The following is a 55,526-nucleotide window of genomic DNA, read 5'->3' as shown; positions in this document are numbered from 1 at the left end:
TAAACTTATAATCATGAACTGGTTCACTTCATTGTTCAGAAACAAAAAATCCTCAATGCCGGATGACCGCTACGTGATGCGGCTGTCCGTCTGCCATGAGACATACAGCATTGAAGAGTTCGACCTGCAATTCAAGCGGAATACAGACCGTGACGGATTGCCTGAAGGTGAGGCATACGGCGGATTCGTCACCTGTACCCTCAGCGGGATGCCGGGTGACGAGCTGTTGAGATGGGCCGCATACAGCCACTCCCATGAAGACGGCGAAATACGGATCTACCTGAAGGAGCAACCCGACCAACAAGCGGCATTTGCCTTGCGCTTTGTGGAAGGGAACTGCATCCGTCTGCAACGCAAGGTTGACCGTATCTCCAATTCCAGCAGCATCGTCCTTCTGTTTGCCGCAAGAACACTAAAATTCATAGACGAAGAATTTGAAAACGAATGGCACTGACAAGTATGGAAACAAAGTTTTGCAAATTGCCCCTGGATTTTGAAGCCTTGCTCAGCGAGGATGTGGAAAACAGCCGTCTTGCATCCTGCTCGGAAATCGAGTCCATCGACCAGTTTATCGAACTGCTGATCAGTACGGCTCCCGGCGAACATGCCTTTGACAAGGAGTTCGGCTGTGAGATCTTTTTTCTCGACTTTGAAAGCATTGTCTCACACACCCGTTGGGAAGGACAATTCTCGGAATACATAACCAAGGCAATTACCCGGCACGAGAAGCGGCTTACGGGTGTAAATGTACGTGTCATCATTGATGACACCACCCGACAGGACAATGTATTTGATGCTCCCGCCGTAAAGAAACGTGTACAAGTATATGTATATGGAACCCTGGTACATACCGGAGAAAAACGGTGTTTCTATTATGTAATCTATTTAGGACCGATTTCAACCCGATGAAAGGATTATGAGTACAGAAAAATACAATAAAGAGCAAATCAGAAACCGTATGCTGAAATACGCTGCGGCTTTCTGGGGAATAAAAAAGGCGGAAAACTTCGACCCGGTTGTCAAGCTCCTGCTGGAAGCATTGTCCAACGAGATATATATGCTGGGAGAGGATTTTACCGCCATCGAGACAAGGCTGCTGGAAAAGACCGCCCGAATCCTTACCCCGGACATCCTTACCTCACCCTTTCCCGCACACGGCATCGTACACGCCTATCCCATAGAACCGTGTTACCTGATAACCCGGGAATCGGGCATGTATTACGAGAGCGACTCGCTTACCCGGAAGCTATCGACCGGAAGCGTATCGTTTTATCCCGCCTGCGATACCCTGCTGCACAAAGCCGACGTGAAATATATGGTCTGCGACGACCTTCTCTACCGGATAGCCCCTACCTTGGAGAAGACCATGATTGCCCGTGCAGAGACAAGGATGTCTCCGCGTACCGTCTGGTTAGGAATGGCGGTGGATGAATCCATTTCCGACCTTGAAGACTTTTCGTTCTATCTAGATTTTCCCAACCTTACGGAGAGCTATGAATATCTGCTCCTGCTCCCCTGTACGGAATGGTCCGTAGAAGGGAAGACAGTCGTGATGGAAGGGGGAATCCATGAAAAGACAACCATACAGAAAGAACCAACCCGTGCCTTTTTCCAAGACTATGACGTAATGTCCGTCATAGACAAGGAAGTCATGGATATTTACAGCAAACATTTTCTGAAGGTATCGCAGTCCTTTCCACTCGACGGTTCCTGCAGGAAAAACCTTCCGGACACCCTGCGGTCCTGTTTCAAAGAGGCCGTTCTGGAGAAGATGCAGGACAAGCTGGTATGGGTGAAGATACAGTTCCCCGCCCATTTCACAACGGAAGTCCTTGAAGAACTTCATGCCGGCATCAACATCGTGCCTGTAGAGAACAAGACGCTTCACGAACAGACGACCACCCTTGAGGAAACTTTCAGGGTGATACCCTTGCGCACGGGCAGCTACGAATCCCTTCTGTCCGTACACAGCGTGAAGGATTCTGACGGAAAGAACTACCATGAACTCCTCTATTCCGCAAAGGATTCCACGGAAAGCTATGGAACCTACTCCATCCGCAAAGGAGGATGCGAGCGTTTCGACTCCCGTTCCGCCAAGGAGCTGCTCGGCTATCTGTCCGACCTGCTGGATGACGAGACCCATGCCTTCAATGCCGTATCAAGCATCAAGCTACAGGCACTTACCATCCAGATGGAGCAGCTGATGGCGCAAATGAAACAGACAGCGGACAACATGAACGAGTTCAGGGAAACACCTTATTACCTTATGATTGACGAATTGTCCGGCAAGGGGCAGATTACCGTCAAATACTGGACAACCAACTGTGAGGTAGGAAACCGGATACAGGCAGGCGTAAACCTGTCCCCCAATGCCACCACTTACCTGGACCCGAAGACACTGGCTCTGGTCAGTACCACCTACGGCGGGAAACAAGCCCCCCAAAACAGAGAACGGATTGACATCTACAAATACGCCTTCATTTCGCACGGCCGTGTCCTGACACAGAACGACATAGCCAGCTTCTGCAAAAAAGAACTCGGAGAACTGCTGGTGCGGACAGAAATCCGGAACGGGGTGGAAATCAGCCCGATGCCGCACGAAGGACTGATCCGAACCAAAGAAGTCCATCTGATTCTTGGAACGAAACTGGATGAGCCTTCGCAGGAAAAACAGATAAAAGACAATCTGCGTACCAAACTCTCGGCCTGTTCGCCGGACACATTCAACTACCGGATATTCATAGAATACAATAAAGCATAAATACCATACTTATGAACCCAGTTACCCAACATCTCATTTCATCGTACCTGCTGATGCCGCTGCTGACCGTGATTTTCGGAATCGCGGCCTATTTTATCGCACGCAAGAACAAACTGCTCAACAACAAAAAACTGATTGCGTATCTGCTGCTGTGCGGCATAATCCTTGCCCTGCCCGGCCTGTCCGGATTCATGGACTATAACTTCATGCCTTATGCCTACATCCTGCTGGTCATCCTGTACTGGACTGCCGGATATTACAACCGGCTCATCCTTCGCAAAGTGTTCGCGTCAAGCAAGGAAATGCCTTCTTTCGGCATCCAATGCCTGCTGACGGTTACGGTCATGCTTCTGGGAGCCGGACTCTTTTCCGTAGTGTTCAACCTCTGCAACGAACTCCAGTACGGCATCTGGGCCTCCACCTGCCTGCTGCCCTTTGCATTTCCACTCCTGTATTCCCAAACGGTGAACAGCTATTTCGACATACCCATTGAAATTTATAAAGTATGGAAATATTCGGAGGAATATGACTCGGATACCTTGTACATCAACCGTGAACGGAGCATCGTAATGGATGTGGACATATTCCGCAGGGTGGATGACCCCGCATCGGAACGCATAACCGGCAAGGCATCCGAGGATGTCATCTTCGGGCAGTGGTTCCAGCGCATGATTGACGACTGCAACCTCAAATCACCGTCTTCGCCCATCGTATATAAGAATGAAGGAGGAGCCTATTACGAATGGGTATTCTATACCAAACCGTCCTTTTTCAAGAGACGGCGCTATATAGACCCCGACGTTACACTTGCCGGCAACAAGCTGAAAAGACACGATGTAATCATAGCCAAGCGTGTGGCAAACGAACTTATAAAGTATAACGAATATTAAATAGAAACATTATGATAGGAAAACAGAGCCAAAAGAAAAAATATCCGCTGGTAAACTGGGCGGACGGAATGCCCGTCAACAAAGGGCATTTCACCCAACAGGAAGACCACTTTACGGACCGGTTGTGCGAATACCAGTCGTTTCATCTGAACCGCAATACCTACGGACTCCTGCCATTCAAGAAAGGAGAACCGGTTTCCGGCGATTTCAGCATTACGGAACTCGTTACAGGCACCTTGGAAGTCCGATTGAAACGTTGCCACGCCCTTACTTCCGGAGGTTACCTGATAGATTATGATGCCGGTGAGGATGACGAACTCACCGCCAGTTTCCATATCCCTACAGAAGAGGAAGAAGAAAAGGACAAGCGGTGGGATGTCATACTGATGGCAGACCCTTTCGAGCATCTTCCTTCGGGTATTCCGAACGAGAAGGAAATCAGTCCACGCCAGCCCAATGCCTTACCCAAATATGCGTTGAGCGTGCTGCCGAGCGGACAGACCGACGGAAGCGAGCTGGGAAGACACTTTCTGCTGATCGGCCGCCTGCGCAAGAACGGAAACCGCTGTGAAGTGGACGGAAACTTCATCCCGCCATGCACAAGCATGTCCAGCCATCCGGACCTGAAAGGCTACTATACCAAATTCGGGCAACTCGTGGATTCCATAGAAAAAGCTTCGTTTGACATCCTTGCCAAAGTGGAGAATGCAGAAAAACAGACCAGCCTGGCCACCAACATCGGTATGCTGTGCCGCCATGTCATGCTGTTCATATCCGATATCTACTTCTCCTTCCGCAACGAGGGGCAATACTATTCACCGCTACACTTCCTGAATGTATTCTCCACATTGGCTCACCGCCTGTATGTATGCCTGAGTTTCATGGACAAGGAAGACAAGGAGGACCTGCTGAAATACTTCAACGAATGGAACGGCATCACTCCCGGTGCCTACGAAGGCCTGCTGAGGGAAAATTGCGGGCTGCTGTACAACCACCACAATATCCGCCAACTGATGGTTACGGCGGAACGTTTCCTATACCTGTTCAATGACCTGTGGACAACCCTCAGCCGTCTGGAATATATCGGCAAGCACAAGGAAAACATCGTTGTCGCCGAACGCTCCAGACAACCGAAAGAATCGAGCGAGTCACGCTGGAACATACTGGACTAATCCCCTATAAGCGAACGGACATGACGGAAGAACAAGATAAAATAGTACGGTTTGACGAACATTCCCATTCATTCAACCTGCCGGATACCGACTTCAAGGCGGAAGTGGTGGCCAGCGGACTGAAAGAGGCCGGGTATGATGCAGAGCGTACCCTCATATTCAGACGGGGAGACATCCGGCGCGGATTCTCGAAAGACATCCATGACATCCACCCGGAATATTCCCATTATGACCTGACGGATTACCTGTATCTTTATGTGAACAGGAGAAGCCTTTATGACGAGCTGCCCGAAGGCATATTCCACAAGAACCTTTACCAGTCCGAGAAAATATCGAAGGAACAGGTGCTGGACGAAATCCGCATCCACCGCGAAGAGGAATTTTTCGCCCGCCGTTTCTTCAAGCCTTTCGAAATCTCCCTGGACCATATGCTGGTAGCCTTCCAGAATAAGGAACGCCGCATTGACGAGATGAACGTACATCCGGATTTCGTAAGCATCTTTTCCGGTCAATGGCCCGTACTGGAACTGCTGCCGACCCATCTGGCGGTCATGCTTATCCATATGCTGGCCTATATGGAACAGATTACAGCGAGCCTCTCCAAAGCCGGCGAGTGCATGACCATTCTGACCGGTGTGCCCGTGCATATCAAGAGAGGAGACAAATGCGTGGTGGAAGTGGATTCCTGCCTTATTCCCAAATTGGGAAGCTGCATTCTGGGAGACGACATGGTTCTGGGAAACAGTTTTGCCGACGGCACCTACCAGATGCTGGTAGAAATCGGTCCACTGTCCGCCCGACGGATGGAGAGCTTCTTTCCCGGCGCTGCCGACAGTAAAATACTGAATGCGCTGACAGAACTGTTCCTTCCCTCGGACAAGGAGATACAGATCCGCTACATCATCCAGCAGGAAGATGCCCGGTTCAGGCTGGGAACCCCAACCGAACAAGGCGCCTATCTGGGTATCAGCACCTATTTATGAATATAAAACATCATCCTATATGAAACCGAAAAACAACACAGAAGTAAGGAAAGCCTATCTGAGATTCGCGGGCTATCTGACATGCTGCACCATCCTTGCGGTAAGCATCTTTGCCTGTTTCCTGAAAACCTCCGGCATAGAAGTAAAGCGAATCACGGAGCAGGCACTGGAATATGACCATATCTATGCCAAAGAGCTGTCCCTGTCGAACAGCATGGACTCCATCTACCAGTACATGAAACTGATGAACACTTCACCGCAAATAAACGACAAGCTCCTGCAAAGCGTTGTCAGTACGCGCAAGATGAACCTGCTCAAATATGTCCAAGGCATGGACACCAAAGATTGCAGGCTTTACAGGCAGCTGCTGGAAAACCTCAACATCTTCCTCGGGGTAAAAGACTCCATCCGTCTGCTGAATATCCAGGAAGAGATGGTGAAGAAAGACCTGATGCAGTGCATCCAAGACAACTGGAAAACAAGGCGTAACCTGAATGTGGGTTCCGGCGGCAACAAACAATAAAACGGAAAGCCATGGACAACAACAGAAAGACAATGAACAAACGGGAAATATTCATGGGACATGCCTATGTATTCCTGTTCTTTTTCCTGACAACCGTAGCGTGTTGTCTGGTAATCTTCATGTGGAACTCAGATTTCAAGATGTTTGAACAGAAAGAGTTCGTAAAGATCAAGATGAACCGCATCAAGGATTTCCAGCAGGAACAAGCGGAAAGCCAGTTGCCGGTGGACTCCCTGTTCCGTAAAATAGAAACATTTGAACCGGGCGTTTACGCCCAGTATGAAGAAGACGACATCCATTATCTGATAAACAACCTGCGGAACACATACGAAAGGAACAGCTGGGACAAGCGATACAAGCTGTTCATGCACATTGCCGACTTTTATGCCATGTGGCTGTCCGACAGGAAACAGCTATGGAGTATCGGACAAAACATAAGTCTGTTCAAAGCCAATCTGGAGGAGTGCGAGATAGGCTTGCAGAAAAAGGAGGAAGACTTGCGCTCAGGAACTAAAAACAAATGACATGGGAAAAATTTATACCAGAAAGATTCTGTTCGTAATCGCAGCCATGCTGCTGTGCATCCTTGTCGCCATACTGATCCGGCTGTTCTTTTCCAGCCGCACCGTGCGTATGACACTGACCCCCATAGAGGTGGAAACCGGAGAAACGGTCCATTATGCAGACAGCACCCGCAACGCACGCTCCTGGCTTTGGGAATTCGGCAACGGGGACATATCACACGAACGGAGCGGAGAATACGTGTTCAAGAAACCGGGACGCTACCAAGTGCGCCTTCAAGTGGACGGAGGACTGGAAAGGAAACAGATCATCACAGTACACAGGAGCCGGGATGATTACGGAAGCGACGAGCTTGTCAGGATGAAAGCACCGGCAACCGCCTTTCAAGGAGAAATCGTATCTTTCAAAGGATACGGTCCGTCGAAAGAATGGCGCTGGCAGTTCGGAGAATCCGGAATTGTCGATTCGCGGGAGCAGAATCCACTCTACGCCTATACAGAACCCGGCATATACGAGGTTCTGCTGACTACGGAGAATACCCAATATCCGGTCCGGCACACCATTGAAATCCTTCCCCAATATACGGAGAACGACTCGACAGACGTGCTTGTCATCATCGGCAATGACATCCGTGAACACTTGCAAGCCATCGTGGACGGCAAGCCGTTCAATACCCATTACAATTATATCCTGAAGAAATACCTTTGCGGAAATCCGGACATAGCGGTAACCGTCAACAACAGCAAGAAGAATGATTTCTATTCCTATTGCCAAGGACTGAAAATCATAGCACGCAGGAAAACCCTTATAGACGAGGTGTTCGTCGATATGGGAGACAACCTGAGCAACGAATGTGTGATGCAGCTGATGGTAACACAGCACGAACGCTTTTCCGAACAAAAAAACAAATGAGGCATGAAAAAGAATTGCATATCGACACTCATAAAAGGAGGATGGATTTGCGGGTGCATCATCTGTATGGCATCCTGCGGACCGGTACACCGTTTTATGCGGATAAAGAATGTACCCCGTGAATATATGCGAAACTATTCCATAGAAGGGGTAAAGGCTCCCCGCAGCCAGACACTGCCCAAGCATACCCCGTGGATTGTCTTTGCCAATGAAGCAGGAACATCCTATCTGAGTCCGAGCGGAAAGAACGAGATGCAGTCTGTGAAATACATGGACGCATTTCTCGTCATCAAGCGAAAAGGAGACTGGCTCAGAGTCATTCAATACGACCCAGCCATTCTGAAAAACGGGAAACTGAAAGAATGGAAACAGGCAAAATACTGCGGATGGATCAACCAAAACGACCTGTTGCTGACCCGGAGCGGCTTTACCGACATTGTTACCGGATTCAAAAACAAACAGGTGGTCATGCTGAACGACAGCGTGGCATTGGCCACCCCAAAAACGTATTTTGCCAACGACTCCGTAAAACTGTTCAAAAATACAGACCTGACACAAGAGGCTGGCAAGATTCCATTTTACAGTGTCGTATATCCTTATCAAATATCGGAAGACAAAGGATGCACCCTCGTGGCAGACAAGCCGCAGCTTGACGCAGACAGCATAGGGCATGCTGTCATCGGATGGATAGACGAACGCCTGCTGACCGCCCCCGAACAGCAGCTCCATATAGACATAACCTCGCTGCCGGACAGCACGCTTGTTTTTAAAGACAGGGAACGGAAAGACACCTTGCCGCTATCATCCAACGACCTGAAGCGGAAACTGCAACTTTCGGCCAGCCAGCCTGCTATCCGCTACAGCCCGGTACTGTCCTACCGGAACAATGACACGAGCTTCTGCTTCAAAACCCGGCTTCCGATGCCGGTCATCGACAAACGGGAAAGCTATGTGCTGAATGTCAACGGCAATCCAATCTATTACGGGACTTTCAAAAACAAGATAGAGAAGGACCTGCAAAAAATAAACCTCATGTTTGTCCTGGAAGGAAAAGAGAACACCATCCAACGGTTTCCAGCCGTGGTGAATGCCATCCAAGGACTGCAATCGCAACTGGTGAATGACGACAGCTTTTCTTTCAGGTTCGGTGCCGTGCTTACCTTCAACGAACCGGACAGCCGGAAAGACCCCATCTGCAAACTGACTCCCGACTACATGGAGCTGCTTGATTTCCTTTCCGCCAAAGCACGTAATGCCGAGCAACTGAAACCTACATACGGACGATTCGGCAGCTGGTCCGGCCTTCGGATCGGAGTGGAGCAATTCAACAAATGTCCAGATGAAACCAATATCCTGGTTGTCATCGGCGATAAAGGGTTCAACAGCGAGTGGGCAGACTCCACCTTGGTGAACAAGCTGGTAAAAAACAACTGCCGCATGATCGGCTTCCAGCTCTACGGAGGAGAACCGGATAACTTCAACAACTTCGTGCTGCAAATCGGGAACATGATAGATTGCTCGGCACCACGCATCAGCCGGAAAAAACGGGAACTGATTGTATATCCCGAACAAATCAGAAATGAAAACGAATATGCGGAGGTGAACCATAACACCTATTGTCTGGACTTTCCAAATCGGAGCATGACACAGGGATGGCTGGTGTTTCCGCAAAAGAACGAATCGCTGGAACTGGAAGGACTGACCACCGCCGTGGATTCCATGCTGATACAAGTGAAGTTTGACAATACCCTGCTGAGCAACAGTCTGGCAAGGGCATTCGACGAAGTGGGTACACACCGATATAGGACAGATTCGACAATGACAGCTTATTACCATATCCGCCAGTCGGGGGTACACCCCATGCTATCCGTACTTCCGGATACCGAACCTGCCTGGAGCCTGCCTGCACAGCCAATCGTACTGCCGGACTCGCTGTCCTCCACACTGGACTATTATCTGCTTGTCAACGAAGAGGAGTTCAAACGGTTGAGAAAGTATGTGGAAGCACCCTCCAAGCTGATCGTTGACTATAAATACGAAGCGGTCAAAAAGAAAAAGCAAGCGAAGGTGGATATCTGCGACTGTCCGGACGACTACCTACAGGCAGATGCCGAAGAATCTACCGTACGTGTAAAGACGGACAGCCTGAACGCACCGGAATATGCCTCAACCCGCCGTGCAAGGAGAAAACTGGTCAGACATTTCCTTTCAGAGCGCAACAGGGACAGATATTGCAAGGTAGGGAGAAAGACTTTCCTGAGAATGCCCCTATCAGAGGTCTTGCAAAGGTTTACCTCCTGCCCGACCGACTATCCTTTCTTTGAAGTTTACCGTGTCAAGGACTTGCGGAAAAAGAAAATGATTACGGATGCGGAGCTGGACATGCTGATTGAATATTTCAAGGAAAAGAAAAAACTGCTGGACGAAGCCGCCGGCAAGCCGTTCCAGTCCAACGGGCAGACATACTATTGGATCAGCCGTGACCTATTACCATAGTCATTCACCTGAAACTGTATTATCATGATTTATGAAACTATTCTGAAAATAAGAGGAATGGAGGTGCCGATACTCTATTATAACTATCGGTGCCACATCCGGCACTATGATGACCCGAATCTGAGAAAAATCATACAACTCCACATCCAAGTATGCGAGGAAATCGGCAATCGGGAGTGTCTGCCGGTCGAGGGAGACCTGATTACGCTTGCGTTTGAGTGCAAGGGTGAAGAACAGTTCTTCTATGACTGGCTGAACGAAGGAGCCATGCACAACGGGGAAATCCATTTCATCTACAACGAAGTGGAGATTGCGGACATTTTCCGGTTCTGGGACTGCTTCTGTGTGAAAATAGAAGAGTATATGAGTGTAGGAAACTCTCCGATGATGATGGTGCTGTATTTGTCACCGGGGATTATCAAAAGGAATAATCTGGAGGTTAGGGAGAAGGTGTGGAAGGTGTCGGATGTTTCAATTATATATCAAACTTCTACCGAGAGGAAAGATGATTCGGTTAGCAATGATTCAAATAAGAAAAGTCTTTCTGTAATTTTTGTAAAACCTCCATTTCAATTAAAGAAGAAATTTCAAAAAGATCCATTTTATGAAATTGAAATGAGGAAGCAATTGCAAATGCAGCAGGATGGAATAAATAATATGACTATATTTGAGTGGCTGAAAAATAGGGAGAATTTTAAAAAATATGGGCGTAATCCTAAATCTAAGAAAATTCAAGAAGATTTTAGGGATAGATATAGGAATGCTAAAATTGATGAGTATCTTTTATTGTATGAAGATATGGATATTAAGGCTATAGAGGCAATGGTTGACTCAGAATTGGAAGGCTTAGCAGCATTACATAATCCTGATCAGATAGCAGGAGGATATGTTGATGTGGTGACTCAAATGGGAAATAAAAGAATAAATTCGTCCATTGGGTCACAATGGGGAAGTATAGAAAAAGGTCGTTCTCTTAATATTGAAAATGAATTGTTAAAATTAATAACAGACCCTCCTCCTATAACAGAAGAGGAGCAGAAAAAAATAAAGATGAATGTAAATTTAGTTGAAAACTTAGAAATTGTTAAGTAGTATGTTTGAGAAATTTTTAGAAAGAAGTGGAAATTCTATAAAATTGGAAGAGTTTAGTGAGGATTATATCCGACAATACAATAATTTGGTTTCGGAAAAACTAATTTCTTTTTGGAGAATAGCTGGTATTGGCATTTATTGTAATGGCTTGTTTAGAACTATTATACCGAATGACTATCAGTATATTATAGAGGAATGTTATCCTATGTATGATTATGAAACAGTGACTCCATTTATGATAACTGTTTTTGGAGATATTTTTGCTTATGTTAAGAATCATGTAATTGGAGATTACGTCGTTTTTATTAATATAAGGTATGGAACTTTTAAAATTCTATCAGAAAATATTGACATATTGTTAAATATAGTAATTTTCAATAAGAGTTGTCTTGAAAATTGGTTTTTATTGAATGAATATAATACAATAAAGGAAGTGAAGGCGATGCCTAAGATAGATGAATGTTATGGCTATGTTCCTGCTTTAGTTGCAGGTGGAAAGGATTGTATTGATAATATTCAAATAGTAAAGATTGCTCCTTATATTGATACGGTTATTCAATTAATGGGCGATTTAAAAAGAATTAGATAATATCAAATCAACACATATGTTACAGAATGTTTTTAAGGTTGATACAATAGTTTATGTTTCAATTAATTTAAATTATGATTATAGTATATCTTATATGGAAAATATAGCCCGGAACTTCACGAAGAAGTATCCAAGCTATCTTATCCATAAGAAAAGCGAAGACAAGATAAAAGCCTTTCTGACCGACAGGGTGAAGACCAAAGTGGAAACCTTTGTGAATGCAGAGGCAAAGAACGTGGCAGTAACCGAGGTGCGAGAAATAGCAGACCTGATAGCGGAATATGAAGGTGCAGAAAGTTCTTCATCTTTTGGACCCCATCCTACGGATTCCCCCTCTTTAGGAAACACCGGAGTGGAGCTTGCCATGAGTGTAGACACAGGCGCATCGGACATCCGTCCTGTCAATGTAGCCAAACCCACGGGGGCAACAGGAAAACCCAAGATAATGAAAAGAAGTGTCATCCGTGTAACCATGGAACTGGAAGTGCAGATGGAAACCAAACAATACTTGCAATTCCTGCAACAGATTCCAGACCTGTTCAGCCTGCATGAATTCCCCAATTTGAGATGCCGCGTGATATGCAACCAGAAAAAGGCAACAATCAACGAAGAGCCAGCACCGGTTGAAGTGAAGGTTTTGGATGACAGAAAATACCAGCGGTGGTTTGTTGCCTTTACACTGTTGATGGTATGCTGCATGGGCGGAATCATAGCCCTGTTCTTTTCCATTCCGAACCTGTACAAACAGGACATCCACTTCCTGCGGAACGATACGATTCATCAGGAGTTTTCCATTTCCAACAGCCGTATTGACTTGAAGGATGTAAGCCTGACGAATCATGGCGGGAAAGACACACTTGTCATCAAGGATAAAAAGATAATCATAGCCAAATAAAAAGCAATGGAAAATTCGATTCAGATACAAGGGATAAGAAACATGCTATCCCATAGCGGATGCCCGGAAGACCTGCTGGAAAGTTACCTGCAATTCCTACAAACCGAAGGCCAACAGGTGCAGATTGTCAGAGGAGAAGTCTTTATGATGTTTGAAAAGGAAGCGCAATACCGCAAGAGAAGGAATGAAAAGATGAAAGGAACCGTAACTTTCTGCAAAAACACGAAGAACGATACAGGGGAATACAATACAGGAGTGTTCATCGGAATGGAATTTATCCAATGCTGCTTCAACCATGGGATTCCTGCACGGGTGCTGAATGTGCGGAGAGTACATGGGGAAGTGACGGAGATTGTCGTGGAGTTCGGGAAGTAGATGAAAGGAATACCCCTATTGCAGAGCTCCGACCTAATAATATGTGGGGGAAATTGATGGGAAAATCCCCCCACACACTTCATCTTGATATTTAATGAGAGGAAGGATTACTCCTTCTTGGATGTTTTTTCATTATCCAGCCCCAATCGCTTGCATAACTCCGGATCGTTTTTGATACGGCCCATCTCTTCGTTGATGATGGCCTGCGCGTCCGACTTGATCTGGTCGTAGTTACGCTGAATCTGCTGCATCATGATGTCATTACCGTCCTTGTCCTTGAATTCGTTGATGAAAGGGATTTTCCTGTAGGCCTTTTCTTCCGCACTGACCGCCGCATGGTCTACAACAATTTCGGCATGGAATATTTTCTGTTCTATCTTCTCGCCAAAATTATCCGCCACAGCCCCGACAAACGTACCTTGCGACAGATTGGCAATCTTGGATGCCGGGATAAGCGAGTCAAGCTGCGTGTTGATGGAAGTGGAAACATCCTGACGGTTGATGGAAACGGACTGACGCTGCTGGAGCACCTTGCCGAAGCGTTCAGAAAGTGTCTTTGCGGTTTCTCCGACCACCTGCCCGCTGAATATATTTCCTACCGTGTTCTGAATAACCTTGGACTCCTTTTCACCATAATCGCGGGTCAGCTGGCTGAAATCCTGAAAACCCAAAAGTACGCCCACCTTGTTGCTTCGTGCCGTTGCAATCAGATTGTCAAGCCCCCGGAAATAAATGGTGGGAAGCTCATCGATGATTACGGCACATTTGAGCTGTCTTTTCTTGTTGATAAGTTTGACAATACGGGAATTATATAGTCCGAGTGCAGCCGAATAGATGTTCTGCCTGTCCGGATTGTTGCCGACACAAAGTAATTTGGGTTCTTTCGGATTGTTGATATCCAACGAAAAATCATTTCCTGTCATCACCCAGTATAGTTGTGGGGAAATCATACGCGTAAGGGGGATTTTTGCCGAAGCAATCTGGCCCTGGAGCTGATCCTGCGCCCCTCCTTTCCATGCATCCATGAAAGGAGAAAGGTAGTTTTCCAACTCCGGATAGGAAGTCAGGACGGTGAACAGGTCCGAATAAGGCTTGTTCAGTAATTCCACCGCATGCGGGAACGTACAATAAATCCCGTTCTTGTAAATCTTCAAATACCAGATTATTGCAGCAAGCAGAATGATGGGGGATTCTACAAAAAAGTCACCCTGCTTTTCAATCCAGGTGCGATTGAGGTTGAGCATTATCGTATAGCTCGCCTCGTACGCATCGGAAATGTCCGTCATAAATTCCGGATTGATAGGATTGCATCGGTGAGACCTGCGCGGATCGTCGAAATTTATGACATAGAACCGGGGCTTGACCTCGTACTTGTCCATATTCTTCAACAAAGAATTATAGGCTATGGTGGACAGGTCATCAAACTTGTAATCGTAGATGTAAATCGCAAAGCCCTTGGCTATAAGCTGGCGTATGTAACTGTTGACTATCGCATAGGACTTGCCGCTACCTGGTGTCCCGATAACCATGCAGGCACGGAAAATATTGACAATATTGACAAATCCGTTATTCCAGCGTTTTTTATAATAGAATCTCGTTGGGAGATTTACCGAATACTCATTCTCCATCAGTCGGGTTTCCTGCATGAAACTCTCATTTTCCATATTGAACACATCTTCCATGAGGTTGTGCCTGTAAAGGCGGCTCATCCATAGCCCCGACATCAGCAGGGCGAGATAGCCTGCCGTAAGAGTAAAAATATAGAATGCGGTATTTGCCGCGTGCGGCAATGGCAGCTCAAGCAACCACCAGTTTAGAAAGAACAGTGCGCATCCTGCCACCAGCGCCGCATAAATTTTAGGCCAGGTTATCTTTTCACCTTTGACTCCGTGCGTACCCAGACAGGAAACGGCCAGCAGAAGCACTGCCAACAGTTTGCTCCAGAGAATGCAGTTGAAAATCCCGGTCGTATTATTGAAATTCACCAGAATCCTGTCCATCACCGCAAGGTTCAAGTGCCACGTGGTGATACTCGGATAACAATACACATAGACGTGTACCACCAAAAGAAAAATACTCACGGCCCTGCCAAATTCCATGATCTTGGCAAGCGCCCTCAAATCGTCTTCCTGCTGCATAAGAATTGTATATAAATGGGTTGATACTTGTTTTGTCTAAATGCCACGTTTGCGTCCGGTCTTCTTCTTTTTCTTCATGCGGCGTGCAAAGGCTTCCTCCTCATAGTCACGCGGGTTGGTTTCCATCGAAAGTATGCCCGCCGCCAGTTCGAGCGTGCTGCCGGATTCGTGGCGGTGATGCTGCCGAAGTTCTGTAGCGGAATGTCCGCCCCGTTCCTTTTCGGGTATGTTTTCCAACCATTTGAAATAGTCGTTGAACACATTGGCGGAAAACTCCTTGCCCATGCGTGAACCGTTGAACACTTCCCGTCGGTCGTGGTCAATGAAGGTGACACCGTAGATACGTCCCCGCTCATTCTCACGGAACACCACATCGATATTTTTTTGCCCCAGCAGTTCCACAAACCGTTTCCGTGAATCCGCCTGCCGCAAGGCACGGGCGATGTCCGCCTGTATGGAGGGTGCCCATTTCCCCTCTTTGAGAGCTTTCAGATTCATCAACATCCGCTTTTCCAACAGTTCATTCCCGAAGCGTTTTCCGAAACGTGAACTCTTGAACGGCGGACTGACCACCTTGCCGGTATCATCCGTGGCAGAATAGACAATGCCGGTGTAGGGTATGCCGGTGTACTCCCCCCTGACCTGTTTCGCCTCGATGTTGAGTGTGGAAAGCAGTGCGCTGTATTCCCCGAAAGTCTGGAAACGGTAGCTTTCCAGTACGGCTTTAAGGGTGTTGCCTACCTGATGGCGGACATCCCCCAAGGAAGCATCCACCTTTTTTAGTTCCGCTTTCGGATTCCGCCTTTCCGTGTCCGCTCCGTTGCGCAAGCCGAAATCCGTTTCCAGTTCCCGACAGGCGGTCATGGAACGGCGGTGCTCGTAGGCGTCACTGATCTTTTTTCCCTGTCCGTCTACACAGACACTGACGATATGAATGTGGGCATTATGGGTATCGGCATGTTTGTAGGCTATGTACGGCTGATTCCCATAGCCCATTTTCTGCATATACCGTTCCGCCAACTCTACCAATTGCCCATCAGTCAGCTGGTCTTCCGGTGCCGGAGAAAGGGAGATATGCAGGACGGGCTTCTCCGTATTGCGGTTTGCCAGCAGGTAGTTCTCAAAAGAGAGCAATGCCAGACGTATGTCCTCACTGGGCAATCCCAATCTGTCGGAAATCATGCGGTTGCCCGAAAGAATCTCGGCGGTACCTGCCGTTACCTTGTCGTAGTTATAGGCAAGTGCTCCGTAAAGGCTTGTTCCGTGACTTATTTTTGCAACCATTTCCGCTCGTATTCCTGGGTTAGCACCATGACTTTTTTACATACAAGCATCAGTTCGATGCTCAGTTTCTCCAACCTGTAGAGCAATGCCATCGCACGTTTTTCCCCGAAATTGTTCTTCAAGGTCCGGACAACCTGATTGTAGTTGTTTCCGACGGCCTGAAACTGCCTGTGGAATTCGGTCAGTTTGATGTAGTAGTCCATTGTCGCCTTGTCGATTTTCACAACTTTAATCTGTCCCGAAAAGATGGATTTCTTGATGAACAGCGTGCGGTCCCCGGCTCCCGAATCCGCCAGCAATTTTTCAAATCTTGTGTTCTCCTCGGCGTTCAGGCGGAAGCTGTACTTGCGGTCCGCCGGATCACTCTTGGGCTTTCTGCCCGTCCTTGTCCCTGTTGTTTTCTCCATGCACATGAGATTTTTGGTTTGTACTTTTTTCTCTTCCGGAATCCGCGACTTTGGAGCGGATTCCCCCGGCTTTTAGCCGGGCTAGTTGTTTTTGTCGGACAAAAGACTTTTTGTCGGACGAAAACACAACTTGCTCTGTTCGCTTGAACAGAGAACCCTCCTTCGTCGGATTGCTGCGCGACGTTCACGGAACGCTGTGATCCGACGAAGTCAGTTCTTTTCCATCGTCTGATTCCGATTTTGCAAAATTAGACAGTGATAACCGATTGGTAAACAGCGTTTGATATGACATTTGATGACATCTGATGACATCTGATGTCAGGTAGGGGAAATGTTGGTGGAAGTTTCAAAAATAGCCGCTACTTTTGGCACAGTGCATGAGGGCATACATTGAAACATTGTCCTGTAAGGGGTATTGCTTGCCTGCCACAGGTGGTGCATGGTGTGAATGCGGCATCATCCATATATGTGCAATGCCATATATGCTGCACGACAATCCTGCATGACGGAATACATTGCATCCGTGCAATGCAGTATGGGATACATTGAACCCCATATTGCATGAATGCAATGCACCTTATATGGCAATGCCCATCGGCAACCGGTATTACACTGGTGCAATATGGTATGCAATGTATTCATGCAAACCGGCAAACAATGCGTCATTGCCGTATACCAACGGATGCATTGCCGTGTGATGAAACGAAAAAATCCGGACAGATATGAAACAAATTATACACTCTAAATTCAAGCCTATGAAGAAAGAACCTTTATTTGTCGCTTTGAGCAACCAGAAAGGCGGTGTGGGAAAATCCACGTTCACGGTATTGCTCGCCAGTTACTTCCATTACCTGAAGGGGTATAACGTACTGGTGGTGGATTGTGATTATCCACAGCACAGCATCAGTACCATGCGGAACTGGGAAGTGGGAAACATTGAGAAGAACGTGCATCTGCAAAACCAGCTGGTGGAACAGTTCGGAGCAAGCGGTAGGAAAGCCTACAGCATCCTGAACTCCACTCCGGAAGAAGCCCGGGAAACGGCCGGACGCTTTCTTGAAAAATCGGAGCTGGATTATGATCTTGTCCTTTTTGACCTTCCGGGTACCGTAAATGTGCCCGGTGTATTCCAGTCCGTAATCAATATGGATTATGTATTCACCCCCATCACGCAGGAAAGAATGGCAATGCGGAGCAGCATGTCTTTTGTCCTTGCCATCCGGGAATACATGCACCGGCATAAGGATGTACCCTTGCGTGGTATCCATATGTTTTGGAACCGGATGGACAAACGTGTTTCCAAAGACCTGTATAACGGCTATACTGAAATTTTCCGTTCGCTGAAATTGCCGGTACTGGAAACCGTCATTCCCAGTGCAGAACGTTACAAAAAAGACTCCGGAATGAAAGGGCCTCTGTTCCGCAGCACTTTGTTCCCTCCATCTTCCTCCGCAATGAAAGGAAGCAGTCTGGACCTGCTGGCAGCGGAAATAGAAACCATACTGAAACTTCAATAAAAACAATTATGACTACCAAAAGAAGAACGGATTACCAAGTGGATGAGGAGGCATTGAAACGCATGATGGCAGGAGATGTGACCGCTTTGGAAAGAACGGTTCCTCCGGAAGAGGAGCCGGAAACAAAAAGTCAGGCTGGACCTTGTTCGGAGAAACAGGAGAAGAAAAGCGGTTCTTCCAGACAGCAAATAAAAAAAGCACCGGATGGAGCGGCTGATTCAGATGAATACCGGAGCCGGTTTCTGAAAGTGAAACTGTCGGGAGCAAGAAGGCAGACCTATATTAACGATACATTGTACAGAACTGTTGCCAAAGTATTGCCGGTCATTGCACCGGAAATGTCTGTCCCCATGTTTTTAGGAAGTGTACTGTCAGACCATCTGGAAAGGTATCAGCATATCATCAATGAAATATATAATCAAGAAGCAACTCAAAAGCCAATAGAATGGAAGAAATAGTTTATTTATCAATACGGTTCGGCTGTACCGCTTATCTGTTATATAAGGTATGGAAACAAAAAGAGAGAATAGGTAAAATCTGTGATCTGCTTTGTACTCCTCGCAATCGGCCACAAGCAGAAAAAGACAACGGTGAACCGGGAAATGCACAGGATGTGATGGGAGCTACCCGCTTTGTCTATCTGGACGAGAATGCCGGGAAGACCGTCGCCCCTTACATGAGCCAGCAACTGGAAACCGGAAGTGATTTTATCGGAGCGGATAAGGATATTCCGGAAGATGAAGTGGAATGCAAACTGCCTTTGGAGGAGATGAGAATGCTGAAAGATGAACAGGAGGAACTGGACAGCCGCTCTCCCGAAACGGAAGCCATTGCTCCGATGGTTACTCCTGCTGACCTGCTCAATGTAGGCGACGTGCTGCTTAACCTGAATGGCGCCGGCTCGGACGAGAACAAATCATACAGGGCGGCCATGACACTGCATTCCATCCGGGAAACGGACATGTTTGAACTGTTCTCCTCCCAGGTGGAGAACAAGAAGCTGATTGAGGAACTGATGGGGAAGTATGTGGATAAGGAAGGGAATGCGTTGCCTTTGAAAAGAGAGAGGAAAGAAAGCAAACATGTTACTGACTGGAGGAATCTAGTCTGAAAAGGCAATATTTATCATGTTCGGAAAATCCTGTATGCGTTAAAGTATATGGGATTTTTTATATGATGTACCCATTTAACGAAAACATGCAACAGGCATTCTTCCAAAGTGGAGGAAACCTGTTTTTTCTTTTTCATCCGTTGTACGGCAAAGACATCTGATGACATTTGATGACATCTGATGACACCTCTGAATCATAGCGTATTATCCCCATTTATCTTTGTTGTCGAATTCAAATTTATGTCTTACCCAAACGATTCGACAATGAAAAGAAGAATCCTTTTTTCTGTGATGTGTGCGGTCATCGCCGCAAACACCTTTGCGCAGGGCCAGGGCCTTGCGGGTATCAACGAGGCAACCAGCCTCATGACCTCGTATTTCGATCCCGCCACCAAACTATGCTATGCCATCGGTGCGGTGCTTGGTCTGGTAGGCGGTATCAAGACCTATGGCAAATTTTCCAGCGGAGATCCTGACACTTCGAAAACCGCCGCCAGCTGGTTCTTTGCCTGTATCTTTCTGATCGTAGCCGCCACCATCTTACGTTCCTTCTTCCTCTAAAGCCTATGGAATATCCGGTAAACAAAGGTGCCGGCAACCCCGTCGAGTTCAAAGGACTCAAGTCGCAATACCTGTTCGTCTTTGCCGGAGGGCTTGCGATGGTGCTCCTTATGGTAGTCTTTCTTTACCTGACGGGGGTGGACCAATGGATATGCTTATCCTTCGGAATCCTGTCCGGCAGCCTGTTGGTGTGGGTGATATTCCGTTTGAATGCCCGTTACGGTGAACACGGGCTGATGAAGCTGCTGGCTGAAAAACGACATCCACGCTATCTGATTCACCGCAAGAGAGTTTTCAGATTATTCACAAGAAGAAAAAAACAACAATCATGAGAAATGTATTAAAGGCGGAAACGCTGGAACGCAGATTCCCCCTGCTATCGGTAGAAAACGGCTGTATCGTGAGCAAGGATGCAGACCTGACCGTGGCTTTCGAAGTGGAACTGCCCGAACTGTACACGGTAACGGCAGACGAGTATGAGGCCATGCACTCCTCCTGGATCAAAGCCATGAAGGTATTGCCGGAACATAGTGTCGTCTGCAAACAGGACTGGTTCGTCAAGGAAACCTACCGTCCGAAGACCGATGACGGAGAACAGAGCTTCTTGACACGCAGCTATGAGCTGCATTTCAATGAAAGACCTTACCTGAATCACAAATGCTACCTGTTCCTGACGAAGACAACCCGCGAACGCAGCCGTCGGAAGAGTGACTTCAATACCCTTTGCCGGGGATTCCTGTTGCCCAAAGAGATAACCGACAAGGATGCTGCCGCCCGCTTTCTTGAGGCGGTGGAACAGTTCGAGCGTATTATGAATGATTCCGGACATATAAGGCTTCGCCGTCTGGAAACAGACGAAATCACCGGTACGAAGGAACGTCCCGGACTGGTGGAAAAATACTTTTCCCTCTCGCTGAAGGATGAGACCGCCGTATTGCAGGACATCTGCCTCAAGCCCGGCAGGATGCGCATCGGTGACAAACGCCTCTGCCTGCATACCCTTTCCGATACGGAAGACCTGCCCGGCAGACTTTCCACGGACATGCGCTACGAGAGGATGTCCACGGACCGCAGCGACTGCCGCCTCTCCTTTGCCGCACCCGTAGGACTGCTGCTGTCATGCAACCACATATATTCGCAATACGTGTTCATCGACGACGCACAGGAAATCCTGCAGATGATGGAGAAAAACTCGCGCAATATGCTCTCGTTGTCAAAATACAGCCGGAGCAATGCCATTAACCAGGAGTGGACGGAGATGTATCTTGATGAGGCACATACCAAAGGAGTGCTTCCCGTCAGATGCCACTGCAACGTCATCGCCTGGGCGGAGGATGCGGAAGAGTTCCGCCGCATCAGGAACGACACGGGCAGCCAGCTGGCCATGATGGAATGCACGCCAAGGTATAACACCATTGACACACCGGTCATCTATTGGGCGGGAATCCCCGGAAATGCAGGCGACTTTCCATCTGAAGAATCCTTTTATACCTTCCTGGAACAGGCCGTATGCCTCTTTGCCGGAGAGACCAATTACAGGAGCTCGCCCAGTCCGTTCGGCATCCGGCTGGCAGACCGCCAGAACGGGATACCGGTGCATGTGGATATTTCCGACCTGCCCATGAAGCGAGGAATCATCACCAACAGAAATAAGTTCATTCTTGGGCCTTCGGGCAGCGGAAAATCCTTTTTCACCAACCACCTTGTCCGCCAATACTACGAACAGGGAGCGCATATCCTGCTGGTGGACACTGGAAACAGCTACCAGGGGCTGTGCAGGATGATCCATGACCGTACCAACGGGAAGGACGGGATTTACATCACGTATGAAGAGGACAATCCGATATCCTTCAACCCGTTCTACACCGAATCCGGAAAATTCGATGTGGAGAAGCGTGACAGTATCAACACGCTGATACTGACCTTGTGGAAACGGGAGGACGAGTCGCCGAAACGTTCGGAGGAGGTCGCTCTTTCCGGAGCAGTGAACGCCTATATCCGAAAGATTTCGGAGAACCGGAACATCAGACCGGACTTCAACGGTTTCTATGAGTTTGTCGCCGATGACTACAGAAGAATGATTGAAGAGAAAAAGGTGCGTGAGAAGGATTTTGACATTGACGGTTTTTTGAACGTTCTGGAACCGTTCTACCGGGGCGGAGATTATGACTTCCTGCTGAACTCCGACAAGGAACTGGACCTGACAGGCAAACGGTTCATCGTATTCGAACTGGACAATATCAGCAGCAACAAAGTGCTTCTTCCAGTGGTGACACTGATCATTATGGAAACTTTCATCGCCAAGATGCGCAGGCTCAAAGGTATCCGTAAGATGATATTGATAGAGGAATGCTGGAAAGCCCTGATGTCCGCCAATATGAGTGAATACATCAAGTACCTTTTTAAGACCGTCAGAAAATATTTCGGCGAGGCTGTGGTGGTGACACAGGAGGTGGACGACATCATCAGCTCCCCGATTGTGAAAGAGGCCATCATCAACAACTCTGACTGCAAGATCCTGCTTGACCAGCGGAAATACATGAACAAGTTCGAGCACATCCAGCGGCTGCTCGGTCTGACCGAGAAAGAGAAAGGGCAGATTCTTTCCATCAACCAGGCGAACCATCCCGGGCGCTTCTACCGGGAAGTATGGATAGGGCTTGGAGGAACCTGCTCGGCAGTATATGCCACGGAAGTGAGCGAGGAAGAATACTTCACGTTCACGACCGAGGAGTCGGAGAAACTGGAAGTACAACGGATTGCCGGAGGACCGGAGGGCAGTCTGGAAGGAGCCATCCGCCGTCTGGCGGAGAAAAAGCGAGAGGAACAGAAACAGGTATCAAACCCGAAATGAAAACGATTATGAGAAACAGACCCCTTATGAGGCTGGCGGTATGTCTGATAAGCATGGCCGCCATGATATTACAGAGCTGTTCGGAAAGCGGTATCGACCGCGACAAGATCTGCGGAACGTGGACCAGCGTGGAAGGCAGACCTGACGTGCTGGTATACAAGGAAGGAGAATGCTATAAGGTGACGGTGTTTTCCCGTAGCGGGAGAACCCGAAGGCTGAAGCCGCAGACTTACCTGCTGGTGGAAGAAAACGGAAACCTGTTTGTCAATACGGGCTACCGTGTCGATGTGTCCTACAATGAGGCAGTCGACGTGCTGACATTCTCACCGGGCGGAGACTATGTAAGGAAGGAGGAACGGGCATGAAGGCAAGAACGCTTCTGATCGGAACGGCATTTGTACTGGGCGTTACCGGAGCACGCGCCCAATGGGTGGTGACAGATCCCGGCAATCTGGCCCAAAGCATCATAAACATGTCGGACAATATCGCCCATACCTCAAAGACGGCAGTCAATACGGCAGAAAGCTTTGCCGAGACAGTAAAGATCTATGAGCAGGCCAAGAAATATTACGACCAGCTGAAATCGGTCAACAACCTGATACAGGATGCCCGCAAGGTGCGTGACATCATCCTGATGGTGGGCGACGTGTCCGACATCTATGTAACCAACTTCGGCAAGATGATGAACGATGAAAACTTCTCACCGCGCGAACTGGACGCCATCGCCTTCGGTTACACCCGCCTGCTGGAAGAGAGCAACGGCGTGTTGCAGGATCTGAAACAGGTTATCAATGTCAGTACCCTGTCCATGACCGACAAGGACCGTATGGACGTGGTGGACAACTGCTATTACGAGATGCGCCGTTACCGCAACCTTGTGAGCTATTATACGAACAAGAACATAGCCGTAAGCTACCTCAGGGCCAGAAAGAAGAACGACCTGGAACGTGTGATGCGGCTCTATGGGAATGAAACCTCCAAATACTGGTAGCCATGATGCCGTTGTCGATAGATTTTGCCAACCTGCACACCATACTGGCAACCCTGTATGACGAGATGCTTCCCCTTTGCGAGGACATGATGGACGTGGGCAAGGGACTTGCCGGACTGGGTGCGTTGTTCTACGTTGCCGTCCGTGTATGGCAGTCGATGGCACGTGCCGAACCGATAGATGTTTATCCCCTGCTGCGTCCCTTTGCCATAGGCATCTGCATCCTGCTCTTTCCCACGCTGGTGCTCGGCACGCTGAACAATATTCTCAGTCCCATCGTGCAGGGCACACACAAGATGCTCGAAGGACAGACGATGGATATGGAACAGTACCGGATCCAAAAGGAGGAACTGGAAAAGGAGGCCATGCTCCGCAATCCCGAAACAGCATATCTGGTAAGTGACGAGGAGTTTGACCGTCAGCTGGATGAACTGGGCTGGTCAACCATAGATACCGCCTCCCGGCTGGGCATGTATGTGGAAGTCGGGATGTATAATCTGGAAAAGAAAATCCGGGATGCATTCCGCAGCCTGCTGGAGCTGATATTCGCAGCGGCATCGCTGCTGATAGACACCGTGAGGACTTTTTTCCTGGTCGTACTCTCGATACTGGGACCGGTAGCGTTCGCCTTCAGTGTATGGGACGGATTCCAGTCCACGCTCGGACAGTGGTTCACGAGATATATTTCCGTTTACCTGTGGCTTCCGGTCAGCGACCTGTTCAGCACCCTGCTTGCCAAGCTTCAGGTACTGATGCTTCAGAATGACATTCAGGAACTGCAGAACAATCCGGACTACTCGATAGACAACTCGAACAGTGTCTACATCATCTTTATGCTGATCGGGATTATCGGATACTTCACCGTGCCTACGGTAGCAGGCTGGATAGTGCAGGCAGGCGGTGCCGGAAACTTCAGCCGTAACCTGAACCGTACAGCCACCAAGACAGGGGGGCTTGCAGCCGGAGCAGGCGGTGCCGTATTGGGGAATATCGGAGGCAGGCTGAGGGGCAAATAAACCCTGCGGAGCCTCCTTCCCATGAGTCGGGCAACCCAAGATGACGGGTCCGGTGACTTGTCGGAACGGGATGTCCCGTCATACCGGAAATATTTATTCATTCAAACCAGACATCAAAAAAATGGAATTCAAGTCATTGACAAACATTGAGAGCAGCTTCAAGCGCATCCGCCTGCTGCTGGCGGTCTTTGCCTGCTGCTGTGCGCTCGTTACCGGATATGCGCTGTGGAGCTCATACCGCTTTGCCGAGAAGCAACGCGAGAAAATCTATGTGCTTGACGGGGGCAAATCGCTGATGATGGCCCTTTCGCAGGACCTCTCACAGAACAGGCCTGCCGAGGCGCGGGAACATGTAAGGCGCTTTCACGAACTGTTTTTCTCGCTCTCACCCCAGAAGGATGCCATCGAGCACAATATCAACCGTGCCCTGCAACTGGCAGACAAGAGTGCCTATCACTACTATGTGGATTTTGCCGAAAGAGGGTATTACAACCGCCTGATTTCAGGCAACATCAACCAGGTGGTGCATGTGGACAGCGTGGTGTGCGACTTTGCCGCCTACCCTTACAAGGTGCGGACATACGCCCGGCAGCTGATTATCCGTGAAAGCAACGTGACCGAGCGCAGCCTCGTAACTTCCTGCTCGCTTCAAAACACAGGACGTTCGGATGACAATCCCAACGGATTCATTATCGAGCAGTTTACCGTGCTGGAGAATAAGGACATAAGAAGTGCGGAACGATGAGGGGAAAACGCGGATTCTTCGGCCATGCGGACAGCCGGGTACGGCTGTTCTGCCGGCGGCTGACAGGAAAGCAGCGCATCCTTCTGGCAGGCACGGTCTCGTTCCTGCTTGCTGCCTCCTGTCTGTACTCGATTCTCTCCTGTGTATCCCGTTTCGGGGAGCCGGGCCAAAGACCGGCAATGGGACATATCCGTTCCGTCGTGTTCCGGTCGGAAAGAACAAGAAACATTCATTCAAACATCCATAAACATGAAAATGGACTTTCAGAAAATCAGGGAACGGCTCGGAGTGTCAAATGACAAGCCGCTGACTCCCGAAGAGAAGCGCCGGCGCGCAAAGTATATTGTCTATCCGTTTCTCTGCCTGCTGTGCATGGGGTTCCTCCTGCTGGTATTCAGTCCGTCGGAAAAGGAGAAGGCGGAAATGGAAAAAGGCAAGGGTTTCAACGTGGAGATGCCTTCACCGGAAGATTCGGAAATGGAGGGCAACAAGGTAAGCGCCTATGAGCAGGAAGCACTGGCAAAAAAGGAAAAATGGCGCAGGGGAACCTTCCAGGAGATGTCCGAACTGCTCAACAAGGGCGGTCAGGATACTGCCGGTCTTACTGCAGGAAAAGCAAACATGGAACTTCCGCCGGAACCGGAAAAGGGGAAAGCCCCCGGCTCCATCCGTTCCTCTGCAGAAGCCTACCGGAATATGAACCGTTCGCTGGGCACTGTATATACCCGGAATGAAAATCAGCCAGATGCCGATCTGCTCCGCCGTATTGAGGATCTGGAAAAAGAAAGGAAGCCGGCGGAAGAACAGGCGGAAGGCCAGACCCTGGAAGAAAAGATGGCTCTGCTGGAAAAGTCCTACGAGCTGGCTGCCCGCTACAACGGGAAAGAGCCTGATGCTTCCTCTACGGCCAATGCCCCAAACAGCCGGAAAGAACGGACGGCTGTCCGGCCTGTAAAACGGGTACAGAACCGGATGGTGTCATCACTCGCCCAGCCTGCAGGCAATGAAGACATTGCTTCCGGATATGCAGGCGAGAGAAATACCGGCTTCCACACCCCGGTAGGCAAAATGCCATCTTCCGGCAGGAACACCATCGCCGCCTGTGTGCATGGCACGCAGACCGTATCTGACGGACAGGCACTGCGTATCCGCCTGCTTGAGCCGATGGCAGTGGACGATCTCCTTATCCCCAAAGGTACGGTACTGGTCGGCGGTACACGTGTCGAGGGGGAACGGATGGGAATCCTGATCGAGACAGTGGAGTACAGGGGCACGCTGTTTCCGGTGGAACTCGAAGTGTATGACGCTGACGGGCAGCAGGGAATCCTTGTACCGAACTCGATGGAGTATGATGCCGCACGTGAGATTGCCGCCGGCATGGGCACCTCTATAGGAAGCAGCATCAATATCTCAACGGATGCCGGAGCGCAGATTGCCTCGGATGTGGGCAAGGGGGTGATACAGGGTATGTCACAATATGTGGGCAAGAAGATGCGCACGGTGAAAATCACCCTGAAGGCCGGACACCGGCTGTTGCTGCATTCTCCTGAAAAATGAAGGAGGAAAGGAAATCAACCATTTATTCACCAATCAACCAAGAAACACACATGAAGAAGATTCTGATGATGCTTGCCCTGATTGCGGGCACAGTGGCTGCATACGCGCAGCAGAGCAGCGGGGATTATTATGAAGGACTGAGCCGCAAGATCGGATTCAGCCGGATGATTCCCCCACACGGTCTGGAAATCACATATGACAAGACCGTACATATTATTTTTCCCTCTCCCGTGAGATATGTGGACCTGGGTTCGCCCAATCTGATAGCGGGCAAGGCGGACGGTGCGGAAAATGTGATCCGTGTGAAGGCAACCCGGAAACATTTCCGGAGTGAGACAAACATGAGCGTAATTACCGAAGACGGCAACTTCTATACATTCAACGTCAAGTATGCCGACGAGCCTTTGCTGCTGAATGTGGAAATGTGCGACTTCATCCATGACGGAGAGGCCGTGAACCGTCCGAACAATGCGATGGAAATCTACTTGCAGGAACTCGCCGGGGAGTCTCCCCGTCTGGTACGGCTGATCATGAAATCCGTGTATGAACAGAACAAACGCAAGGTCAAGCACATCGGCTGCAAACGGTTCGGAGTGCAATATCTGCTTAAAGGACTTTATGCGCACGGCGAACTGATCTATTTCCATACCGAAGTGAAGAACGCCACGAACGTGCCTTTCGACGTGGACTTCGTGACCTTCAAGATCGTGGACAAGAAAATCATGAAACGTACCGCCATGCAGGAACAGGTCATCTATCCGCTTCGTGCCTTCAACTATGTGACCCGTGTGGACGGGAAGAAGAACGAGCGGACGGTGTTTGCCCTGCCCAAGTTCACCATTCCCGACGACAAGAAGCTGATAGTGGAAATGTATGAGAAGCAAGGCGGCCGGCATCAGTCCTTTGATGTAGAGAATGAGGACCTGGTACGCGCAGAAACCGTCAATGAACTGAAAGTCAGATGAACGCCATGAAAAGAAACTCCCTCTTTATTACCCTCCTGCTTGCCCTCTTTACGGGGCAGGCAGAAGCCCAACGCCGCCTGCCGGGAATGAAAGCCGTCCGCTTCACCACTGAAATGGCCGACGGATTTTACAGCCGGGCAAACCGTCACGATGCAGGCTATGCCTTCTCGCTGGCTGTATCCACCTGTACCGGGAACAGAAACCAGTGGATGTTTGGCGGTGAGATGCTGAAACGTAACATCCCTTACCGGAGTACGCATATACCCTTGTCGCAATATACGGGGGAAGGCGGTTATTACCATACGTTCTTTTCCACCCCCGGCAAGTCCTTCTTCCTGAACCTCGGCGCTTCCGCCCTGTTGGGCTATGAGACCGTGAACGAAGGAGACCGGCTGCTGGATGACGGAGCCGTTTTGCAGCAATGCGAGTCTTTCATCTATGGCGGCGCGGTAACGCTGGAAGCGGAAGGATACCTGTCCGACAGGGTTGTCCTGCTGGTGCGTCTGCGTGAGCGTTTCGTGTGGGGCAGCGCCTCGGGAATCTGCCACTTCCAGTATGGAATCGGAGTAAAATACATTTTCTAACCTTAAAAGAATACATACCCATGAAAAGAAAAATCCTTGATTTTATGCTGACAGCCTGCTGTATGGCATTCTCCTTTCTTGGTCTTGTCGCTTGTGACAATGAGCTGGATATCAAACAGGAATACCCGTTTGCGGTAGAAGCCATGCCGGTAGCGGATGAGATTACCGATGGGGAGACTGTGGAAATCCGGCTGGAAATCAAGCCGGAAGGGAACTTTACCGGAACCGTCTATACGCTAAGGTATTTCCAGCCGGATGGTAAGGGCAGTCTGAAGATGGAGGACGGAACGGTACTGAAGCCCAATGACCGTTATCTGCTGAACGAATGGAAATTCCGTCTTTACTATACTTCGCAAAGCGGCAAGGAATCCCAGACCATAGACCTCTATCTTGAAGATAATTGGGGGAATCTGCAACAATTGACATATGATTTTAATGGAAAGGATACGGATGAAGAAAATAACAAGGAGGCTGCATGAAAAGAATACCGGCTGTTATGATCTTTCTGTTACTTGTCTTGTACGGCAAGGCGGAAAATCCCCCGTCTGACAAAGATAAGGCGGTAGCCTGCATCAAGCGGTGGGAAGGCTGGCACCGGGGGAAAATGCCTTACATCGGTTACGGACACCGCCTGCTTCCCCACGAGACGCTGACCGAGAACCTGAGTGAGGCACAGGCGGACTCACTTTTGAGATGCGACCTTGAACGGTGTTTGAAGGTATTCCGAAAATATGGGAAAGATTCGCTCCTTTTAAGTCTGTTAGGCTTTAATGTAGGCTGTTACCGTCTGATCGGCAACGGCAAGATACCTAAAAGCAAACTGATTCAGAAACTGGACAGCGGCAACCGGGATATTTACAAGGAATATGTATCGTTCCGCTGTTATCGGGGGAAAGTCATTCCAAGCATAGAGAGAAGAAGAAAAGAGGAGTTTGAACTGTTCTATATACCGTAGATTGCTTGTTGATAAAGGTTTGGTTGTTACGAGACGACCGAATCTTTTTTATTTGTCCGGTATGAACATATCCCTAACAGGTGTTGTATTTTAATGTAACCGAAAGACATAAAATGTGTTATTGAGCATATGGTGCATAAAAAATGCTCTTTGAACATTGTCTTTCTTGATTTTTTGCTAAGTTTGAGATGTAATGTCAAATGCATAAAACAAGTCGTCATGAATTCAGAAATAATATTGGAAATAAATGGCTACAAATGCAATCTACTAAAGTATAAATACTGTTTTTCCCGTAATATAGACCGTAAAGGAAGACCTGTAACAGGAATGTTAGGAGGAAACATATATATAGAAATGGAATCTAATGGCAGCAATTGTATTTTGGATATGATGCTTGTTGATACGGATCGGCAGCGTTCCGCTTTCTTTTCTCATGCAGAACCTTTTCCGGTTTGGGGGAAGATACTGCATAGCATAGACGATATGATGTTTCGTGAACTTTTACTTCGTATCGTTATATCATTGAAAAGTTTACGGATACAAAAAACGCCTAAGCTATCACCTAATTGTGGCAATTTGCGATGAAACCTTTCTGAAAGTAAGTGTAACCGCAAAGAATGCTTTTCTTCGTCTTTATACTCGAATTGCTTTTCAAACATAATCTGATTGTTCTGTTCTCCTTTGACAATGATAGTGGCTTCCTTACCATTGTGGGCTTGTACTTCAATTGAAATTATTGTTCTGTTCATACTTACAAATTTTCTTTATTCTATATATAAAACTTTGGGAAAGATATATGAGTGACATTTTGTCAGAATAGAGATATAGGCATACCTCTTGTACATATAAAAGTGTCCCCTAATATTCGTAGTATCAGGAGGAAAAGGATTCGTTTAACACTGTAAAATTGAACAAAATATGGTATAAATATTGGATTGAATTTACCCCATAGGGAATAAGACAAAAGCTTATTTGGTTAGAGAAGTGATTGGTAATAAACTTGCTCTTACCGCACCCGATTATACTCGTTTATACTTGGGTATGTCTGAAGTTGAAAAGATAACGGACTGTAATGTGTTATTTAAACTGGGAAAAATAGATTTTTAAATATTGGAATATGAAAGAAGAAAGATTTATTGAAGAAGATTTTGAAGGTTTTCTGGAGGACTTGATAAAGTCTGGTCGTTTAGATGACAAAGAAGCTGGTATAGCTAAAAGGATGTTGGACAAAGGATATGACAATTTATCTGATAAACAAAAGTATGTCTTTAATAAGATGATTAGGAATAACAGCGTTGAGGAATGTCAAAGATGTGCTTGTGATATTCCTTGGTCTGAAATGCTTGAAGCTCTTGATAATGGCGGTTATTGTAACTACTGTCAGCATATGATGGAGAAACTGGAAAACGAGTAAGAAAATAACGGGAATAGCTATCAAGGTTATTCCCGTTAATGTTTAATCAGTTATTATAAATCAGACAAGCCTATTTAGGGTATTGTCGTAAATACTCACCTCATATAAATAATAAATAAGGACATTTTTCCCAACCATATTATGATTATATGAACGAAAACCATAAAGACACATTACATATTGAAAGTATTCAGCAACTAAAAAAACAAGAATCCTGATTTAGTTGATGCTTTTCTGGAAGGAGATAGTCTTTTATTTAGAGTGCACTATAATCAAAATTTAATTCCATATACTTACCCTGTTCAAGTTAAATAACGAGCAAATAGCTGCTTGGATAAAATGACTTGAATAGTCAAATTAGATACATTTACAAAGCGGGCAGAGTCATAAAATGGGAAAGGGCTAAAAACAGAAACGCCACAGGTATGATGTGATATACATCACCTTGTGACGTTTCTGTTTTTTTAAGATGTATTTGTCTGCTATTCTTACTTTTGAAGCAAGTATTCCCCTATTGAAAGATACCGGTCTTTGATTGTGGCATTTTCATTGAATCCATTCAGACAATGGAGCAAGGCTTTCTCCAAAGTGGTGTATCTGCGGTTAAAACATTGCGGATTGTCCAGGCAATAGGCATTCAAGGCATATCTGTATGGGGCATATTCAGGATTATCCTCTTTTGTGATTTTCACATGCCAAGGAAAGTGTATCCGCAGAGTGAATGACCGTGTTTCCCCTTTTGTAATCCGTTCCTCTTCCTCCAGCATTTTTTTCACGAGGGACCTGTCCAGCAACGGATATCCATATTCCCTGTAATGTTTGATATGGCAGCAATACTCCGTTGCGTATTGCTTCAATTCTTCCGGTCTTATACCATAGTGCTTCCCATAGAAAAGCAGCACTTCCCTGCCTGTTACGATAACGGGCTTTCCGTCCGCTTCATGTTTAAATACCTGCCGTTCCATCTTTTCCCTGTCTGTCAGCAAGGCAAAACCGAAACATTCCGTAAGGGTGAAACTTTCCCTGCCGGGAACGGACAGCCCAATAAGGCTTTCCAATGTGTGGCAGTAAAAGAAAATACCGTCATCGGCCATACCGGTGTCCGGTGAAAGCATAATTCTTACATCCTTGACCTGACCGCTGTCCCTTTGGACAATCCGGCAATTTGCGTAATGTGGCTCACAAGCATTCTCTTTCTTGAACCTGTGGTATTTCTCCAAAATTTCGTTCCGGATTTCCTCCTTGTCGGTCAGGGCAACTCCCAATCCGCAGTTTTCGCACCACCCGTAATAAAAAGCTTCGTCCGTGAAGTGGTCGAACTCTTTTGTGTTGGGGTTTACCATTGCCTCACACCTGACATTGGCCGATCCGCATCTGCTGCACACTATATTATTTTCCATTGTTCTTCTGCTTTACGGGCGACTCACGGCCGCCCTTGTCATACAATTCGGTTGTTATTCTCTTAATTTATCTTTACCCGGTTCATCAGCTGTCCCGAAATTTCATGCAGTTCCCGGCAGCGTTCTGGCTGCTGTTCCCTTGCAAAGGCGGTGATTCCCTGTGTCAGTTTCCATAGCGTGGCCCCGCCTGTAACTCCGTCGTCAGGATTGTTGTTCATCAGCAGTTTCTCGACCTCACGTCCCTCGTTTTTCAACAAGGCTCCTTTCTGCACCAGATTCTTCAGTTCCTTGTCGAAATCCACGTCTATCTCCGATGCTCCTTGAATTTCGATGGCCTTCTGCATGATGGTGTCTTTGCTGTACAGTCCTTTGGTCAGGTCGGAAACAGCCGATACGGTGGTCTGCGTGTCCAGTTCGTAGGTCTTTTGGGAGAGGGACAGGGATTCCGGCAGTCGGCCTCCAAGGTGTATCTGCCGCATGACGGACTCCCTGACCATCCCGTTCAGGCACGCCCCGTTGAGCAGGAACGACCGCATATCGACCGATCCGTTGCCATAGTCGGATGTGGAGAAGCGTGCTCCTGCGAAGATGATGACCGTTCCGTTCTTACGGGTGGGTATCTCTATCGGAGTGGGCAGGATTGTTTCACACCATACTTTCGTGTCGTTCATATAGGCATCGGACACGACCGCTCCCTGTCCTCCCGCCTCACGGATGAAAGCGGTCAGTATATCCACCGAGTTCAGCCGACGGTAGGAGTCCGACAATACGCCCCGGACTTCCATTCCTACCGCCCGTATCAGTACCCGTGTACGCTCGGTCCATCCCGAATGCTCGTTCAGGATGGTGGCGCACAACTGTTTCTGCCAAACATCCCCGGCGGAAAGCTCGCGCAGGTATTTGGCGGGAATGCCCATCTTCTCCGAAATCTGGCTTATGGCGTTGCCGTGCAGGTTGAAGTTCCCTTCGGGCATTGCCATCTGTACCCTTCCTTCCGCTTTGAAAGAGATAACGGGGCGTTCCTTGCTACGTTGGCTTACCCCGATGGGAGCGATGAAATCCTGCGCGATCCGTCCCTCACTGAGCAGACGGTTAATGGTGTCCATGACACCACCTTGCCTGCCTTCTATCATCCGCTGTACCTTGTTAATGACTACCTGGTTGAGGCCCTGCTGCTTCTGTACCGATGCAGCTGCCGGCATTACTGTTGTTTCCATAATACTATGTTTTTAATGTTGATGAATCAGAATTTATTCTTAGAGCTTGTCTTGGTTGTTTTAGCATGTCCCATGTATTTTTCTTCTGACAAACGGATATAATCCTCTTCGCTATATCCGGTCAGCCCGAACAGTTCATAATATCCGGGGAAAGTTTTTTTCCCCGCTTCCGGTATATGCATGCTGGTTCCCTTGTGGCAGCAGATGATATGCCGGACAAAGCGGTAACACTTGCAAAGATCAGCCACGACGGTATATTCGTTGTCCGTATGAGGTTCGTAATATCCACAGGAAAGATTGATACAGGATACTTCCAGACCGTTCCTTTTCAAAGCCGCCACATCTGTATTCAGTCCCTGTGCCGGCTTGTAGCCGTACTTCCGGACATCTATAGCTGAAATGAACTCGTTGGAGCAGAGCTTCATCCCATTGATTTGTGTTACCATATCCCCGTTCCCTTTCCGGTCACACTGAATCACGAAACGGCAATCGGAAAAGAAGGACATATCGGCATGGCTGCTGCCTATGCATCCCACCTCCTCCTGTACGAAGAAGGCACATTTCACCGTCTTGCAATCCTCCAGGCATTTCAGGCAGATCCAGATGCCGTTCTTGTCATCCGCACCGATTCCGGTCATCCGTTTACGCTTGTGATCATAGCCGACAATCATCGAGTCCGCCACAAGATGGGCTGCATAAGAGCCTGTCTTGCGCCGGTGTACCTCATCCATGTGCGCCACGACACAGGGGTAGCTTTCCCGGTTGCCTTTGACCGCATAGATGTTTCCGTACCTGTCTTGCCGGAAAGGAATCTCCATCCTTTTGAGTTCCTCTATGATGAATTTAGCCATCTTCCCCTCTCTGCCAGAGGGGGAAGAAATGCCGTAAAGAGCCATTAGTTTTTCCATGATAATGATATTTTAGGAAATGAACAATTTTTCGATTTGCAGGTATCGTCTGAATTCCGGTACGGGACGCCCTTTACGAAAGAGAAAAGACGGATATTTCTTTCCTTTATATTCCACTGATAATCCTTTCAGGACTTTCCCGAATACGGTAGATACATAGTACATATCCTGACAGTTCTTGCAGAATGCCGCATCCGGGAAGATATGTATCTTCCCGCATTTGGGACATACATATTTTTTCCTGTTTGCACACCCTTCCGTGCTCCGGCAGGTGGCTATGCTCGTGTCGCCCTCCGTATTTCTCAGTTCCAGGTTACCGTCCGTCAGATGAAGGCTGTAGAACGTGTCGAGGTAAGGCACCCCTTTCTTGTGCCACCTGCAGGCGGGCACTTTCACCGTCAAAGAGACCTGTATATTATCTCCGGCCGCCCATTCCTGCCCCTCAATGGGATTCAGTACGGTGAAATCCGTCGTATGTGTATAATCGTTGTATCTGCGTCGCAACAGGATGCCTGCCTCCTGCGCCTGCTTGCGGATCAGTTCGACGACGAATGCGTGTGAGGAATAGATACGATCCAGCAGGGAGGCGGCAATCGGTGTGTTTATTGATTTCCACAATGTTATCTCGTTCCATACAATGGCCCGTCCGACCACATTGCTGCTGTCATCCCTTGCCACGAGTATTTTGGCTCCTGCGAAATTGGCATAGAAATCCGCTGCATTACGGGCCTTGTCTTCATATCTCATACAGGAGTTGTGCAGGCTGGATTCGCTACCGTCAGATATGGGACTATAGTTGCTTTCCAGATAAGCCTCCATAAAATCGTTCATACTGTCATGCAGTCTGATTGTGACCTTGCTGTCCAGTGAGATGGCGCTGCAGAAATAGTTGATTTCATCGGGCTGGTACGGTCCCAGATTTTTGAACAGCTCGATAAACGTGGACGGTTCCAGATCTGTCCGGTTCTCCGGAAACCAGGGTGCCTGCGGATTGTTCCGGTCCGGGAAATTGGGATGGCCCAAGTCTTTGTTGCATGCCGTGAACACGATCCGGATTTTCTTGAACGTGCCGGCTTCCGTCCGTTTGCGTTTGGTGGAGAAAAAATTGTAGGACCCCCGTATGACTTCTTCCACCGGTACATTCTTTTTTACTTCCGAAAGGATATCTTTGGCTATCACACTTCCGTTTTCCGCCGCATGGGTCAGGCGGGATTTCAATTCGTTGCTAACATTCAGTTTCATAATCATTCGGTTTATTGTTTATAAATTCTGTTGTTTATATGGCAATTGTTTCTTGCCAGGCTGCATTTGGCGCAATTTCTCTTTCCGCTTTCTGAGCAGGTCAACGGACATGTTCCTGCTTGTCCGATATTCCTCCTCACTCATCCGGCGAATGGAGGGAATGCCCGTCCGGGTCAGCGTATGGTTTACCATCCAGCCGTCCATGAAGTTTTCGGGGCAGAGGCTGTCATGGTGGATGACCTCACCTATGCAGCCATGTACGAGCATGTTGCAAACGGTCATCAGGCAACAGGTACGGCTGACATCCTCTGCAACCAGATAATTACCCAGGTGGCGTACATGATATGCCAGCAGCAGCCTTCCGCTTCCGCATGTCGGGTCACAGATACGTTTTCCTGTCGCTGTCTCCCCCGAATCGGTACATAAGACCATCAGGTCGCAGATATCCGGCGGAGTGAAGAACTGTCCGTTCACCTGCCGACCGCTTTTGGAGGATATTGCCATGAAGAGGTCACCGAACGCATCAAACCATCCGCCGGATTGCAATTCCCGCTGCATGAGCCGTATCCATCCGGTAAGCATTTCCATAAAATGCCTGTTCTGCTGCCGTTTGTATTTCCAGTCCATAAGGGGCGGTGCGCCGGGAGAGAACCCGTGAATGACATAGCGCAGGAAATCGTTGAAAACGGATATCGGATCGTAGCCGTTCGAATAGGCGAAATCACAGACCATTTTCTCAAGCGGACGTATCGCCTGCGGTGTGTTGTATGGTACCATATTACTCTGATTTTTTATAGATTGTTACTATATGTCTTTTATGGTCAGTCTGTATCCTGACGGGAGAAATGCCAAGGAAAGAGAGATGGGTGTCCGCTTTCAGCATGTTCCATTCCCATGCGGGAAGTTCCTTCCATTCCATACGGTATGCCCAGAGTATGAACAGACCGGGACGGAATCCGTTGAAAAGCTTTCCGTGCAGAATCCCGACCAGCCGTTCCAGTTCTTCCCGCGAGTAAAGGGTGAATGCCTCATTCCGATAGACAAAGGCATCAGCCGGTTCAATATCCGGCTGACACTCGATGAGGTATCTCTTCCATTCTTTTGTGGTGTACTTTCCGTACAGAGGATCGGGTTCCGTGTATTTCCATGCCCTGACGAATGTGTGGAAGAGGACGGCACCGTTCCTGTGCCTTCCGGTATGCCCCCACATCCGGAACTGTTTGCTGCGTATGCCATCGGGAATCAGCAATTCCGGACCGGTTGTAACCCAAGGGCCTCCTTCGGTATTGTAACCGGTACACTTTTCATTTTCATGGCAAAAAGGTGTCTGTGGGAGAAGGCAGATATGAACTTCCCGGTCATCGCCCCTTTCAATGTGTGCCTGCGGATAATAGTCACCGCCACGGGTGATATAAGTGACAACGTCTCCTGCAGTCGGTAAACCGGCTCTTTCCCTGTCCTCCCGCATCCTTGAAATCAGCCGGTTCACCTTCTCCACATCACATTCCTTTATGGAGCAGGCACACCCTTCATGCCTGTTGAGCAGAGTCAGACTTTCCAGGTCATAAAAATTACCGTACTTCATATTGAGATCGTTTTTGTTGATACAATTTGACCTGACGGGCAACCATGTCGCAGAACTTCTGTCCGTTCTCCTTCTCGCTTCTGAAATAGGCAATCATGTCCCAGAGATTCCGATTGAAGTAGCCGGTCCATTTTTCGTAATAGTGACCTCCATAGACCTTTCCGAACGTTTCCTCGAAAAGTGCAGGAGTCAGCCCTTCATCCCCGTGGTGGTTGTATTGCCACAGGGAGACAAGCAGCAGCTGGTTATAATCCAGTGTTTCCATATCTGTTCTTTTTTAAGTAAAACATCGGCCTACATGGGTAGGCATTTTTATTTCTTGATGTCTTTCCTGTCTGTTTTCCGGGGATTGCGGCAAGGCTTGGCGAAAGAAAATACCGCAGCGAAGCGAGGATGATTTTCTTTCAGCCAACCCAGCCCCTGAAAGGGGCCGCCTTGCACAATCAGCCCGGAAAACGGCTATCTTTACAGCAAGAAATGAAAAAGCAGACCTCGGATTCTCTGTTCTGAAGTCTGCTTTTCGGTCATTGTCAAGTTTCATGTTTTTCAGGTATGTATCTGCCATCCGTGGAACGGCTGCAATGTTACGGCAAACGACCTGTCAGGTATTCCATGATAGAGCAGACCTCCCACGATACCTGTCCTTCCGTCGGGATAGTGCTGTGTGAAGCCGAACGAGTACGGGGCATGGTCATAGTAGAGTGAGATTTCGCAGGGATAATCAGGATTCCCTTCCCAACTCTTCAACCGTTCCAAGCACTTTTGAAGTGAGGTGTCACCGATGGATTCGGCATAGCGCTTTACGTTCTCGAAATGTTCTTCATTCAGGATTTTCATAACTTTTGTATTTTTATCAGTTAAACACGTCCGGCTCCGGGAGCCGGTATTTTTATTTCTCGCCTGCCTGACAGTCCCGTGGCCGTACCCGCAAGGTTTGGCGAAAGAAAATACCGCAGCGAAGCGAGGATGATTTTCTTTCAGCCAACCCCGCAGGGGCCTGACCTTGTACGGGTACACAGGACACGGGACTACCTTTGCAGGGTGGGAAATAAAATATACGGTTGTTTTTTGTTGTGGGATTTTGTGTGGATTCCTTAGATAATCTTCCTGATTTGTTCGCCATTGCCGGACAAATGCTGTATTTTTGCAATTTCTAATTTCAGGATTATGGAAAACTATGTAAAGAAAGCGGCGGATGCTTTCCTTGTGGAGCGTCCGTACGGTATGCGTGTGGATTACAGGAAGAAAGGATTCGTGCTGTTTAACCGTAACCTCAATGTGTTGGGAAATGCGGAACAGACCCGTCTGGAAGAACTACCTCTGGAGCGGTTCAATGTGGAGGAGATTCCGTTGGAGGGTGAAGTCGTGGAGGAACACGCGGGATTTACCGATGTATTCTTCTATACCGATCTGACCAATCCCTATGCCGGATATGTACTGAATTTGCAAAAGCTTAAAGCCTATAACCGGTTGATGTTTCCGCTGGCAATGGCGCTGAACCGTGAATTGTGAGGCCGGAAGCCGGTAGCGGTAACAGCTGCATGGAGCAGACCGTTACCGCCCCGGATTTAATTATTTGCCCTCTTTTTCTGTTATGAACGCCAGATAGACGGACACGGCCTTATGGCATCCGGTAAAGTCCGGAGTCCGGCAGCCCTTGATTTTCCGGAAACTGACGGTTCCGTTCCTGTCAATGCCCCTCACATGCCTGTTGAATGTCCCTTTGGTTCTGATATGGATGTCAAAACCGTCCCTTCCGGTGATTTCAAGGAACATTTCTCCCGTGATCCGTTCCCCGTCCAGGAATTTCTGTTTCTGTTCATTGAGCAGCCGCTGATGTTGCTCTTCCTGCACTTTGCGCTCTTCCGCCTCTTTCTCCTTCTGCTCCCTGCGTTTCTGCTCCTGTATTCTTTTATATTCCTCACGGGCTTGCACCAAGGGGGTGGTGTCAAGTCCGAGAGCTTCGAACACGCGGACGGAGATCAAATTGACGAAGGCTCCTCTTTCCGCACTTTGAAGCGTATCCGCAATCCAGTTCCTGCAATAGGTGGCGGCTTCCTCTCTGCAACCTTCTCCCTTGAGGAACCGGCGTGAATACTGCCCGCTAGAGAAATAAACGTTTTCAATCCGGCAGACCACATGGAAACAGTCATCGTCTTCATTCCCGTATTCGTTCTTTCTCGACAGGGAGAGATATACATTCTCCGCGTACGGCTCCAGTTCCATATAAGGAGCCACGACGGTATTCCCATCAGACTTGTACTTGAATACTTTTGCTTTCATACTATCGTTCAGTTTGTCGGTTGTTGCATATTTCATCTATAATCTCTTTCCCGCTTCTTTCACCCTTCAGGAAGGCAAGGAAGCGCCTCAAAAAGAGCCGGGCACAGTCAGTTCCCAGCTGGAAGCTTTCACCGTCTTTGGTAGCACATACAGCAAAACGCCCCAGTCCGAAACTGTCCTGTTGTGGTACGATGTGGTAAGACAAGTCCTCGCTTGCGTTGATGTGCAACCCACGACGGAAAACATAGAAAGTTTTCGGGATTCTTCTGTCGGTATCGATTTCCATACGCTTGTAACCGTGATGTTCCAATAATCGGCCCAGTTCCCTGTTTGTCGGAATTGTATGTCCGATCCAGTCCGGCCAGCTTATATTTTCTATTGTGTGTCCGTAATTGTCATATAATATGTTGAACTGTTCCTGGTATTCATCGTAAAATTCCCCGTTCCCGTTGCACATTTCCTCCAACGCGATGCCGTTTTTACGGACAAGGGCAAGGTCGCCCAGTCCGCACGCGATTTCATTGAGCAGCGTGCGTTCCTCATCCCTGTTCTTTGCCGTTCCGTAAATTCTAAGCCGGGAATATCGGTGTAGCGCCGAACGGGACGGCATATCCAGTTTTTCCCATATTCCATCGTTTCCTATAGCCTGTCTGGTGTTTCCCGGAAGTCCGTACCACCACTTGTCCAAATTGTTTGTATCCATAATTTCTGAATCAGATTGTTTTCAAATTCTGTTTTGAGTACCATGCCTGATACGCGGCGGCATACTCCTGACGTTCCCGTTCCAGGGAATTTCTCATTTCAGGGGTGTACCCGAGCAGGCGGATGTATCCTCCGTTATAGCCGGTGGGTTCGCACTTTATTCCGGCTTCCTCCAGTTTGTCGATGCGTTTTTGGGCCATTTTTGCGCTTGAATATTCCTTCGGCCAAAAATAGACTTCGCCCCGTGAGCCGAAACAGTCTTCCCCCAGAATTATTTCCCCGGCATACTTCCGGCTTTCGATGATGCCGAAACGCGCTTTGCCCAATGCCTGGCGCATTGCCTTGTGTGCCGGACCTTCCGGATGCTTGAATACCTCCGGCTTGTCTTTGCTGCCGAGTTTGGGCGGTTCCACCTTGTACGGCTGTTTGTAACTTCCGATTCCGAGCGTCAGGTAAAAGTTGGTATGAAAATAGTCCGTCATGGGGGCGCTGTCATCGAAATTGTACGACATGACGAAATCGCAGATATTCATCATTACATCCTTTGCCCTGTCCGTCAATGATTTGTCTGAATGGATATGATGGTGGTTGACATCGCCTTGAACTTTTCCGGACTCTTTGGTGAACGCCTCGAAATCCGCTTTCATCAACCGGATATGGATGGAGTGGTAATTCTCCCGTCTGGCAGAGAACTTGTATCCCGGATAGGTCTCCTTGAGCCATGCCCGTACCAGTCCCACGATTTCCGGAGCGTGCTGCCCCTTGTAATTGCGGCCTTTCCAGCGGTATTCGTTATACACATACCCGGTGTATTCCTTTGCCGTGGCTCCCGGATAGTCATATTCATATCCGGTTGAGGTCGAGGGAATATCCGGTTTTTCTTTCCAAGCCTCAAAAAGCCTTCCAAACTCGGTGGTCACCTGTTGCATGATTGCGGTGTCACCACCCTTGTCCGGGTGGTGCTCCAATGCCAGCCGGCGGTATTCTTTCTTCAAGTCCGCCAGAGAGTGTATGTTCTGAAAATAAGTCATAGCCATAAGTTTTTTATGCCCCTGCGAGGCGGTTGATAAAATATTCCCGGTAGTCAAGCTCAAGACCGAGGTTGAGACAGGCCGTTTCCATGTCATCTTCTCTCAGGTCGTCCGCCTCCTGCAATTCGCGCAGGTACCGTATTTCGGAGTCCAGGTATTCCTGTGCTTCCGTTTGACCGCAACCGCATGAGTTGCAGATCAGACTGATAATGTTTCCCTGCATGCTGTTTGATTTTTTATGTTTCTGTTCCTGTTTCTGAGGCCTCGTCCGTCATATATCGAGACGGCCCGTTCCACCAGAATCCTGCGGTTGTCTTCCGAGAGTTCCAGGTAGAACCGTTCCGCCGCGCCGAATGTGCCCTTGTCTGTCGCCACGCACCATTTTTCCCAGAAATGCGGGTACATGCCGCCATACACGGCTTTGCATTCCTCCTCGCTCCAGGCGTTCCACATGTAGTAGAAGAAACTGGAGACGGTATTTTCCGCTTGATATTTCATGGTTCTTCTATTTGTGATTCTACATTGTTTGTTTCTCTCAGTTGATGCCACACAGCCTCATACATCTCATGAAGCCAGTCTATGTTCTTTGCGCCGAGTTCAAACGGGCTGTGACACTGCACCTCGTCACCGCTTTCTTTCTCTTCGGCAAGGACGGTCAGGCTGTCCGCCGTTACCCGGAGTCCTGTCACCCTGCATTCATATGGTTCTCCGTTCTTGCCAAACCATATCACCCAGACCGGATCATAATCCTCTTCCGGAAGACGAATTTCTTTCATGCAGTGAGCATGGAGCAACTGCCGTATCGCGTCGATGATGTCCCCCCGCAGTTCCTTGATCCTGCCGCTGAAATCAACGGCTTCTGACGGTAAACTTCCTTTTCCGCCTCTTTCCTGCAAGGAGAGAATCCGCGTGTCGGGATGGATACAGAAATCCCACTCCAACACTTCATCGTCATCGCGTGTCGTGTGGATATCGCCGCCCAAAACAAGACCGCAATCGTCATTTACCATTCTTTTTGCTTCATCGCGGTCTTCTGCCGCTACCGTGTAAGTGCCCTCGAAGGAATACCTTACTCTTATGTCATATCTTTTCATGATTCTTTCCATTTGATTGTTGATACCAGATTCATTGCCCGGAAGGATTACCGGATATTCAATATTGCGCTAAAGACATGTGGGTCAAGCCTGTAAAACGTCGGAAGGTTAAGTGTGACCATCGGGTAGCTTACCCAGCCGCTCTGACGTTTATAGCCTGTATCCTCAGCCAATTTGTTGGACAGAAGGAACTCCATGGCATCAGGATTGTTGTTGATGTCCACGAATGCCCTGTCAGGCAGTGAGAATGCCGCCTTATCTTCCAGGTTAACCGTCAGGACCGTGTATATCTCATGGGTCACGGGATCTTTCAGAGACAATGCCGGCCAGCCGTTATGGTATATTTCAATCACGATTGAGAGACGGCTTTCCTGATACAGGAAAGTCTCTTCCATGGACGGATGGTCGCATTTGATAATTTCAAAATCATCCTCCCCTTTGGTAAATGTCACCATCGGATAGGATACATCGACAAAACATTCCTCTTCCCGGTAACAGAGATGTTCTTTTCCCTCTGAACGGATTATAGCCAATCGGGTGTTCATATTCGTAACTGGTTTTAAAATTATTGACTTGCAAGTTAATTGGTCGGAATTCACCTGCTTGTTTCTTTAAACGTGTGATTGTCACCGCCTGCGGACATTTGGGAGAGTTGCTGTCTCACCGCCTTGATTTTCCCGATCAGTTCGTCCTCCCTTCGGAATGAGGGGGTACATTTGGTACGCCTCATCCCGGCTCCCCAGGGGATGCCGCCGCATACTTTTCTCAGGCGTGCCTTTTCGCTTTCCAAGGCCGACTCCAGACGGGCCAACCTGCGTCGCAACGATTCTTCGGTCACAGTTCTCATGATCTCATTGTTTTTTTAGTATGGTGACGGATCGGAAAGACAGTCACCATACCGTCGTTATGTGTCACGTTATATTTTAGCTTTTTCCCTTTTGATGCCTCTCAGGACGTACAACAGGTGTAGGAACAGCTCCCTGTCGTAAATCCGGAAGAAGAACGGCTCGCCTGTTTCCCTGACCGTTCCGGTAAACGACACGGACTCCCGGTTCACGGGATATTGGAAGAAGTTGCCGTTTGCCAGCAGGGTGTGCTTTTTCTTCATCACTTCGCCTAGGAACCTGTCCATATCGTCGTTTCCCTCATAGCCGGAGAAGTAGAGGAAATGATGACGGCGCAGGCTTCGCAGGATTTTGGCGGTTTCCAGCCTCACATCCCTGCCTGACGATTCGTCCGTTCCTCTCATCAGGTTGCAGATGAACTTTTTCTCGCCATTTATGTCAAGAAACAGATAAGGAACTATAATTATAGAGGCATGCCGTGCGTGGCCGGAGATGACCATCGGCTTTTCTTTCTGGATGTCTCCTTTGAAGGTAATGTTCCGGTAATGGTTGTCCATCTGCCGTTCCAGCTCCTTCCTTGGCGTGGTAACGGAGCGGAGTCCCGTGAAGTAGCGTCCGCCCGCCCGGAAACAGAACCGGTAGATGTCCGCATGATAAGGCTCTCCCAGGAAAAAGAAATTCCGGGTATGGCGGATGGGGGGCAAGACATCCATGTAGTCGAAATATCTTTCTTCCGTAATCTCACTGAACGGGGCGCAGAGGGATTGCAGGTGGATGCGTATCATTTTGCGGACGGTATTTCCGGACACGGCTGTGAGACACGGGTTCTTTTCCCTGTCTCTCAGTTCCTCCAGTGTCTCATGGTGGTAGTCGCCGTGTATTCCGTCAGACATGGTGGTCACGCAGCTGCCGTCAAAACTGCGTGAATCGACTACGAATTTCAGTTTGTCGTTATTCATGGTTCAGATGTTTTGAAGGTTCAACACTCTTTTGGCGGCACTGAGGGCATTGGAGGTGAGCTGCCGTTGCCATGCCTTGTTTTTGGGTGACCAGCGGAATCCGGAGGATTTCAGTTCCTTTCGTCTGCTGTCTTCAGGAATCCTGTCAAACAGGATCTGAAGGCGGTCTTCCCCATAGTTCCATACAAGTGTCCCGCCCTCGAACGGCACTTCCTTGTTTTCCCGGCTTTGCATCGCTTTCAGCTTTTCGCGCATCCGTTCCGCCAGTTCCGGCAATTGGAAGAATTTGTTTCTCGGTGTGATGACGGGTTTCTTCACCCTTGCGTTATATTCGGAAATGAAGTCCACGGCCCTACGGACGATTTCCACTTCCCCGTGATTGGCCAAAGTGGATACCTTGTTCAGGATGCTGCTGACAAACAGGGCACGGCTATAGCCCCGGCATTGTCCGGTATCAATCCCGTGGATGGTATCGGCACTGCTCTTGATGTCGCGTTTGAGCGTCTGCCATGCCTTTTCCTGTTTCTCTTCCTCCGGTCGTGCGGCTTCCTTTTTCCGTCTGACGGTTTCAAGAACTTTTTTCCGCCAATTGCGGAATTCTTCGTAACGGTTCTGATAGCTTCTGTTCGTTTTTTCCTGCCTGTAGTAATCAAATCCGCTCCGTCCCGTCACCATCGGGTTGGCACAGCGGGAGAGGACCGAGAGCTGGGCGGACAACTTCTGCCGGTAGGCGGCGATGTATGTATCCCGTTCCTCTTCCGGCATGAGTTGCAGGTCGTTGTGCAGCCCCTCTCCGTAAATCATGATGTCCGTCTCGCCGCGAATCTCCGGATTGAAGGAACTCCAGGCGTATGCGTCGCAAGCCTGTTTCCACATATCATCCAAATAGGCAGGATGTTTGAATGCTACGGCTTCCCAGTCTTTGAAGTCCTTGGAATGCAATTCATTGTGATCTTCCGGATTTCCGTACAGGTGTACATAGTTGCCCGTTCCATGATGCTCCTTTCTGAAATGGAACGGTACGGGGGGATAGTCCGTACCTTTTTTCCGGATCATCGTGACCCTGTGTGCATTCTCTATGGTAAGGTCTGCTACTTGCTCTTCGCAGACCTTTGCTGTTGTTTCATTCATAATCATTACTTTTTTAAATGTCAGCCGTAAATCATTTCTTCCAGTTCATCGTCCGTCAACAGGCGGATCTCTTCGTCCGAACAATAGTAAGCGATTTCTTCGTCCAAATCGAATGCTGTCGGATCAAGGCTTCTGATGCCATCCAGCAGTTCCTGTTCCAGTCTTTCTACGGAAACCAGATAGTTCCCATCTTTGCCTTGCACTTCCCGTGCAGGATAGCTCATTTCCCGATAAACCAACATCGTCATTTCCGGATTGGCTTCCTGCTGTCCTTTGCTTGTCGTCTTTCTGTTCATACCTTTATTTTTTTAAGTTTGACATGATCGGCTCCATGGAGCCGGATTTTCGTTTTCTTACTTGCCTGGCTGTCTTTTGTCGGGGATTGAGCAAGGCTTGGCAAAAGAAAATACCGCAGCGAAGCGAGGATGATTTTCTTTTAGCCAACCAGCCCCTGAAAGGGGCCGCCTTGCGCAATCAACCCGACAAATGGCTATATTTGCAGGTAAGAAATTGAAAGGACGGCAGGATATTGTGAATTATAGATTACAAAAAAAGCCATCCCTAGGGGGACGGCTTAATGACTGAATTTGTATACTTATTGTGCAAGACGCTCCTTCACGTTGTTCATTGCTTCTTTCAGGCTGCTGTTCATGACCCGTGCATAATGCTGTGTCATACGTGTGGAGGCATGGCCGAGCATGACGGAAACATCTTGAAGAGGCACATTGTTGGCAAGCGTGACCGTAGTCCCGAAAGTGTGACGGGCAACGTGCGTGGTCAGATTCTTCTTAATGCCGCAGAAATCGGCTATTTCCTTGAGATAGCTGTTCATCTTCTGGTTGCACATGACGGGCAAACAGCATCCTTTCTTAATGCAGGTCGGATGTTCCTTGTATTTCTCCAATATGGCCAGGGGTACGGGCAGCAATGGAATATTGCTGATGGAAGAAGCCTTCCTACGGTGTTCCAATTTGACCCTTCCTTTTCTTATCCACCAGTCTCCGAGATTGTCCTGTACCAGATTCTCTTTGTTCAGACTGGCAACATCGGAGAATGCCAGACCGGTGAAACACGCGAAGACAAAGACATCCCTGACCAGTTCAAGCCGTGGAATGGTGAATTTCTTTTTCATTACGGTCTGCAACTCGTCATAGGTCAGGAATACCGGATCGGTCTCGTCCTGCTCCATCTTGTAACCGTAAAAGGGATTCTTGCGCATCCATTCCTTTGCCAATGCCATATTGGTAAATTTCTTGAAGCATTTCATATAACGGACTATCGTGTTCCGGCACAGTCCCGCCTCCGTTTTCAGGTAGATGTCAAACGCACGGATGAACTCCGGTGTCAGCTCATGGAAAGTGACATCCTCCTTTCCGTAATAAGAGGGGATGAGCAGCTGTAATTTCTTCACCACGTTCTTATACCGGTTGATCGTGACGGGAGAGTAGTCTATACCCGCCAGTATTTCCATTTCCTTGATGCCTTCCCTCATGGTGCCGAGCAGTGTACGCATTTCGGTGTCTTTCCCGAAAACACGTTTAAGAATCAGTTTTGGGGTAATCAGGGCCTGTTCCAATACCAGTTCCTTGTGTTTTTCCAAGGCGCGTGCGTGCAGTTCGGCAATATAGGCGTTCAGTGCCACTGATGCCCTGTCCCTGCCTTTACTGCATCCTTTGGCGGCGTTCCATAAGTTCAGGGGTACGCTTCTTTGGATACGTACATCGTCATAGTCTCCATTGATGGTTATCCGCATCAATACCGGTGCCTCACCGTTTTTCAACAATTTCGTTTTAAGCACGAAAAACAGAATGTTCATTGTTCCTTGTTTCATCACTTTTGTTTTTTGAGGTGTTACATTCAATTGTTTCGTCAAAACCGGATGGCATGAGGACGTGGAGCGAAATGTTAAATTCGGTGGTTTTTTTGAGGGACTTGTGGAAAAGCCATAAAAATCCCATTTTTCTCAGGTTCGAATTGCCTTTTGTATCCCGGGTTCGATTCCTTTTTTTTATCCCGATGGGAAATACCGAATTTTTAAATTTCTTTCACTTTTTCGACTTCATCCGGTCATGTGTGCAAAATTACTTTTTCACACCGGAGATTGGAATTGTCAAACAGCTGAAAAACAATGAAGTATGGTGCGTATTTATGGCTTTTTCAAAAGCCTTAAAAAAAGCCACTGAATTGGCGAAATCCAACTTCACAAATATGTAGCGGAATGCGTAGTGAGGGTAAAAAAAGAACCCTTGAACTATCTCTAATTCAAGGGTTTTCATGTGTGAAAAGCATTTATGTACTTTCTTTGGTGGTGCCACCAGGAATCGAACCGGGGACACAAGGATTTTCAGTCCTTTGCTCTACCAACTGAGCTATGGCACCGTAATGCTAATTCAACTCAGTTGTTTCTCTTTTGCGGTTGCAAAGGTAGTTAAACTTTTGGATTCTGCAAGGGTTCTATAAATAAAAAACACTGATAAAAAGCTAGTTTGCTTATTATCAGTGTTGTATAGAATGAAATATTTTTCTGTAATATACCGAAAAAATCTACTTATCTTCTTTCAGTGGATTCCATCCTTGGGCTTTCAGTTCAAACTCTTGCCCGTCGCGAGTAATCAATGCACAGCCAAGTTCGGGTTTGGTGATGTGTCCGATGAGGCGGATGCCTTCCATTTGTGATACTTTCTCGTGATCGGCAATAGGGACGGTGAAAAGTAATTCGTAGTCCTCGCCGCCATTCATAGCACAAGTGGTCAGGTTCATGTTGAATTCTTCAGCCATAACGGCTGTCTGATAGTCAATAGGAATATGTTCCTCGTAGACACGACATCCGGCGTTACTTTGTTTGCAGATATGCATTAGTTCGGATGATAAGCCATCGGAAATGTCCATCATGGATGTCGGGACAATGTTGGCAGCCGCCAGCTTTTCGATAATATCTTTACGGGCTTCCGGTTTTAACTGGCGTTCCAATAAATATTCTTTGCCGGTGAAATCAGGCTGGATATCCTTTTCACCTTTCAGGACAGTTTTCTCACGCTCAAGGAGTTGCAGTCCCATATATGCAGCACCCAGGTCACCGCTGACACAGATCAAGTCTGTTTCTTTGGCTCCGTTGCGATAGACCACTTTGTCTTTGTCAGCATCTCCAATGCAGGTAATGCTGATAGCGAGTCCTGTAAGAGAAGAAGAAGTATCTCCTCCGATAATGTCTACATGATACTGCTGGCATGCCAGACGAATACCTGAGTAAAGCTCTTCCATATCTTCTACGCTGAAGCGTTTGGAAAGAGCGAGTGAAACGGTAATCTGCCGTGGAGTACCATTCATTGCATAAATATCGGAGAAATTGACTACAGCCGACTTATATCCCAAATGTTTCAGAGGTACATAAGTCAAGTCGAAATGTACACCTTCCATTAGCAAGTCGGTTGTCACCAATATTTGTTTCTCCGAAGGGTAGGAGAGGACGGCAGCATCATCGCCTACTCCATATCGGGTAGATTCATTTTCTGGTTTAATACCCTCGGTGAGGCGGTCAATCAGCCCGAACTCGCCGAGAGTCGCTATTTCTGTTCTCATAAATAGAGTTTAGTATTAAGCACGGTTGATAAGTTCACGCATGATAGTAGTCATTTTAGGTTGAGCTGCGTCAGCCGCTTTCTGAACTTCTTCATGTGATACTTCTACGATTTTTCCTTCTACTCCCAAGTCTGTGATGACGGAGATACCGAAGACTTTGATTCCGCAATGGTTGGCTACGATCACTTCGGGGACAGTAGACATACCGACTGCATCGGCACCCAGGATGTGGAATAGTTTATATTCAGCAGGGGTTTCAAAAGTGGGGCCTTGCGTACCGATATAAATTCCATGTCGTACCTTGATGCCTTTTTCTCTGGCGATCTCGTCAGCCTTACGAATCAGTTCTTTATCGTATGCTTCACTCATATCCGGGAAGCGGGGACCATAAGGAATGTTCTTGCCACGAAGAGGATGTTCGGGGAAATAGTTGATATGATCAGTGATAATCATCAGGTCGCCAATTTCAAAGGCTTCGTTTGTTCCGCCACTGGCATTGGATACAAACAGCGTTTTGATACCCAGTTCACGCATCACACGCACAGGGAAAGTTACTTCTTTCATTGAATAACCTTCGTAGTAGTGGAAACGGCCTTGCATGGCCATGATGTCTTTGTTGCCCAACTTACCGAATATCAGTTTTCCACTATGACCTTCGACAGTAGATATCGGGAAGTTAGGAATATCCGAATACTTTATTTCATACTTCTCGGTGATTTCGTCCGCCAAACTGCCAAGTCCGGTGCCAAGAATGATGGCTGTTTCAGGACTGGTGTGCATCTTCCCTTTCAGAAAAGCTGCTGTTTCTTGTATTTTCTCTAACATAGCCAATAATGTGTTGGTTAAATTTATCTTGTTGATTTTGTAATATCTCAATTTCAATGGGCAAGGCGTAGATAAACGGTTTCAATTCCTCACTCAAAGCCGGATGATGGATCAGACGGGTCGCATCTTTCTCGGTGGTGACAATCAGTTTATGTTCGCCTTTCAGTCTCTTGAATCGTTCCTTGATCTGTAGCATGTCCCGATGATTGAAATGATGATGATCTTCGAATGAAAACAGATCGATCTGATCGGTATATGTTTTCAACTCTTCGAGCATGCGTGCGGGGGATGCAATGCCGGTGACCAGCAAAATATCCGTATTCACCAAAGCACTCAGAGGTAATTCATTGGTTAGGGAATCAGCCTTCGGAGCTACCGATGGGAATACCGGCTGCAGATTTCCATAGCGGAACGATGAGAAATATAACTGCTGATAGGGATAAAGGTTCAGTCGTTTCGTGATAATATTATAGTCGATAGGCTTAATGTCTTGCGGACACTTTGTGACAATAACGATTTGTGCCCGGTTTTTACCGTTGACAGATTCGCGTAGACGACCTGCCGGAAGTAAAGTATCGTCGCAGAAGAGGCGGTGATAATCCGTCAGCAGGATGCTTAATCCAGGTTTGACATACCGGTGTTGGAAAGCATCATCCAGCAATACCACTTCAACAGACGGTTCTTTGATGGCAAGGAGCTGTTCTATGCCATGGCAACGGTTCTCATCGACTGCCAGTGTGACAGACGGGAACTTGGTGTACATCTGGTAAGGCTCGTCACCGATGCTGTGCGCGGTGCTTTGGGAAGTTGCGAGCACATATCCCCGGCTATGCCTTTTATATCCCCGGCTCAATACAGCCACATGATAGCTGTTACGAAGTAACTTTATCAGATATTCAGTGTGCGGTGTTTTTCCTGTTCCGCCTACAGACAGATTGCCGATGCAGATGACAGGAACGTCAAAACTCTTTGACCGGAGAAATCCCCAGTCAAAGAGTTTGTTTCTTACTGTTACCACTGCCCCGTAAATCCACGAGACAGGGTAAAGCCACTTATGTATCTTGATAAAGTGTTCGTCCATGTAGTACGGTTTACTTAATATTTAATTCGAATGGAATGCGTGCCTGAATCATGGAACGCTCTGTTAAATTCTTCAGCATGCCGAATTGTTGATAATACTCGCCTAACTTGCTTTTCAGTATTTGTGCTTCCACATAATTGGTAGGCTTGGTGTCAAGCAAGGAAGATAAAAAGTCTTGTTTGGCTGGATAAGATACTACTGTATATCCTTCTATTCCAGCTTTCTTTACAGCAATTTCCAAGGCAGTATCAATGCCTCCGAGTTCATCCACCAGTCCAAGTTCTTTGGCTGCTTCTCCTGTCCATACACGACCTTCGGCAACTTTTTCGATCGCTTCTTTAGTCATGTTTCGTCCTTCAGCACAACGACTGACAAATGTATCATAACCTTGTGCAATCATCATTTGCATCAGCGTTTTTTCGTCCTCGTTGAAAGGGCGCATGATATTTCCGAAATCGGCAAACTTGTTTGTTTTTACTACATCATAGGTCAAACCGATCTTTTCGGATAGTTCCTTTGCGTTTGGTATCATACCGAAGATTCCGATGGAGCCGGTCAATGTAGTCGGCTCTGCAACGATGGTGTCGGCTACACAAGAAATATAATAACCTCCTGATGCAGCATAATCACCCATAGAAACAATCACAGGTTTCTTCGTTTTCAGTTCCTTCACCGCATGCCAGATTTGTTCGGATGCAAAAGCGCTTCCACCCGGAGAATTGACGCGGAGTACGACAGCCTTTACATCGTCGTTATCTTTCAGTTTGCGCAGGTCACGGATCACTTTAGTACCTACAATACCCTCTTCGGAGGCGGAAGAACCGCTGTAATCAGTGATTTCTCCGGATGCATAGTAAACAGCTACGATGTTACCGCTCTTATCTTTCGGCATATTCTTCTTTACATTGATCATGTCGTTCAGTCCTAATACCGGGAGACGATCATCTTCTTTCAGATCCACCCACTGCTTCAGATAATTGCGGACATCATTGCGGTAAATTAATGTATCTGCCAAACCGCATTGTACACTCTCTTCTGCCGGATAGAACATCAGCATACGGTCAGCATAAGCGTTCAGTGAATCGACCGGAAGACTGCGGGAAGCGGATACTCCTTCGGTTACCTGTCCCCAGATTGAGTGGATGAAAGCGGTCACCTGTTCACGGTTGGCAGGGCTCATCTCGGTAGAAGTGAACGGTTCTACAGCAGATTTGTAAGTGCCTACTTTGAAAATCTGCATTTCTATTCCGAGCTTTTGCAACAAGTCTTTATAGAACAGAGGAGCAGAAGCTATTCCTCGCCATTCAATCATTCCTTTCGGATTGAGCAATACCTTATCCGCTACACTGGAAAGATAATACAGTCCTTGTGTATAGCTGTCTCCATAGGCAATAATGAACTTTCCGCTTTCTTTAAAGTCGAGTAATGCGTTGCGGATTTCCTGCAGAGATGCGTATGAAGTTCCAAGCATGCTTGCTTGCAGATAAATGCCTTTGATATTTTCATTCTCTTTTGCCTTTTTGATGGAAGAAAGAATATCGTCCAGTCCATATGTGTTGGAGTCGTCGCTGAACAACTCTGATAAAATGCCTAACGGACTCTCCTGAGTGCGTTCGACTAATGTACCGTTCAGATCGAGCATCATCACAGAATTCTTTTTCACTACTGTCTCGGTATCCGAAGTAGATACGATGCCGAACAGCGTTACCATGCCGATAATAAATAATACGATGCTTGACAAGATGATACCGGTCACAGTGGCAAGCGTAAATTTCAAGAAATCTTTCATTATACTATTGTTTTTTTAGCCAGCTTATTTTTAAGCTAACAAAGATAAATAATTGAGTTGATATTTATTCAATAAGTCGTGCGAATTTTTGTTTTGTCACAGTCAATCAATATAATTATTCGGACCTTCCTCTTTAAATAAACATACTATACCATATACTATAAGAGGGATTTTTTTTATCTTTGTCGCTGTCATCATGCGACATTAACTTAACATCATACTTATCATGAAAAGAAAAATCCCTCTTATGGCCGCTGCTCTGGCGGGTGTGTTTTTAAGCACATCTTGTGATCCGGTAGAAAAAACGGATACAAAAGACTACACTCAATATGTGAACACTTTTATTGGTGCAGCTGACAATGGTCATACGTTCCCCGGTGCCTGTTATCCTTTCGGAATGATACAGACCAGTCCGGTGACAGGGGCAGTCGGCTGGAGATACTGCTCGGAATATACTTATCAGGACTCTTTGATCTGGGGTTTCACTCAGACTCACCTGAACGGAACCGGCTGTATGGATCTGGGAGATATTCTGGTAATGCCGGTTACCGGTACTCGTGCCCGTGCATGGGATGCTTACCGCAGCCACTTCCCGAAAGACAAGGAAGCTGCTACTCCGGGATATTATACAGTAGAATTATCTGACCCTCAGGTAAAAGCAGAACTGACAGCTTCTATCCATGCGGCTCTTCATCGCTATACATATCATAAAGCTGATTCGGCTTCCTTATTAATAGACTTGCAGCATGGACCCGCCTGGAGAGAAGAACAATATCACTCGCAAGTGAATAGTTGTGAGGTGAACTGGGAAGATGCCCAGACACTGACAGGACACGTCAACAATACAGTATGGGTTGATCAGGACTATTTTTTTGTGATGAAGTTTAACCGTCCTGTTATAGATTCTCTTTACCTGCCGATGAGAGAAACAGAGAAAGGCAAACGGATCATTGCCACTTTCGATATGAAACCGGGAGAGGAACTGATGATGAAGGTCGCTCTTTCAACTACCAGCGTAGAAGGAGCGAAGAAAAACCTGCAGGCTGAAATTCCCGACTGGAACTTTGACGGCGTGAAGCTGGCTGCCCATGACGAATGGAATAGCTATCTGAGTCGTATTGATGTAGAGGGTACTGATGATGAAAAGACGAATTTCTATACTTGTTTCTATCATGCATTGATTCAGCCTAACCAGATTTCGGACGTAGACGGTATGTATCGTAATGCTGCCGATTCGATCGTGAAAGCCGGAACAGGAACGTTCTACTCAACATTCTCTTTATGGGATACCTATCGTGCCGCTCATCCATTCTATACATTAATGGTTCCCGAGCGTGTGGATGGTTTTGTCAATTCATTAATCGAACAGGGTGAAGTGCAAGGCTTCCTGCCAATCTGGGCGTTATGGGGAAAAGAAAACTTCTGTATGATTGGCAATCATGGTGTATCTGTCATTGCCGAGGCTTACCGCAAAGGTTTCCATGGCTTTGATGCTGAACGTGCTTTCAATATGGTGAAGAAGACGCAGACCGTATCTCATCCGCTGAAGTCTGATTGGGAAGTGTATACGAAGTACGGATATTTCCCGACAGACCTGACAAAGGCAGAGTCCGTATCTTCAACCTTGGAATCGGTATATGATGATTATGCGGCAGCTGACATGGCACGTCGTATGGGAAAAGAAGAAGATGCCGCTTACTTTGCGAAACGTGCTGATTATTATAAGAACTTGTTCGATTCGCAAACTAACTTTATGCGTCCGCGTAATGCTGACGGGGTATGGAAATCTCCGTTTAATCCCAGTGATGTAGGACATGCGGAAAGTACAGGTGGTGATTATACGGAAGGAAATGCATGGCAATATACCTGGCATGTGCAACATGATGTTCCGGGTTTGATTGCTCTCTTTGGTGGAGAAAAAGCATTCCTGAACAAGTTGGATTCTTTGTTTACAGTGAAACTGGAAACAACTCAGGCTGACGTAACAGGGCTGATCGGACAATACGCACATGGCAATGAGCCAAGTCATCATGTTACTTATTTGTATGCCTTGGCAGGTCGTCCGGAACGTACACAGGAACTAATCCGTGAGATATTTGACACTCAGTATAAGAACAAGCCTGATGGGCTTTGTGGAAACGATGACTGCGGGCAGATGTCTGCATGGTATATGTTCAGTGCAATGGGCTTTTATCCGGTAAATCCGGTCAGCGGTGATTATGTGTTCGGTGCTCCTCAGTTACCGAAGATTGTGTTGCATCTGGCAGATGGGAAGACCTTCACTGTAATTGCAGAAAACCTGTCGAAGGAGCACAAATATGTGGATAGCATCATGTTAAACGGTGAACCTTATACCAAGAACACGATTTCTCATGAAGACATTCTGAAAGGTGGTACACTCGTATATAAGATGAAATAGGTCTTATATATAATAGTATAAAGAACCTCCCTCTAAAGAAATTTTTCTTTGGAGGGATTTCTTGTTTTATATGCATTAAATTCGAATAATTCTCTAAATTTGTGCCATTAATCCGGCTGATACATAA

General features: G+C 47.7%; 65 protein-coding genes, 1 tRNA gene and 1 pseudogene (2 of these 67 only partly in view). 37 read left to right on the top strand and 30 right to left on the bottom strand.

The annotated features are described in order from the left end of the window. The 11 genes in view from tssD (K6V30_RS23490) to tssR are tightly spaced (at most 20 nt apart) and all read left to right on the top strand, a layout consistent with a single transcriptional unit that may run on beyond the window. Positions 1-11, top strand: partial view of a type VI secretion system tube protein TssD gene (tssD, locus tag K6V30_RS23490; protein ID WP_005858614.1) — the 3' portion only. 388 nt of this gene lie to the left of the window's left edge; the window shows 11 of its 399 coding nt (coding positions 389-399); its start codon lies beyond the left edge, outside the window; its stop codon occupies positions 9-11. Positions 12-13: 2 nt separating this feature from the next. Beyond that, positions 14-454 (top strand): type VI secretion system tube protein TssD, encoded by a 441-nt coding sequence (gene tssD, locus K6V30_RS23485; protein ID WP_051135263.1) that lies wholly within the window; start codon positions 14-16, stop codon positions 452-454. Beyond that, positions 445-909, top strand: coding sequence for a GPW/gp25 family protein (locus K6V30_RS23480; protein WP_004288726.1), 465 nt, complete (start codon positions 445-447; stop codon positions 907-909). Before tssD (K6V30_RS23485) ends, K6V30_RS23480 begins: the two co-directional genes overlap by 10 nt. Positions 910-916: 7 nt before the next feature. Then, a complete protein-coding gene (locus K6V30_RS23475; RefSeq protein ID WP_005858619.1) occupies positions 917-2,761 on the top strand; it encodes a type VI secretion system baseplate subunit TssF in 1,845 nt (614 codons plus the stop codon). Between the two features lie 11 nt (positions 2,762-2,772). Continuing rightward, a complete protein-coding gene (locus K6V30_RS23470; protein ID WP_005858621.1) occupies positions 2,773-3,651 on the top strand; it encodes a TssN family type VI secretion system protein in 879 nt (292 codons plus the stop codon). Positions 3,652-3,662: 11 nt separating this feature from the next. Further along, positions 3,663-4,823 (top strand): hypothetical protein, encoded by a 1,161-nt coding sequence (locus tag K6V30_RS23465; RefSeq protein ID WP_004288729.1) that lies wholly within the window; start codon positions 3,663-3,665, stop codon positions 4,821-4,823. A gap of 20 nt (positions 4,824-4,843) precedes the next feature. Further along, positions 4,844-5,806 (top strand): type VI secretion system baseplate subunit TssG, encoded by a 963-nt coding sequence (locus K6V30_RS23460; RefSeq protein ID WP_005858623.1) that lies wholly within the window; start codon positions 4,844-4,846, stop codon positions 5,804-5,806. Positions 5,807-5,825: 19 nt separating this feature from the next. Next, a complete protein-coding gene (locus tag K6V30_RS23455) occupies positions 5,826-6,329 on the top strand; it encodes a type VI secretion system TssO (protein ID WP_004288731.1) in 504 nt (167 codons plus the stop codon). A gap of 11 nt (positions 6,330-6,340) precedes the next feature. Beyond that, positions 6,341-6,853 carry a type VI secretion system transmembrane protein TssO gene (locus K6V30_RS23450; protein WP_004288732.1) on the top strand — a complete coding sequence of 171 codons (513 nt, stop codon included), beginning with the start codon at positions 6,341-6,343 and terminating at the stop codon, positions 6,851-6,853. A gap of 1 nt (position 6,854) precedes the next feature. Next, a complete protein-coding gene (locus K6V30_RS23445) occupies positions 6,855-7,763 on the top strand; it encodes a PKD domain-containing protein (protein ID WP_005858625.1) in 909 nt (302 codons plus the stop codon). A 3-nt stretch (positions 7,764-7,766) separates the two neighbouring features. Then, entirely contained in the window at positions 7,767-10,259 is a 2,493-nt protein-coding gene (tssR, locus tag K6V30_RS23440) for a type VI secretion system protein TssR domain-containing protein (RefSeq protein WP_005858627.1), read from the top strand. On the opposite strand, the gene K6V30_RS23435 is transcribed toward tssR, so the two are convergent. Continuing rightward, complete coding sequence (locus K6V30_RS23435) at positions 10,260-10,547, bottom strand: hypothetical protein (protein ID WP_224207334.1); 288 nt, start codon at positions 10,545-10,547, stop codon at positions 10,260-10,262. On the opposite strand from K6V30_RS23435, the gene tssD (K6V30_RS23430) reads away from it, so the two are divergent. The 4 genes from tssD (K6V30_RS23430) to K6V30_RS23415 are packed head-to-tail and all read left to right on the top strand — an operon-like array spanning position 10,440 to position 13,210. Continuing rightward, positions 10,440-11,351 carry a type VI secretion system tube protein TssD gene (tssD, locus tag K6V30_RS23430; protein ID WP_224207328.1) on the top strand — a complete coding sequence of 304 codons (912 nt, stop codon included), beginning with the start codon at positions 10,440-10,442 and terminating at the stop codon, positions 11,349-11,351. The two genes, K6V30_RS23435 and tssD (K6V30_RS23430), sit on opposite strands and share 108 nt — an antisense overlap. Before the next feature lies 1 nt (position 11,352). Continuing rightward, positions 11,353-11,940, top strand: coding sequence for a GAD-like domain-containing protein (locus tag K6V30_RS23425; protein ID WP_005858631.1), 588 nt, complete (start codon positions 11,353-11,355; stop codon positions 11,938-11,940). A 16-nt stretch (positions 11,941-11,956) separates the two neighbouring features. Further along, complete coding sequence (locus tag K6V30_RS23420; protein WP_005858633.1) at positions 11,957-12,835, top strand: hypothetical protein; 879 nt, start codon at positions 11,957-11,959, stop codon at positions 12,833-12,835. A gap of 6 nt (positions 12,836-12,841) precedes the next feature. Further along, on the top strand, positions 12,842-13,210 hold the full coding sequence (locus K6V30_RS23415) for a hypothetical protein (RefSeq protein WP_005858635.1): 369 nt from the start codon (positions 12,842-12,844) through the stop codon (positions 13,208-13,210). Between the two features lie 107 nt (positions 13,211-13,317). On the opposite strand, the gene mobC is transcribed toward K6V30_RS23415, so the two are convergent. Genes mobC through mobA form a run of 3 tightly spaced genes read right to left on the bottom strand, consistent with a single transcriptional unit; the run spans position 13,318 to position 17,039 of the window. After that, entirely contained in the window at positions 13,318-15,348 is a 2,031-nt protein-coding gene (gene mobC, locus K6V30_RS23410; RefSeq protein WP_005858637.1) for a conjugal transfer protein MobC, read from the bottom strand. A 36-nt stretch (positions 15,349-15,384) separates the two neighbouring features. Further along, positions 15,385-16,632, bottom strand: a complete 1,248-nt coding sequence (mobB, locus tag K6V30_RS23405; RefSeq protein WP_005858639.1) for a conjugal transfer protein MobB — start codon at positions 16,630-16,632, stop codon at positions 15,385-15,387. Next, entirely contained in the window at positions 16,617-17,039 is a 423-nt protein-coding gene (gene mobA / locus K6V30_RS23400; RefSeq protein WP_005858641.1) for a conjugal transfer protein MobA, read from the bottom strand. Before mobA ends, mobB begins: the two co-directional genes overlap by 16 nt. 722 nt (positions 17,040-17,761) lie before the next feature. Here mobA and K6V30_RS23395 point away from each other — a divergent pair. The 17 genes and pseudogenes from K6V30_RS23395 to tssD (K6V30_RS23315) form a co-directional block, all read left to right on the top strand. Then, positions 17,762-18,556 carry a ParA family protein gene (locus tag K6V30_RS23395; protein WP_005802628.1) on the top strand — a complete coding sequence of 265 codons (795 nt, stop codon included), beginning with the start codon at positions 17,762-17,764 and terminating at the stop codon, positions 18,554-18,556. A gap of 8 nt (positions 18,557-18,564) precedes the next feature. Further along, positions 18,565-19,014 carry a DUF3408 domain-containing protein gene (locus K6V30_RS23390; RefSeq protein ID WP_005858643.1) on the top strand — a complete coding sequence of 150 codons (450 nt, stop codon included), beginning with the start codon at positions 18,565-18,567 and terminating at the stop codon, positions 19,012-19,014. Continuing rightward, on the top strand, positions 19,002-19,667 hold the full coding sequence (locus K6V30_RS23385) for a DUF4122 domain-containing protein (RefSeq protein WP_005858645.1): 666 nt from the start codon (positions 19,002-19,004) through the stop codon (positions 19,665-19,667). The genes K6V30_RS23390 and K6V30_RS23385 overlap by 13 nt, the downstream gene beginning before the upstream one ends. 180 nt (positions 19,668-19,847) lie before the next feature. Further along, complete coding sequence (locus K6V30_RS23380) at positions 19,848-20,228, top strand: DUF4134 domain-containing protein (RefSeq protein ID WP_181981907.1); 381 nt, start codon at positions 19,848-19,850, stop codon at positions 20,226-20,228. Between the two features lie 5 nt (positions 20,229-20,233). Further along, positions 20,234-20,560 (top strand): DUF4133 domain-containing protein, encoded by a 327-nt coding sequence (locus K6V30_RS23375; protein WP_005802636.1) that lies wholly within the window; start codon positions 20,234-20,236, stop codon positions 20,558-20,560. Beyond that, positions 20,557-23,082, top strand: coding sequence for a TraG family conjugative transposon ATPase (locus K6V30_RS23370; RefSeq protein WP_005858648.1), 2,526 nt, complete (start codon positions 20,557-20,559; stop codon positions 23,080-23,082). The genes K6V30_RS23375 and K6V30_RS23370 overlap by 4 nt, the downstream gene beginning before the upstream one ends. An 8-nt stretch (positions 23,083-23,090) precedes the next feature. Further along, positions 23,091-23,447 (top strand): DUF3876 domain-containing protein, encoded by a 357-nt coding sequence (locus K6V30_RS23365; RefSeq protein ID WP_036629119.1) that lies wholly within the window; start codon positions 23,091-23,093, stop codon positions 23,445-23,447. Next, positions 23,444-24,073 carry a DUF4141 domain-containing protein gene (locus tag K6V30_RS23360; protein WP_004288758.1) on the top strand — a complete coding sequence of 210 codons (630 nt, stop codon included), beginning with the start codon at positions 23,444-23,446 and terminating at the stop codon, positions 24,071-24,073. Before K6V30_RS23365 ends, K6V30_RS23360 begins: the two co-directional genes overlap by 4 nt. A 2-nt stretch (positions 24,074-24,075) precedes the next feature. Then, a complete protein-coding gene (gene traJ, locus K6V30_RS23355) occupies positions 24,076-25,089 on the top strand; it encodes a conjugative transposon protein TraJ (RefSeq protein WP_005802642.1) in 1,014 nt (337 codons plus the stop codon). 121 nt (positions 25,090-25,210) lie between these two features. Then, positions 25,211-25,834, top strand: a complete 624-nt coding sequence (gene traK / locus K6V30_RS23350; protein ID WP_005858653.1) for a conjugative transposon protein TraK — start codon at positions 25,211-25,213, stop codon at positions 25,832-25,834. Then, positions 25,831-26,133, top strand: a complete 303-nt coding sequence (locus tag K6V30_RS23345; RefSeq protein WP_005858655.1) for a hypothetical protein — start codon at positions 25,831-25,833, stop codon at positions 26,131-26,133. The genes traK and K6V30_RS23345 overlap by 4 nt, the downstream gene beginning before the upstream one ends. Further along, positions 26,084-27,391 carry a conjugative transposon protein TraM gene (gene traM, locus K6V30_RS23340; RefSeq protein WP_036629061.1) on the top strand — a complete coding sequence of 436 codons (1,308 nt, stop codon included), beginning with the start codon at positions 26,084-26,086 and terminating at the stop codon, positions 27,389-27,391. Before K6V30_RS23345 ends, traM begins: the two co-directional genes overlap by 50 nt. 50 nt (positions 27,392-27,441) lie before the next feature. Then, positions 27,442-28,356, top strand: coding sequence for a conjugative transposon protein TraN (gene traN / locus K6V30_RS23335; RefSeq protein WP_008777983.1), 915 nt, complete (start codon positions 27,442-27,444; stop codon positions 28,354-28,356). After that, entirely contained in the window at positions 28,353-28,940 is a 588-nt protein-coding gene (locus K6V30_RS23330; protein WP_005858660.1) for a conjugal transfer protein TraO, read from the top strand. Before traN ends, K6V30_RS23330 begins: the two co-directional genes overlap by 4 nt. Positions 28,941-28,960: 20 nt before the next feature. Beyond that, positions 28,961-29,419: a DUF3872 domain-containing protein gene (locus K6V30_RS23325; protein WP_005858662.1), complete on the top strand. Its 459-nt coding sequence runs from the start codon at positions 28,961-28,963 to the stop codon at positions 29,417-29,419. After that, positions 29,416-29,895: a glycoside hydrolase family protein gene (locus K6V30_RS23320; protein WP_005858664.1), complete on the top strand. Its 480-nt coding sequence runs from the start codon at positions 29,416-29,418 to the stop codon at positions 29,893-29,895. Before K6V30_RS23325 ends, K6V30_RS23320 begins: the two co-directional genes overlap by 4 nt. Before the next feature lie 129 nt (positions 29,896-30,024). Next, a pseudogene (gene tssD, locus K6V30_RS23315) lies at positions 30,025-30,288 on the top strand (type VI secretion system tube protein TssD); the annotation flags it as partial. Positions 30,289-30,326: 38 nt separating this feature from the next. Here the strand turns inward: tssD (K6V30_RS23315) and K6V30_RS23310 are convergent. Then, positions 30,327-30,644 (bottom strand): hypothetical protein, encoded by a 318-nt coding sequence (locus K6V30_RS23310; protein ID WP_005858668.1) that lies wholly within the window; start codon positions 30,642-30,644, stop codon positions 30,327-30,329. 368 nt (positions 30,645-31,012) lie between these two features. Here K6V30_RS23310 and K6V30_RS23305 point away from each other — a divergent pair, with 368 nt between their 5' ends. After that, complete coding sequence (locus K6V30_RS23305; RefSeq protein ID WP_005858670.1) at positions 31,013-31,309, top strand: hypothetical protein; 297 nt, start codon at positions 31,013-31,015, stop codon at positions 31,307-31,309. Positions 31,310-31,797: 488 nt separating this feature from the next. Here K6V30_RS23305 and K6V30_RS23300 read toward each other — a convergent pair whose 3' ends face one another. From K6V30_RS23300 to K6V30_RS23265, 8 genes are all read right to left on the bottom strand, one after another. Beyond that, complete coding sequence (locus K6V30_RS23300; protein WP_051135271.1) at positions 31,798-32,652, bottom strand: hypothetical protein; 855 nt, start codon at positions 32,650-32,652, stop codon at positions 31,798-31,800. Positions 32,653-32,771: 119 nt separating this feature from the next. Then, the gene (locus K6V30_RS23295) at positions 32,772-33,926 is read right to left on the bottom strand and encodes a hypothetical protein (RefSeq protein WP_005858674.1); all 1,155 of its coding nucleotides are present in this window, start codon (positions 33,924-33,926) and stop codon (positions 32,772-32,774) included. 26 nt (positions 33,927-33,952) lie between these two features. Further along, positions 33,953-34,834, bottom strand: a complete 882-nt coding sequence (locus K6V30_RS23290) for a hypothetical protein (RefSeq protein ID WP_005858676.1) — start codon at positions 34,832-34,834, stop codon at positions 33,953-33,955. A gap of 12 nt (positions 34,835-34,846) precedes the next feature. Beyond that, positions 34,847-36,082, bottom strand: a complete 1,236-nt coding sequence (locus tag K6V30_RS23285) for a hypothetical protein (protein ID WP_005858677.1) — start codon at positions 36,080-36,082, stop codon at positions 34,847-34,849. A gap of 12 nt (positions 36,083-36,094) precedes the next feature. Continuing rightward, positions 36,095-36,853, bottom strand: a complete 759-nt coding sequence (locus K6V30_RS23280; protein WP_005858679.1) for an N-6 DNA methylase — start codon at positions 36,851-36,853, stop codon at positions 36,095-36,097. A 1-nt stretch (position 36,854) separates the two neighbouring features. After that, positions 36,855-37,661 (bottom strand): DUF4121 family protein, encoded by an 807-nt coding sequence (locus tag K6V30_RS23275; RefSeq protein ID WP_005858681.1) that lies wholly within the window; start codon positions 37,659-37,661, stop codon positions 36,855-36,857. Beyond that, positions 37,648-37,926, bottom strand: a complete 279-nt coding sequence (locus K6V30_RS23270) for a hypothetical protein (protein WP_005858683.1) — start codon at positions 37,924-37,926, stop codon at positions 37,648-37,650. The genes K6V30_RS23275 and K6V30_RS23270 overlap by 14 nt, the downstream gene beginning before the upstream one ends. 281 nt (positions 37,927-38,207) lie before the next feature. Further along, complete coding sequence (locus tag K6V30_RS23265) at positions 38,208-38,498, bottom strand: DUF4120 family protein (protein ID WP_005858685.1); 291 nt, start codon at positions 38,496-38,498, stop codon at positions 38,208-38,210. Positions 38,499-38,828: 330 nt separating this feature from the next. On the opposite strand from K6V30_RS23265, the gene K6V30_RS23260 reads away from it, so the two are divergent. Continuing rightward, complete coding sequence (locus K6V30_RS23260; RefSeq protein ID WP_005802669.1) at positions 38,829-39,173, top strand: hypothetical protein; 345 nt, start codon at positions 38,829-38,831, stop codon at positions 39,171-39,173. 60 nt (positions 39,174-39,233) lie between these two features. Here the strand turns inward: K6V30_RS23260 and K6V30_RS23255 are convergent, their stop codons facing one another. The 11 genes from K6V30_RS23255 to K6V30_RS23205 form a co-directional block, all read right to left on the bottom strand. Beyond that, complete coding sequence (locus K6V30_RS23255) at positions 39,234-39,944, bottom strand: hypothetical protein (protein WP_005858688.1); 711 nt, start codon at positions 39,942-39,944, stop codon at positions 39,234-39,236. A gap of 1 nt (position 39,945) precedes the next feature. Then, the gene (locus K6V30_RS23250) at positions 39,946-40,647 is read right to left on the bottom strand and encodes a hypothetical protein (RefSeq protein ID WP_005802671.1); all 702 of its coding nucleotides are present in this window, start codon (positions 40,645-40,647) and stop codon (positions 39,946-39,948) included. A gap of 10 nt (positions 40,648-40,657) precedes the next feature. After that, positions 40,658-41,677, bottom strand: coding sequence for an LPD29 domain-containing protein (locus tag K6V30_RS23245; protein WP_005802672.1), 1,020 nt, complete (start codon positions 41,675-41,677; stop codon positions 40,658-40,660). Positions 41,678-41,690: 13 nt separating this feature from the next. Continuing rightward, entirely contained in the window at positions 41,691-41,900 is a 210-nt protein-coding gene (locus K6V30_RS23240; protein ID WP_005858690.1) for a hypothetical protein, read from the bottom strand. Further along, positions 41,876-42,175, bottom strand: a complete 300-nt coding sequence (locus K6V30_RS23235; protein WP_005802675.1) for a hypothetical protein — start codon at positions 42,173-42,175, stop codon at positions 41,876-41,878. Before K6V30_RS23235 ends, K6V30_RS23240 begins: the two co-directional genes overlap by 25 nt. After that, positions 42,172-42,771 (bottom strand): hypothetical protein, encoded by a 600-nt coding sequence (locus K6V30_RS23230; protein WP_005858692.1) that lies wholly within the window; start codon positions 42,769-42,771, stop codon positions 42,172-42,174. The genes K6V30_RS23235 and K6V30_RS23230 overlap by 4 nt, the downstream gene beginning before the upstream one ends. Positions 42,772-42,818: 47 nt before the next feature. Next, a complete protein-coding gene (locus tag K6V30_RS23225) occupies positions 42,819-43,316 on the bottom strand; it encodes a DUF4313 domain-containing protein (protein WP_005858694.1) in 498 nt (165 codons plus the stop codon). A 50-nt stretch (positions 43,317-43,366) separates the two neighbouring features. Then, positions 43,367-43,618: a hypothetical protein gene (locus tag K6V30_RS23220; RefSeq protein ID WP_005858696.1), complete on the bottom strand. Its 252-nt coding sequence runs from the start codon at positions 43,616-43,618 to the stop codon at positions 43,367-43,369. Positions 43,619-43,687: 69 nt separating this feature from the next. Further along, a complete protein-coding gene (locus K6V30_RS23215) occupies positions 43,688-44,575 on the bottom strand; it encodes a hypothetical protein (RefSeq protein ID WP_005858698.1) in 888 nt (295 codons plus the stop codon). Positions 44,576-44,578: 3 nt separating this feature from the next. Continuing rightward, complete coding sequence (locus K6V30_RS23210) at positions 44,579-45,706, bottom strand: hypothetical protein (protein WP_005858700.1); 1,128 nt, start codon at positions 45,704-45,706, stop codon at positions 44,579-44,581. Between the two features lie 20 nt (positions 45,707-45,726). Further along, positions 45,727-46,002 (bottom strand): hypothetical protein, encoded by a 276-nt coding sequence (locus tag K6V30_RS23205; protein ID WP_005858702.1) that lies wholly within the window; start codon positions 46,000-46,002, stop codon positions 45,727-45,729. 35 nt (positions 46,003-46,037) lie between these two features. Here K6V30_RS23205 and K6V30_RS23200 point away from each other — a divergent pair, with 35 nt between their 5' ends. Further along, on the top strand, positions 46,038-46,220 hold the full coding sequence (locus tag K6V30_RS23200) for a hypothetical protein (protein WP_224207212.1): 183 nt from the start codon (positions 46,038-46,040) through the stop codon (positions 46,218-46,220). Between the two features lie 81 nt (positions 46,221-46,301). Here K6V30_RS23200 and K6V30_RS23195 read toward each other — a convergent pair whose 3' ends face one another. The 6 genes from K6V30_RS23195 to sppA form a co-directional block, all read right to left on the bottom strand. Continuing rightward, the gene (locus tag K6V30_RS23195; RefSeq protein ID WP_005802688.1) at positions 46,302-47,537 is read right to left on the bottom strand and encodes a site-specific integrase; all 1,236 of its coding nucleotides are present in this window, start codon (positions 47,535-47,537) and stop codon (positions 46,302-46,304) included. 472 nt (positions 47,538-48,009) lie between these two features. Beyond that, positions 48,010-48,085 (bottom strand) — tRNA-Phe (locus K6V30_RS23190). Positions 48,086-48,250: 165 nt separating this feature from the next. Further along, positions 48,251-49,285 (bottom strand): thiamine-phosphate kinase, encoded by a 1,035-nt coding sequence (gene thiL / locus K6V30_RS23185; protein ID WP_010539089.1) that lies wholly within the window; start codon positions 49,283-49,285, stop codon positions 48,251-48,253. A gap of 15 nt (positions 49,286-49,300) precedes the next feature. Further along, on the bottom strand, positions 49,301-50,110 hold the full coding sequence (locus K6V30_RS23180) for a purine-nucleoside phosphorylase (RefSeq protein WP_022301852.1): 810 nt from the start codon (positions 50,108-50,110) through the stop codon (positions 49,301-49,303). After that, on the bottom strand, positions 50,049-51,191 hold the full coding sequence (gene lpxK / locus K6V30_RS23175) for a tetraacyldisaccharide 4'-kinase (protein WP_022301853.1): 1,143 nt from the start codon (positions 51,189-51,191) through the stop codon (positions 50,049-50,051). The genes K6V30_RS23180 and lpxK overlap by 62 nt, the downstream gene beginning before the upstream one ends. 10 nt (positions 51,192-51,201) lie before the next feature. Next, a complete protein-coding gene (gene sppA / locus K6V30_RS23170) occupies positions 51,202-52,980 on the bottom strand; it encodes a signal peptide peptidase SppA (RefSeq protein ID WP_022301854.1) in 1,779 nt (592 codons plus the stop codon). A gap of 226 nt (positions 52,981-53,206) precedes the next feature. Between sppA and K6V30_RS23165 the strand changes: the two genes are divergently transcribed. Beyond that, positions 53,207-55,399 carry a GH92 family glycosyl hydrolase gene (locus tag K6V30_RS23165; RefSeq protein WP_055271689.1) on the top strand — a complete coding sequence of 731 codons (2,193 nt, stop codon included), beginning with the start codon at positions 53,207-53,209 and terminating at the stop codon, positions 55,397-55,399. A gap of 126 nt (positions 55,400-55,525) precedes the next feature. After that, on the top strand, position 55,526 holds a 1-nt sliver of the coding sequence (locus tag K6V30_RS23160; RefSeq protein ID WP_010539084.1) for an RNA polymerase sigma-70 factor. It continues 590 nt past the right edge of the window; only 1 of the gene's 591 nt is visible here; only part of the start codon is in view: it crosses the right edge, with 1 base visible at position 55,526; the stop codon falls past the right edge of the window.

This window comes from Bacteroides faecis, from assembly GCF_020091505.1.
GTDB classification, from domain to species: Bacteria; Bacteroidota; Bacteroidia; order Bacteroidales; family Bacteroidaceae; genus Bacteroides; species Bacteroides faecis.
Note: the sequence above shows the minus strand (reverse complement) of the source record. Positions and strands in the feature narration are given on the sequence as shown.

Coding starts and splice junctions, on each gene's coding strand:
- thiL (WP_010539089.1), bottom strand. CDS start 49,285: ATGAGAACAGAAATAGCGACTCTCGGCGAGTTCGGGCTGATTGACCGC.
- K6V30_RS23420 (WP_005858633.1), top strand. CDS start 11,957: ATGTTACAGAATGTTTTTAAGGTTGATACAATAGTTTATGTTTCAATT.
- K6V30_RS23195 (WP_005802688.1), bottom strand. CDS start 47,537: ATGAAACAAGGAACAATGAACATTCTGTTTTTCGTGCTTAAAACGAAA.
- K6V30_RS23380 (WP_181981907.1), top strand. CDS start 19,848: ATGACACCTCTGAATCATAGCGTATTATCCCCATTTATCTTTGTTGTC.
- tssR (WP_005858627.1), top strand. CDS start 7,767: ATGAAAAAGAATTGCATATCGACACTCATAAAAGGAGGATGGATTTGC.
- K6V30_RS23480 (WP_004288726.1), top strand. CDS start 445: ATGGCACTGACAAGTATGGAAACAAAGTTTTGCAAATTGCCCCTGGAT.
- K6V30_RS23215 (WP_005858698.1), bottom strand. CDS start 44,575: ATGAATAACGACAAACTGAAATTCGTAGTCGATTCACGCAGTTTTGAC.
- K6V30_RS23450 (WP_004288732.1), top strand. CDS start 6,341: ATGGACAACAACAGAAAGACAATGAACAAACGGGAAATATTCATGGGA.
- K6V30_RS23280 (WP_005858679.1), bottom strand. CDS start 36,853: ATGGTACCATACAACACACCGCAGGCGATACGTCCGCTTGAGAAAATG.
- K6V30_RS23435 (WP_224207334.1), bottom strand. CDS start 10,547: ATGGATTTCCCCGTTGTGCATGGCTCCTTCGTTCAGCCAGTCATAGAA.
- K6V30_RS23210 (WP_005858700.1), bottom strand. CDS start 45,706: ATGAATGAAACAACAGCAAAGGTCTGCGAAGAGCAAGTAGCAGACCTT.
- K6V30_RS23360 (WP_004288758.1), top strand. CDS start 23,444: ATGAAGGCAAGAACGCTTCTGATCGGAACGGCATTTGTACTGGGCGTT.
- K6V30_RS23475 (WP_005858619.1), top strand. CDS start 917: ATGAGTACAGAAAAATACAATAAAGAGCAAATCAGAAACCGTATGCTG.
- K6V30_RS23235 (WP_005802675.1), bottom strand. CDS start 42,175: ATGAAATATCAAGCGGAAAATACCGTCTCCAGTTTCTTCTACTACATG.
- K6V30_RS23270 (WP_005858683.1), bottom strand. CDS start 37,926: ATGGAAACACTGGATTATAACCAGCTGCTGCTTGTCTCCCTGTGGCAA.
- K6V30_RS23415 (WP_005858635.1), top strand. CDS start 12,842: ATGGAAAATTCGATTCAGATACAAGGGATAAGAAACATGCTATCCCAT.
- K6V30_RS23275 (WP_005858681.1), bottom strand. CDS start 37,661: ATGAAGTACGGTAATTTTTATGACCTGGAAAGTCTGACTCTGCTCAAC.
- traN (WP_008777983.1), top strand. CDS start 27,442: ATGAAGAAGATTCTGATGATGCTTGCCCTGATTGCGGGCACAGTGGCT.
- lpxK (WP_022301853.1), bottom strand. CDS start 51,191: ATGGACGAACACTTTATCAAGATACATAAGTGGCTTTACCCTGTCTCG.
- mobC (WP_005858637.1), bottom strand. CDS start 15,348: ATGCAGCAGGAAGACGATTTGAGGGCGCTTGCCAAGATCATGGAATTT.
- K6V30_RS23265 (WP_005858685.1), bottom strand. CDS start 38,498: ATGAAAATCCTGAATGAAGAACATTTCGAGAACGTAAAGCGCTATGCC.
- mobB (WP_005858639.1), bottom strand. CDS start 16,632: ATGGTTGCAAAAATAAGTCACGGAACAAGCCTTTACGGAGCACTTGCC.
- traM (WP_036629061.1), top strand. CDS start 26,084: ATGAAAATGGACTTTCAGAAAATCAGGGAACGGCTCGGAGTGTCAAAT.
- K6V30_RS23375 (WP_005802636.1), top strand. CDS start 20,234: ATGGAATATCCGGTAAACAAAGGTGCCGGCAACCCCGTCGAGTTCAAA.
- tssD (WP_051135263.1), top strand. CDS start 14: ATGAACTGGTTCACTTCATTGTTCAGAAACAAAAAATCCTCAATGCCG.
- K6V30_RS23180 (WP_022301852.1), bottom strand. CDS start 50,110: ATGTTAGAGAAAATACAAGAAACAGCAGCTTTTCTGAAAGGGAAGATG.
- K6V30_RS23205 (WP_005858702.1), bottom strand. CDS start 46,002: ATGAACAGAAAGACGACAAGCAAAGGACAGCAGGAAGCCAATCCGGAA.
- K6V30_RS23465 (WP_004288729.1), top strand. CDS start 3,663: ATGATAGGAAAACAGAGCCAAAAGAAAAAATATCCGCTGGTAAACTGG.
- K6V30_RS23345 (WP_005858655.1), top strand. CDS start 25,831: ATGAGGGGAAAACGCGGATTCTTCGGCCATGCGGACAGCCGGGTACGG.
- sppA (WP_022301854.1), bottom strand. CDS start 52,980: ATGAAAGATTTCTTGAAATTTACGCTTGCCACTGTGACCGGTATCATC.
- K6V30_RS23370 (WP_005858648.1), top strand. CDS start 20,557: ATGAGAAATGTATTAAAGGCGGAAACGCTGGAACGCAGATTCCCCCTG.
- K6V30_RS23330 (WP_005858660.1), top strand. CDS start 28,353: ATGAACGCCATGAAAAGAAACTCCCTCTTTATTACCCTCCTGCTTGCC.
- K6V30_RS23225 (WP_005858694.1), bottom strand. CDS start 43,316: ATGAACACCCGATTGGCTATAATCCGTTCAGAGGGAAAAGAACATCTC.
- K6V30_RS23260 (WP_005802669.1), top strand. CDS start 38,829: ATGGAAAACTATGTAAAGAAAGCGGCGGATGCTTTCCTTGTGGAGCGT.
- K6V30_RS23445 (WP_005858625.1), top strand. CDS start 6,855: ATGGGAAAAATTTATACCAGAAAGATTCTGTTCGTAATCGCAGCCATG.
- K6V30_RS23425 (WP_005858631.1), top strand. CDS start 11,353: ATGTTTGAGAAATTTTTAGAAAGAAGTGGAAATTCTATAAAATTGGAA.
- K6V30_RS23300 (WP_051135271.1), bottom strand. CDS start 32,652: ATGGTAAACCCCAACACAAAAGAGTTCGACCACTTCACGGACGAAGCT.
- K6V30_RS23230 (WP_005858692.1), bottom strand. CDS start 42,771: ATGAAAAGATATGACATAAGAGTAAGGTATTCCTTCGAGGGCACTTAC.
- traJ (WP_005802642.1), top strand. CDS start 24,076: ATGATGCCGTTGTCGATAGATTTTGCCAACCTGCACACCATACTGGCA.
- K6V30_RS23245 (WP_005802672.1), bottom strand. CDS start 41,677: ATGACTTATTTTCAGAACATACACTCTCTGGCGGACTTGAAGAAAGAA.
- K6V30_RS23290 (WP_005858676.1), bottom strand. CDS start 34,834: ATGGAAAAACTAATGGCTCTTTACGGCATTTCTTCCCCCTCTGGCAGA.
- traK (WP_005858653.1), top strand. CDS start 25,211: ATGGAATTCAAGTCATTGACAAACATTGAGAGCAGCTTCAAGCGCATC.
- K6V30_RS23320 (WP_005858664.1), top strand. CDS start 29,416: ATGAAAAGAATACCGGCTGTTATGATCTTTCTGTTACTTGTCTTGTAC.
- K6V30_RS23470 (WP_005858621.1), top strand. CDS start 2,773: ATGAACCCAGTTACCCAACATCTCATTTCATCGTACCTGCTGATGCCG.
- K6V30_RS23220 (WP_005858696.1), bottom strand. CDS start 43,618: ATGAGAACTGTGACCGAAGAATCGTTGCGACGCAGGTTGGCCCGTCTG.
- K6V30_RS23365 (WP_036629119.1), top strand. CDS start 23,091: ATGAGAAACAGACCCCTTATGAGGCTGGCGGTATGTCTGATAAGCATG.
- K6V30_RS23240 (WP_005858690.1), bottom strand. CDS start 41,900: ATGCAGGGAAACATTATCAGTCTGATCTGCAACTCATGCGGTTGCGGT.
- K6V30_RS23165 (WP_055271689.1), top strand. CDS start 53,207: ATGAAAAGAAAAATCCCTCTTATGGCCGCTGCTCTGGCGGGTGTGTTT.
- K6V30_RS23255 (WP_005858688.1), bottom strand. CDS start 39,944: ATGAAAGCAAAAGTATTCAAGTACAAGTCTGATGGGAATACCGTCGTG.
- K6V30_RS23310 (WP_005858668.1), bottom strand. CDS start 30,644: ATGAACAGAACAATAATTTCAATTGAAGTACAAGCCCACAATGGTAAG.
- K6V30_RS23200 (WP_224207212.1), top strand. CDS start 46,038: ATGGAGCCGGATTTTCGTTTTCTTACTTGCCTGGCTGTCTTTTGTCGG.
- mobA (WP_005858641.1), bottom strand. CDS start 17,039: ATGGAGAAAACAACAGGGACAAGGACGGGCAGAAAGCCCAAGAGTGAT.
- K6V30_RS23385 (WP_005858645.1), top strand. CDS start 19,002: ATGGAAGAAATAGTTTATTTATCAATACGGTTCGGCTGTACCGCTTAT.
- K6V30_RS23395 (WP_005802628.1), top strand. CDS start 17,762: ATGAAACAAATTATACACTCTAAATTCAAGCCTATGAAGAAAGAACCT.
- K6V30_RS23460 (WP_005858623.1), top strand. CDS start 4,844: ATGACGGAAGAACAAGATAAAATAGTACGGTTTGACGAACATTCCCAT.
- K6V30_RS23455 (WP_004288731.1), top strand. CDS start 5,826: ATGAAACCGAAAAACAACACAGAAGTAAGGAAAGCCTATCTGAGATTC.
- K6V30_RS23325 (WP_005858662.1), top strand. CDS start 28,961: ATGAAAAGAAAAATCCTTGATTTTATGCTGACAGCCTGCTGTATGGCA.
- K6V30_RS23305 (WP_005858670.1), top strand. CDS start 31,013: ATGAAAGAAGAAAGATTTATTGAAGAAGATTTTGAAGGTTTTCTGGAG.
- K6V30_RS23295 (WP_005858674.1), bottom strand. CDS start 33,926: ATGGAAACAACAGTAATGCCGGCAGCTGCATCGGTACAGAAGCAGCAG.
- K6V30_RS23285 (WP_005858677.1), bottom strand. CDS start 36,082: ATGATTATGAAACTGAATGTTAGCAACGAATTGAAATCCCGCCTGACC.
- K6V30_RS23390 (WP_005858643.1), top strand. CDS start 18,565: ATGACTACCAAAAGAAGAACGGATTACCAAGTGGATGAGGAGGCATTG.
- K6V30_RS23250 (WP_005802671.1), bottom strand. CDS start 40,647: ATGGATACAAACAATTTGGACAAGTGGTGGTACGGACTTCCGGGAAAC.